This is a genomic window from Pseudomonas sp. FW300-N2F2, assembly GCF_017351655.1.
In the GTDB taxonomy this organism is placed as follows: Bacteria; Pseudomonadota; Gammaproteobacteria; order Pseudomonadales; family Pseudomonadaceae; genus Aquipseudomonas; species Aquipseudomonas fluorescens_AA.
On record NZ_JACNDQ010000001.1, the window covers coordinates 1,763,104 to 1,820,774 of the forward strand.

A 57,671-nucleotide genomic window follows, 5' to 3' on the forward strand; every position below is an offset into this window, starting at 1 on the left:
CGTTTCCCCTGTCGGCTGAGGACCAGTTCCTTGAAGGTGTCGTAGGTGCCGGACTGTTCATCCCGGGCATACAAATGAATCGGCCCGCCGGTTCCGCCGACGGACTCCCAGGTTTTTGCCTCGCCGCTGAATATCCGCGCCAGTTGCACGGTATCGAGTTGGCGTAGCGGGTTGGAGGAATGAAGGATGATCGCCAGGCCATCAATGGCGATGACCTGCTCGGCGGCAGGACTTTTCAGGTCGCCGAGGGACGACAATTCCTTCAGTTCACTGTCCTTGATTGGCCGGGAAGAGGCCGCCAGGTCGGCGCTGGCCTGCTTGAGGGCGGTGAAACCGGTGCTGGAGCCGTGGGCCGCGATGTCGACTTCCACCCGCCGGCCATCGGCGGTCAGGCCGACGATGCGTTGCTCGTTGTCGCGCCCGGTGATTTCGCTGCTGACCCTGAGCAGGCCCTGATCTTCCATCAAGCCTCTGACCAGGGCCGGCCCCAGCGCCGCACCGATGGTATTGGAGCCCTGGAGGCGCAAGGCAGGGCCTTGTTCGGGAATGGGCAAATTGCCGGCCCATGCTACGAACGGCAGCCAGAGGCCCATGAAAACCACAACACACAGCCGCATGCCGGCACCTTCTGAACCCGAGGAAGTGCCGGAAGATTAAGTCAGTCAGGTTACTGAAAGGTGACAGGGGTGCGACGGAGCACCGAAATCCAATGTGGGAGCGAGCTTGCTCGCGATGGCGGCGGCACATTCAAGATCAAATGTGACAGCTGGATCGCTATCGCGAGCAAGCTCGCTCCCACAGGGGGGGACGCAATCAGCTCAACTGCAACCAGATCGGCGCATGGTCCGACGGTTTTTCCATGCCCCGCAGCTCATAGTCCACGCCAGCGTCCTTGACCCGCGGCAGCAGGCCGTGGGAGGTGAGGATCAGGTCGATGCGCAGGCCGCGCTTGGGCTCGTCCTCGAAACCGCGGCTGCGGTAGTCGAACCAACTGAAACGGTCGGTGACGTCCGGGTTCAGGTGGCGGAAGCTGTCCACCAGGCCCCAGTTCTTCAGGCGGGCCATCCATTCGCGCTCTTCCGGCAGGAAACTGCATTTGCCGGTTTTCAGCCAGCGCTTCATGTTGTCCGGGCCGATGCCGATGTCGCAGTCTTCCGGGGAGATGTTCACGTCGCCCATCACCACCACCGGCTGGTCGTTGCTGAAGCGGCTTTCCAGCAGTTGCTGCAAATCGTTGTAGAAACGCTCCTTGGCCGGGAACTTGGTCGGGTGGTCACGGCTTTCACCCTGGGGGAAGTAACCGTTCATGATGGTCACCGGTACGCCGTTGGCATCGGCGAAGGTGCCCCAGATGAAGCGCCGCTGGGCGTCCTCGTCGTCACTTTCGAAGCCTTTGTACAGGCTCAGTGGCGCCTGGCGGGAGAGCAGGGCGACGCCGTAGTGGCCTTTTTGCCCGTGGTAATGCACGTGGTAACCCAGGGCCTGCACCTCGGCCAGGGGGAATTGTTCGTCGTGAACCTTGGTTTCCTGCAGCCCGATCACATCCGGCTGGTGCTTCTCGATCAGCGCCGCCAGCTGATGGGGGCGGGCGCGCAGCCCGTTGATGTTGAAGGAGACGATCTTCATGGTCGGCTGTCCTGGCAAAACTGCGATGCTAGCTGACATGTGGGAAGGGAGCCAGCGTGGCAGTAGGACAAATGCGCTGCTAATGTCCTTTGCATGTAGGAACGATCACGACCCCATCGGGTTCGTACTCATAAGAGCAGGGCCTCATCGAGCCTCGCCCCAGGAGATCCAACACCATGCCTGAAACCGCCACCGCCACCGCCATCGCTGACGTCCATATGCTCGACAGTGGTTATTCCCGTGAAGCCCGTTCGTTGCTGTACCAGGCCTATCGCCATGAGCCTACCTTCAGCTACCTGTTCGAATCCGAGCGTCCTGGTTATGAACAGCGGGTACGGGCCACGGTGCGCGAGCTGGTCAAGCAGCATTTTCTCCAGGACCTGCCAGCCATCGGCCTGCTGGTCAACGACCGCCTGATTGGCATCGCCCTGATCGCCCCGCCGCAGCGGCGCCTGGGCATCACCGAAAGCTGGGCCTGGCGCCTGCGCATGGTCTTGAGCACCGGTTTTCGCTGCACCCGGCGCTATCTGGAGTACCACGCGGCGGTGCTGGCCTGCCTGCCGTCGGATGCAGTCCATGTATTGCCGCTGCTGGGGGTGCACCCACAGTTCCAGGGCAAGCATTTCGGCGAGCAGTTGCTCGAGGCGGTCCATAACTGGTGTGCGGTGGACGAGCATTCCCAAGGGGTGGTGCTGGACACCGGAAACCCGCGCTACCTTGAGTTCTATAAACGCCAGGGATACGAGGAAATCGGTGAAGTCGCGGTAGGACCGATCCGCGAGCATGTGTTCTTCCACGCCAACCCGCAGATTCTGCAAAGCGCAACGGCATAGTCGGGCGAACTTTTAGGAAATGTCCGGCTCTATCAAGCACCTACGCTCGTGATAGCATCCGCGCCATGAATCTCCCAGGAAGAATGACCCGTGGCGCGCTCTTGCTGTCCTTCAGCTGCGCGGCACTGGCAAACAGTGAATTGGAAGTACGCGTCCAGCCGTCCAATGATGAACTCAAGGCCAACGTCGAAGGTTACATCGGTGGCGTGGGGGACCGTGACGAGGAAGCCTTGCTGCGCTTCAGTCGCGGCGCCGAGGAACAGGCGCGCAAGGCCGCCCAGGCGCTGGGCTACTACCAGCCGCAGATCGACAGCGAGGTCAAGGGCGGCAAGGATCCACGGCTGGTGCTGACCATCGACCCCGGCGAGCCGGTGCACCTGCGCAACGTCACCGTGCGCATCGATGGGCCGGCGGCTTCGCTCAAGGCTTTTCGCGTGCCCGGCAATGCCGCGCTGAAGCCCGGCGCGGTACTCAACCATGGTCGCTATGAAGACGCCAAGCGGGTGATCCAGAACCAGGCCTCGCGCTACGGTTATTTCAGCGGTCGTTTCACCCAGCAGAAACTCCTGGTGGACCCCCAGGCGGGCATCGCCGACATCGAACTGGTCTACGACAGCGGTCCGCGCTATGCCTTGGGCCCGGTGAGCTTCGAGGGCGACACGCCGTTCGACGAAGACCTGCTGCAACGCATGGTGCCGTTCAAGGCCGGTACGGCGTACGACTCCGAGCTGATTGCCGAACTCAACCAGGCCTTGCAATCGAGCGGCTATTTCGAAGGCGTTCGGGTGGATGCGGCCCCCACCGCCGCCACCAACAATGTCATTCCGGTGGCGGTCAAGCTCGATACGCGCAAGCCGCGCACCATGGGCCTTGGCCTGGGCTTTTCCACCGATGTTGGCCCCCGGGCCAAAGCCAACTGGACGCGCCACTGGGTCAACCCCCAGGGCCACAGCTATGGCTGGGAAGCGGAAGTGTCGGCGCCCCGGCAAAACGTCGGCCTGTGGTACGACGTGCCGCTGGACCCGCCGCTGACCGACAAGATGCGCTACGCCGGCGGTTATCAATATGAAGAACTGGCCGGTACCGACAGCCTCAGCAAACTGCTCACCGTGGGCCCGGAATGGCACAGCAAGTTGCCCAGCGGCTGGCAGCGGGTGGTGTCGCTCAAGTGGCAGCGCGAGGAATACCGCCTCGGCGACGATGCGGGCCTGAGCACGCTGTTGATGCCGGGCGTGAGCTATTCCTATCTGCGCAGCGACAACCGCATCGACCCGCACAACGGCTACCGTTTGCAGTTCGACACCAAGGTCGCCAAGGAAGGGCTGGGTTCGGACAATAACCTTGTATACGGCACCGCCATGGTCAAGGGCCTGACCACGGTGTTCGACAAGCATCGCTTGCTGGCGCGGGCGCAAATCGGCGGCAGCGCCACCAATGGCTACAAATCCATTCCACCGTCCCTGCGCTTTTTCGCCGGTGGCGACCAGAGCGTGCGGGGTTACGACTACCAGAGCCTGTCGCCGGAAAACTCCGAGGGCGACCGTATCGGTGGTCGCTATATGGTCGCCGGCAGCCTCGAGTATCAGTATTCCATCGCGGAAAAATGGCGAGTGGCGACGTTCATCGACCAGGGCAACTCCTTCAACAGCCTTGAGCTGCCGAGCCTGAAGACCGGCGTGGGGGTCGGCGTGCGCTGGGTGTCGCCGGTGGGGCCGATCCGCCTCGACCTGGCCCATGCGATGGACGATGAAGGCGGTATTCGATTGCACTTTTCCATGGGGCCTGAGCTGTGAAGCGTGGTGTGAAGATAACGCTGCTGGCCCTCGCCGGGGGGCTGCTGGCGGTCGTGCTGGCCTTGAGCGCGGTGCTGGGCACGGCATTTGGCAGCCGCTGGGCCCTCGGCCTGGTGCCGGGGCTGGCCGTGGAGAATTTCCAGGGCCGGCTGGGCGGGCAGTGGAGCGCCGATCACCTGCTGTGGCAGCAGGGCGACAGTCGGGTGGCGTTGGATCGAGTGATATTCGCCTGGTCGCCGTTGTGCCTGGCGCGCATGACCCTGTGCATCGAACAGCTCAAGGCCGACCAGATCGCCTTGCAGTTGCCCGCCTCGACGGATGAGCCGAGCAGCGGCCCGATCAGCTTGCCGGACCTGGACTTGCCGCTCGCGATCGAATTGGGCGATGTGCAAGTCGGCAGCCTGTCGTTCAACGGCAGCGAGCAACTCAAGGGCCTGCAATTGGTTGCCCACTGGACCGCCGAGGGCCTGCAGATCGACTCGGTGCAGTTGCAGCGCGACGAGCTGGGCCTGAAGCTGTCCGGCTTGCTCAAGCCCGGCGGCGACTGGCCGTTGAATGCCGAAGGCCGGTTGACCCTGCCAGCACCGGGTGCCACGCCCTGGGCCCTGGACCTGAAAGTCGACGGCAACCTGCTCAAGACCCTCAACCTCAAGGCCGACAGTAGCGGCTACCTGCAAGGCCAGTTGACCGGTGAGCTGCAACCGCTGGCGGACAACCTGCCCGCCAAGGTGCGCATCACCGCCGACGGTTTCAGGGCCAGCGCCGAGCTGCCGGACACGCTGTTGCTCAATCAGTTGGAATTGACCGGCGAAGGCGATCTGAAAAAAGGCTATCAATTGCTTGGCAAGGCGACGTTGCCCGCCGAAAAAGGACCAGTGGCATTGCTGCTGCAAGGCACCGTGGACGCCAATGGCGCACGGATCGCCGGCCTGGATCTGGACGCCGGCAATCAGCAAAGCCTGAAACTCAGCGGGCAAGTGGACTGGCGCGACGGCTTGAGCGCCGAGGCGAAAGTCGCCTGGCTGGATTTCCCCTGGCATCGCCTGTATCCGCTGATCGACGAGCCGCAAGTGACGTTGCGCAGCTTCAATGGCGAAGTCTCGTACACCGATGGCAACTACCTGGGCAATTTCCAGGCCGCGCTGGACGGCCCCGCCGGGGCGTTCAGCCTGGACAGCCCGTTCAGCGGCAACCTGACGCAAATCCATCTGCCGCAACTCAAGCTCGCCGCGGGGCAGGGCAAGGCCGAAGGACACCTGAGCCTGCAATTTGCCGACGGCATTGCCTGGGACACGGCGCTGCAACTGTCGGCCATCAACCCGGCGTATTGGCTCGGCGAGCTGCCCGGGACCCTGGCCGGGCCGTTGCGCAGCAAAGGCGCGATGAAGAACGACCGCCTCGAGCTCGACGCGGACCTGGATCTCAAGGGCAAGCTGCGCGGCCAACCGGCGCTGTTCCAGGCCAAGGCCAGTGGTGCCGGCGAGCAGTGGAACCTCAGCGCGCTGGACATCCGCCTGGGGGATAACCGCATCAATGGCACCGGCAGCCTGCAACAGAAACTCACCGGCCAGATCGACATCAAGCTCGCCCGTCTTGCCCAGCTCTGGCCGCAATTGCGCGGCCAGGTCGTTGGCCGGGTCGATGTCGCCGGCACGCTCAAGGCGCCCCAAGGCAAGCTTGGTCTGCTAGGCACGCAATTGGCGTTGCAGGACAATCGCCTGCAAAGCCTGAACCTGGACGCGACCCTCGACAGCGCCCAGCGCGGCAAGCTCGACCTCAAGGCCAGCGGCATCCGCGCCGGCGAAACGTCCCTGGGCGCGCTGACCGTCAGCGGACAGGGCGACATCAAACGGCAAACACTCAACCTGGAGTTGCAAGGGCCGCAACTCGACACGACCCTGGCGCTCGACGGCGCCCTCGACCAGGGCAATTGGCGCGGACGCCTGGCCAGCGGCGAGGTGCAGGCCGGCGGTCAAGCTTGGCGCCTGCAAGCCCCGGCGAAACTGGAGCGCCTGACTGATGGCACGTTTAACGTCGGCGCTCATTGCTGGCGTTCCGGTGAGGCCAGTCTGTGCGGTGAAGACCAGCGGCTGATGCCGGAGCCGAAGCTGCGCTATCACCTCAAGCAATTCCCCATCGACAGCCTGGCCCAGTGGATGCCCAAGGATTTTGCCTGGCAGGGCCGGCTCAATGCGGACCTGCAACTGGACCTGCCGGCGAGCGGCCCGAATGGCCGGATCCTGGTGGACGCCAGTGGCGGTACGTTGCGCATCCGTGACAAGGCCGGGGACAAGGCGCAATGGCTGGACTTCCCCTACCAGACCTTGACGCTCAATAGCCGCCTGACCCCCAAGCGCATTGACACCGACCTGAATTTCGTCGGCGCCAAGCTCGGCGAGCTGGTGCTCCAGGCGCAAATCAATCCGCTGCCGGCCAGCAAGCCCTTGAGCGGTTCGTTTCGCCTGACCGGCCTGGACTTGTCCGTGGCCCGGCCGTTCGTGCCGATGGTGGAAACCCTCACCGGTCACCTGAACGGCAGCGGGACGTTGTCGGGTGGTTTGCTCGCACCCCAGGTCAACGGCAACCTGGTGCTCAGCGACGGCGAAGTCTCCGGCCCGGAACTGCCGATCAGCCTCGAAGCCCTGCAGGTGCGGGCGATGATTGCCGGTGAAACGGTACGGCTCGACGGTGCCTGGAAAAGCGGCAAGCGCGGGCAGGGCAGCCTGACCGGGAACATCGGCTGGGGCGAAGCCCTGACCCTGAACCTGGCGCTCAAGGGCTCGCAACTGCCGGTCACCGTCGAACCGTACGCGGTGCTCGATGTCGCCCCGGACCTGAACATCACGATGCAGGGCGAGCAGCTTTCCATTGCCGGCAAGGTCCTGGTGCCCAAAGGCGAGATCACCGTCCGCGAACTGCCACCGTCCACCGTCAAGGTGTCGGATGACACGGTGATCGTCGGCCACCAGACCGAGGAGGGCAAGGCGCCGATAGCCATGGCGATGGACATCGACGTGATCGTCGGCCAGGACAAACTCGCGTTCTCGGGGTTCGGCCTGACGGCCAACGTCCAGGGGCAGGTGCACATCGGCGACAACATGGACACCCGCGGTGAACTGTGGCTCAACGACGGCCGCTATCGGGCCTACGGGCAACGACTGACGGTGCGCCGGGCCCGGCTGCTGTTCGCCGGGCCCATCGACCAGCCCTACCTGGACATCGAAGCGATTCGCCAGACCGACGATGTGATCGCCGGCATCCGCTTGAGCGGCAGCGCCGAGCAACCGACCACGCAAATCTTCTCGGAGCCGGCCATGAGCCAGGAGCAGGCGTTGTCCTACCTGGTACTGGGCCGGCCGCTGAGCACCACGGGCGAGGACAACAACATGCTCGCCCAGGCGGCGCTGGGCCTGGGGCTGATGGGCAGCTCGGGCGTGACCAGCAGCCTGGCCAATAACCTGGGCATCGATGACTTCCAGCTCGACACCCAAGGCAGCGGCAACACCACCAGCGTGGTCGCCAGCGGCAACCTCTCGGAAAAACTCAGCCTGCGCTACGGCGTCGGCGTGTTCGAACCGGCCAACACCATCGCCCTGCGCTACAAGCTCAGCAAGAAGGTGTACCTCGAAGCCGCCAGCGGCGTCGCCAGTTCGCTGGATATCTTCTACAAGCGCGATTTCTAACCCCCTTCCCCCAAACCCCTGTGGGAGCGAGCAAGCTCGCTCCCACAGGGATGTCTGCATTTTGTCTGCTGGTGAGTAGCAAGCTAACTATTTGTTTGACATTTGCTGCCTAAGCAGTAATATCTCGACATACATTCACTGCCTAGGCAGCAAACGGTGCTCAGATGAAGCATTTCACCCCAGACGAATTTCACAATTGCCACCTCGGCATGCTGCTCGGCCGCGCCGCGCTGCTCAAGGACCGGATCATCGACACCCACATGGAGCCCGTCGGCATTACCGCCGCACAGTTCAAGGTGTTGATCATCATGGCCCAGCACGGCATCGACACACCGGTCGAGCTGTGTCGCTACCTGTCCCTGGACAGCGGCTCGATGACGCGGATGCTCGATCGCCTGGAGCAGAAAGGTTTCCTGGTCCGCCAGCGCTCGGCAGAGGACCGGCGCCAGGTGCAATTGGTACTGACCGAAGCCGGCCAGGCCCTCGCTGATCGCCTGCCGTTCATTGGTGCCGACGCCATGAACCAGTTGGCCGGCGCCATCAGCCGCGAGGAGCTGCAAACCCTCGAAAACATCCTCAAGAAAATACTGCTCGCTGCCGGTGATCCCATCACCGTGTTGCGATTGGGGGAGAAATGAAACGTCAAACCTTGCGTACCCGCTTGAGCCTGGTGCTGTTGGCCATGAGCCTCGCCGGTTGTGCCAGCTACAGCGGCCTGAAGACCGAAGGCGTCAGCCTCGAGGCCAAGAGCCTCCAGGCTGGACAGTCCCTGACCGGGGTCACGCTGTCGCCGGCCGCGTGGCCGAAAAACGACTGGTGGAAAAACCTCGGTGATCCGCAGCTCGACGGCCTGATTCGTGAAGCCCTGCGCGACAGCCCGGACATGCAGGTCGCCAGCGCCCGGGTCCACCAGGCCAGTGCCGCGGCCTATGCCGCCAACGCGGCGCGCATGCCGACCCTGGATGCCAGTGGCAGCGTCAGCCGTTCGCGTCTGGCCCGTGACCAGGATCCGCAAGGGCAGGGCGGGGCATACAGCACCCTGCGTTCGCTGAGTGTGGACTTCAACTACAACTTCGACCTCTGGGGTGGCCAGCGTGCCGCCTGGGAAGCCGCCCTGGGCCAGGCCCGCGCCGCCGAGATCGATCGCCAGGCCGCGCAACTGACCCTGGCCGCCGACGTGGCCCGGGCCTACAGCGACCTGGGCCAGGCCCACATCATTCATGACCTGGCCGCCGAAGACCTCAAGCGCACCCGGCAGATGCTCGACCTGGGCAAGCGCCGTCTCAGCGCCGGGATCGACAGCGAGTACCAGTTCCAGCAGACCGAAAGCCTGGAAGCCAGCGCCGATGCGACCTTGATCGACGCAGAAAAACGCCTGCAAAGCGCCAAGATCGCCCTGGCGGTGTTACTGGGCAAGGGCCCGGATCGCGGCAATGAAATCGCCCGGCCCAACGTGCTGCAAGCCAGCGCGGTCGCCTTGCCGTCGAACCTGCCGGCCGAGTTGCTGGGCCGTCGTCCGGACCTGGTCGCGGCGCGCTGGCGGGTCGAGGCGGCCAGCAAGAACATCGAGGCCGGCAAGACCAACTTCTACCCCAACCTCAACCTGAGCGCGGCGGCGGGGGTGCAGTCATTGCTCGGCGATGCGATGTTCGGTTCGGCCAGCCGCTTCTTCAACGTGGCGCCCACCGTGTCGTTGCCGATCTTCGACGGTGGCCGCCTGCGGGCGGACCTGGATGCCCGGGACGCCGATTACGACCTGGCGGTGGCGCAGTACAACAAGAGCCTGGTCACGGCCCTTGGCGATGTCAGTGACACCATCAACCAGTTGCGCGACATCGCTCGCCAGATCGGTGCCCAGCAACATGCCACCGACATCGCACAGAACTCTTACGACACCGTGGTCCAGCGCTACGGCTCGGGCATCGGTAATTACCTGGACGTGCTGAGCATCGAGCAGCAATTGCTCCAGGCCCAGCGCCAACTGGCGAACCTGAATGCCGAGCAGATCGATTTGTCGATCCAACTGATGCAGGCCCTGGGCGGTGGTTTCGAAGCCCAGACCCTGGCGGCGGCCACGCCGACCCCTGCCACGCCGATCCACTGATTCGAGGTACTTGTCATGGCGACTGCCGAAACGACTCAATCCGAAAATACACAAGACAGCGGCAACCCACGCAAGCGCAAGGTGATGCTGCTGGCACTGGCGCTGATCGTCATTCTCGCGGGCCTGGGTGTGTGGGGCTGGCATGAACTGTATGGCCGCTGGAGCGAAAGCACCGACGATGCCTATGTGAACGGCAACGTGGTGGAGATCACACCGCTGGTTACCGGCACGGTGGTGAGCATCGGTGCCGATGACGGCGACCTGGTGCGTGAAGGCCAGGTGCTGGTGCAGTTCGACCCGAACGACGCCGAAGTCGGGTTGCAAAGTGCCCAGGCCAACCTGGCCCGGACCGTGCGCCAGGTGCGTGGCTTGTACAGCAACGTCGATGGCATGCGGGCGCAGGTCAATGCCCAAGAGGCCGAAGTGCAGAAGGCCCAGGAAAACTACAGCCGACGCAAGAACCTGGCGGCCGGCGGAGCGATTTCCCAGGAGGAACTGTCCCACGCCCGGGATGACCTGACCTCGGCGCAGAACGCCCTGGCCAATGCCCGGCAACAGCTCAAGACCACCAGCGCCTTGGTGGACGATACCGTGGTGTCGTCCCATCCCGACGTGCAAGCTGCCGCCGCGCAATTGCGCCAGGCCTTCCTGACCAACGCCCGCAGCACCTTGATCGCGCCGGTCACCGGCTACGTGGCCAAGCGCACCGTGCAACTGGGCCAACGGGTGCAGCCGGGCACGGCGTTGATGGCGGTGATTCCGCTGGATCAGCTGTGGATCGACGCCAACTTCAAGGAAACCCAACTGCGCGACATGCGCATCGGCCAGCCGGTGGACATCGAAGCCGACCTGTACGGCAGCGATGTGAAGTTCAGCGGCACCATCGACAGCCTGGGCGCCGGGACCGGCAGCGCGTTTGCCTTGCTGCCGGCGCAGAACGCCACCGGTAACTGGATCAAGATCGTCCAGCGGGTGCCGGTGCGCATTCATGTCAACGCCGAAGAACTGGCCAAGCATCCGCTGCGAGTCGGCCTGTCGACCCAGGTCAGCGTCAACCTGCATGACCAGAGCGGCCCGGTGTTGGCCCAACAGCCACCGCAGAAAGCCTCGTTCAGTACCCAGGTCTATGACCGGCAGTTGGCCGAGGCCGACGCGATGATCACCCGCCTGATCCACGACAACAGTTCCGCGGCGAGCAAAACCGCGCAGCGCTGATCAGTTGTGGGAGCCGAGCTTGCTCGCGATAGCGGTATGACCGGCTACAGAGATATTGACTGCAAGGGCCTCATCGCGAGCAAGCTCGGCTCCCACAGGTTTTGTGTCCTACCCACTGAGTTCAGGCAACTCTGGATCCAGTGGGAGCAAGGCTTGCCCGCGATTGACTCTCTTCGCTTCATAGGATTTCGCAATGAGCAATAACGCGTCCTTCACGCCGCCCAGCCTGTTGCTCAGCACCATCGGGCTGTCGCTGGCGACGTTCATGCAGGTGCTCGACACCACCATCGCCAACGTCGCCTTGCCGACCATTTCCGGCAACCTGGGCGTCAGCTCGGAGCAGGGCACCTGGGTGATCACCTCGTTCGCGGTGAGCAACGCCATCGCCCTGCCGCTCACCGGCTGGCTCAGCCGTCGGTTTGGCGAGGTGAAGCTGTTTTTGTGGGCGACGATGCTGTTCGTGCTCGCTTCATTCTTGTGTGGCATTTCCACCTCGATGCCGGAGCTGATTGGCTTTCGGGTACTCCAGGGGCTGGTGGCCGGGCCGTTGTACCCGATGACCCAGACCTTGCTGATCGCCGTCTACCCGCCGGCCAGGCGGGGCATGGCCCTGGCGTTGCTGGCGATGGTCACGGTGGTGGCGCCGATTGCCGGACCGATCCTCGGCGGCTGGATCACCGACAGCTACAGCTGGCCGTGGATCTTCTTCATCAATGTGCCCATCGGCGTCTTCGCGGCGATGGTGGTGCGCCAGCAGCTCAAGGCGCGGCCGGTGGTCACCAGCCATCAGCCGATGGACTACGTGGGATTGATCACACTGATCATCGGTGTTGGCGCGCTCCAGGTGATTCTCGACAAGGGCAACGACCTGGACTGGTTCGAATCGAACTTCATCGTCATTGGCGCGCTGATTTCAGTCATTGCCCTGGCGGTGTTCGTGATCTGGGAAATGACCGACCGTCACCCGGTGGTCAACCTCCGACTGTTCGCCTATCGCAACTTCCGCATCGGCACCATTGTGTTGGTGGGCGGTTACGCCGGGTTCTTCGGCATCAACCTGATCCTGCCGCAGTGGTTGCAGACCCAGATGGGCTACACCGCGACCTGGGCCGGATTGGCCGTGGCACCCATCGGTATCCTGCCGGTGTTGATGTCGCCCTTCGTCGGCAAGTACGCCCACAAGTTCGACCTGCGCTTGCTGGCGGGGCTGGCGTTCCTGGCCATCGGCCTGAGCTGCTTCATGCGCGCCGGGTTCACCAACGAGGTGGATTTCCAGCACATTGCCTTGGTGCAGTTGTTCATGGGCATCGGCGTGGCGCTGTTCTTCATGCCGACCCTGAGCATCCTGATGTCGGATCTGCCGCCGCACCAGATTGCCGACGGCGCGGGGCTGGCGACGTTTCTGCGGACCCTGGGCGGCAGCTTTGCCGCATCGTTGACCACCTGGATCTGGATCCGCCGGGCCGACCAGCATCACGCCTACCTGAGCGAAAGCATCAGCACTTTCGAGCCGGCCACCCGCGAGGCGCTCAACCAGCTTGGCGGCGCGAGTGCACCGGCCTACGCCCGGCTTGAGCAGGTTCTCAACAGCCAGGCGTACATGCTCTCCACCGTGGATTACTTCACGCTGCTGGGTTGGGCATTCATGGGGTTGATCGTGCTGGTGTGGCTGGCCAAACCGCCGTTTGCGGCGAAGGCGGGGCCGGCTGCGGCGGGGCATTGATCCAAAGGTCAATGCAATTCAATGTGGGAGCGAGCTTGCTCGCGATGGCGGCATGACAGTCAACTTTTATGTCGACTGAAACACCGCTATCGCGAGCAAGCTCGCTCCCACAGGGGGATCTCAGGTTGGGTGGGGCGCAGGCAGCTGCGGCGGCGGGGCGAACCCAAACGGCGCCAACGCAAACCCCTGTTCATCCACTTGCAACGCCCAGCCTTGCTTGTCCCAATCCCCCAGCACGATGCGCCGGGCGGCGTGTTCGCCCAGTTGCAGCTTGTGGATGGCGGGGCGATGGGTGTGGCCGTGGACCAGGGTCTTCACGCCGTATTGCTGCATGATCCGCGGGATCTCTTCGGGCGTGACGTCGACGATGTCATTGGCTTTCATGCGTGTCTGCGTACGGCTTTCGCTGCGCAGTTTGCGCGCCAGTTTCTGGCGGCTGCCCAGCGGCAGGTGACGCAGGATGAACAGCGTGATCGGGTTGCGCAGCCAGCGCCGCAGCTTCATGTAGCCTTCGTCGCGGGTGCAGAGGCTGTCGCCATGCATCAGCAGCACCGGCTCGCCATTGAGCTGCACGACACTCGGGTCCTTGAGCAGGGTGCAGCCGGCCGCTTTGCAAAAGGCCTGCCCCAGCATGAAGTCGCGATTGCCGTGCATCAGGAAGATGGCCGTGCCGCTGTCGCTCAATTCGCGCAGGGCCTGGCAGATGGAACGCTGGAACGGCGTCATGGCATCGTCGCCGATCCAGGCTTCGAAAAAGTCGCCCAGAATGTACAACGCTTGCGCCGAGCGGGCGCGTGTGGCGAGTAAATCCAGAAACGCCCGGGTGATGTCCGGGCGCTCCTCTTCCAGATGCAAGTCTGAAATCAGCAGTATCACTCAATGATCTCGGCTTTCTCGATGATCACGTCGTCTGCCGGGACGTCCTGGTGGCCAGCCTTGGACGTGGTGGCGACGCCCTTGATCTTGTCGACCACGTCGGTGCCTTCGATCACTTCACCGAACACTGCGTAGCCCCAGCCCTGTACGGTCTTGGCGCTGTGGTTCAGGAAGCTGTTGTCGGCCACGTTGATGAAGAACTGCGCGGAGGCCGAATGCGGCTCCATGGTACGGGCCATGGCGACACTGTACTTTTTGTTCGGCAGGCCGTTGTCGGCTTCGTTCTGGATGCTCGGGCGCTTGTCTTTCTTTTCCTTCATGCCCGGTTCGAAGCCACCGCCCTGGATCATGAAGTTGCCGATGACACGGTGGAAAACAGTGTTCTCGTAGTGGCCGGCCTTGACGTACTCGATGAAGTTGGCAACGGTGATCGGGGCTTTCTCGGCGTTCAGTTCCAGGACGATGTCGCCGTGGTTGGTAGTCAGCTTAACTTTGCTCATGGTCGGTACTCTTTCAAGGAATTCGTGGGTTTCGGGGCACAAACGCCCGCAACCGGTCCGGCTGCAATCGGCCAGGTTGGGCAGTTTAGCGTGCCGGGCACGAATTTCGAGGCTGTTTTTCATCTGGCCGTCGATTAAATTCAATCGTTTGCCGGCCTGGCCTGTCAGGTACTTGACAGCATCGGCTATGATACGGGCTTTGATTTATCAGGCCGCACCCGGCCGCGCACTTGTAAGTTCAAGGATCCTATGAGCAAGCCCACTGTCGACCCTACCTCGAATTCCAAGACCGGCCCGGCCGTGCCGGTCAATTTCCTGCGCCCGATCATCCAGGCGGACCTGGACTCGGGTAAGCACACACAGATCGTCACTCGTTTCCCGCCGGAGCCCAACGGCTACCTGCACATCGGTCATGCCAAGTCGATCTGCGTGAATTTCGGCCTGGCCCAGGAGTTCGGCGGCGTCACGCACCTGCGTTTCGACGACACCAACCCGGCCAAGGAAGACCAGGAATACATCGACGCGATCGAAAGCGACGTCAAGTGGCTGGGTTTCGAATGGTCCGGTGAGGTGCGCTACGCCTCGCAATATTTCGACCAGTTGCACGACTGGGCGGTGGAACTGATCAAGTCCGGCAACGCCTACGTGTGCGACCTGACCCCCGAGCAGGCCAAGGAGTACCGCGGCAGCCTGATCGAGCCGGGCAAGAACAGCCCGTTCCGTGAGCGCAGCGTGGAAGAGAACCTGGACCTGTTCGCCCGCATGCGCGCCGGTGAGTTCCCGGACGGCGCACGGGTGCTGCGCGCCAAGATCGACATGGCCTCGCCGAACATGAACCTGCGCGACCCGATCATGTACCGCATCCGTCACGCCCATCACCACCAGACCGGCGACAAATGGTGCATCTACCCCAACTATGACTTCACCCATGGTCAGTCGGACGCCATCGAGGGCATCACCCACTCGATCTGCACCCTGGAGTTCGAAAGCCATCGTCCGTTGTACGAGTGGTTCCTCGAGCACCTGCCCGTGCCGGCCACCCCGCGCCAGTACGAATTCAGCCGCTTGAACCTGAACTACACCATCACCAGCAAGCGCAAGCTCAAGCAGCTTGTGGACGAGAAACACGTCAATGGCTGGGACGATCCGCGCATGTCGACGCTGTCGGGCTTCCGCCGTCGCGGCTACACGCCGGCGTCGATCCGCAACTTCTGCGAGATGATCGGCACCAACCGTTCCGACGGTGTGGTCGATTTCGGCATGCTCGAGTTCAGCATCCGTCAGGATCTGGACGCGAATGCCCCGCGCGCCATGTGCGTGTTGCGTCCGTTGAAGGTCGTGATCACCAACTACCCGCAAGACCAGGTCGAAAACCTCGAACTGCCGCGTCATCCGCAAAAAGAAGAACTCGGCGTGCGCAAACTGCCGTTCGCCCGTGAAATCTACATCGACCGCGATGACTTCATGGAAGAGCCGCCAAAAGGCTACAAGCGCCTGGAGCCGAACGGCGAAGTGCGTCTGCGCGGCAGCTACGTGATCCGTGCCGACGAAGCGATCAAGGACGCCGACGGCAACATCGTCGAGCTGCGTTGCTCGTACGATCCGGACACCCTGGGCAAGAACCCTGAAGGCCGCAAGGTCAAGGGCGTGATCCACTGGGTGCCGGCCGCGGCCAGCGTCGAGTGCGAAGTGCGCCTGTACGATCGCCTGTTCCGCTCTCCGAACCCGGAGAAGGCCGAAGACAGCGCGAGTTTCCTGGACAACATCAACCCTGGCTCACTGCAAGTGCTGACCGGTTGTCGTGCTGAACCCTCGCTGGGCAATGCACAGCCGGAAGACCGTTTCCAGTTCGAGCGCGAAGGCTACTTCGTCGCGGATATCAAGGACTCGAAACCAGGTCAGCCGGTATTCAACCGTACCGTGACCCTGCGTGATTCGTGGGGCCAGTGATCAAGTCTTAAGGAAGCACCGTGCTTACGATCTACAACACGCTCACCAAGAGCAAAGAAGTCTTCAAGCCGCTGGATGGCAACAAGGTGCGCATGTACGTCTGCGGGATGACCGTGTACGACTACTGCCACATCGGGCATGGTCGCAGCATGGTCGCCTTCGACCTGGTGACCCGCTGGCTGCGTTTCAGTGGTTATGACCTGACCTACGTGCGCAACATCACCGACATCGAAGACAAGATCATCAATCGTGCCCGCGAAAATGGTGAGCCTTACGATGCGCTGACCGAGCGGATGATCCAGGCCATGCACGAGGACGAGGCGCGCCTCAATATCCTCAAGCCGGACCTGGAGCCCCGTGCCACGGACCATATTCCGGGCATGCTCAGCATGATCCAGACCTTGATCGACAAGGGCTACGCCTACGCACCGGGCAATGGCGACGTGTACTACCGTGTCGCCAAGTTCATGGGCTACGGCAAGCTGTCGCGCAAGAAGATCGAAGACCTGCGCATCGGCGCACGCATCGAAGTCGACGAGTCGAAGCAGGACCCGTTGGACTTCGTGCTGTGGAAGGCGGCCAAGCCGGGTGAGCCAAGCTGGGAATCGCCATGGGGCGCCGGGCGTCCGGGTTGGCACATCGAATGCTCGGTGATGTCCACCTGCTGCCTGGGCGAGACCTTCGACATTCATGGCGGCGGCAGCGACCTGGAGTTCCCCCACCACGAAAACGAAATCGCCCAGAGCGAAGCGGCCACCGGCAAGACCTACGCCAATGCCTGGATGCATTGCGGCATGATCCGGATCAACGGCGAGAAGATGTCCAAGTCCTTGAACAACTTCTTCACCATTCGCGACGTGCTCGACAAGTACCACCCGGAAGTCGTGCGTTACTTGTTGGTGTCGAGCCACTATCGCAGCGCCATCAACTACTCGGAAGACAACCTCAAGGACGCCAAGGGTGCCCTGGAGCGTTTCTACCATGCGTTGAAGGGCCTGCCCGCCGTGCCGCCTGCCGGTGGCGAAGCGTTCGTGGCGCGTTTCACCGAAGTGATGAACGACGACTTCGGCACGCCGGAAGCCTGCGCGGTGCTGTTCGAGATGGTGCGTGAGATCAACCGCCTGCGTGAGAGCGATCTCAATGCCGCGGCCGGCCTGGCGGCCCGCCTGAAAGAATTGGCCAGCGTGCTGGGTGTGTTGCAGCTCGAAGCCGATGATTTCCTGCAGGCCGGTGCCGCAGGCCGTGTTGACGCCGCCGAGGTGGAGGCATTGATCCAGGCACGCCTGGCGGCGCGGGCCAACAAGGATTGGGCCGAATCCGACCGCATCCGCGACCAGCTCACCGCCATGGGCGTGGTGCTGGAAGACGGGAAGGGCGGGACGACCTGGCGTCTGGCGGACTGAGTCCACCCGCTCCCACAGGGCCGGTGGTGTTCATTCAATTGTGGGAGCGAGCTTGCTCGCGATAGCGTCGGATCAGTCAACGATCATGTTGAATGAAAGATTGCCATCGCGAGCAAGCTCGCTCCCACAGTTTTTTGAGCGGTTCACAGGCATCGCATTCATTGAAGATCCCACAGTTTTTTTGTGCTCAGCCTGGCAATCATTCCTTCATGAGCTAGTACTGTCTGGTCGATTCGACGTTCCCACTGTCAGGAGTCTTCCATGTTGGCTCATTGGTCGCTTGCGGCAATTCATCTGCTGGCGTTCGCCCTCGGATTCTGGGCGGTGCTGACCCGCGGCACGGCGCTACGGCGCCTGGCGGGCGGTGTGGACGCGGTGCGGGGTGTCTTGGTGGCTGACAACCTGTGGGGCCTGTCGGCGCTGGTGCTGTTGGTGACCGGGGGGATGCGCGCTTTCGGCGGGTATGAAAAAGGTACGGACTATTACCTGCATCAACCGCTTTTTCACTTGAAGATGACGTTGCTGCTGCTGATTCTGCTGCTAGAGATCGTGCCGATGATTGCCCTGATCAAATGGCGGATGGCACTGGGCAAGGGGAGGGCGATCGATCCTTCGAAAGCCGGCCGACTTGCACGGATCAGCCACATCGAAGCCTTGTTGCTGATCTTGATGGTCGTCGCCGCCACAGGCATGGCGCGCGGCGTGGGCTTGGGCTGACCGGCCGCGAACGCCTGCTTCGTCATCATTAAAACGAAACGTCTGACAGCCATGCCAAGCGCCATGCCATTAGTATCGATTCACGGGCGGGGCGAAAGAAGGCGGGGTGGGGCAGGGTGCGGCGCAATCGGCCAGAATCTTTAGCCAGCCATTGCGACGATGCAAACGGGCTGGCTGCGGACTGCTGCAATGTTCAGGGAGTTTGCGGCTTGTCAGGGGCGGTAAGGCCGGCCTGAATACGCTGATAGATCTCTTCACGATGCACCGCAACGTTTTTCGGGGCGTTGATGCCGATCCGTACTTGTTGGCCGCTAACGCCCAGAATGGTGATCGTGATGTCGTCACCAATGTTTATGCTTTCACCGACTTTGCGGGTGAGTATCAGCATGGTGTTCTCCTTGATTGCTTTATAGGGCACCTGATTCAGACAGTGCAGATGTCGGTACTGCTTATAGATTAGTGCTAAGTGTCACAATGTGGGTGCCTCTTTCTGACGTGCAGATGCAGCATTAATTCCCAGGGTGCGACTATACAGAGACGCCGGGCAGGATTCTCGTGTTTTGAGCATTGTTTGCGGCGATCTTGAGAGGCACGGGTGCTAAAATCCATGCCTCATGTCTTCCAGGGGAAACGTTGTGCGTAAATTGGCTTGGGTTATCGCGGTATTGGTGCTGGCAGGATGCGGTGAAGGGCGTGACGTCGAAGCACCGAAGCCGAAACCCGCCGCCACCTCCGCACCGGCCGTCGCTGCTGCGCCGCAGTGGGCCGTCGAGGTTCGTGGCGAGACACCGCAGGCTGTCAGCGACCTGACCGGTTGGCTCATCGAGCACAGCTTCATGTCGAACGTGGTGCGGGAGAACGGCAAGGAGCGCGTCCTGGTCGGCCCTTTCAGCTCCGAGGCCGAAGCCCAAGCCAAGCAGGAGCAGGTCACGGCCGCCCTGGTCCGGGCGAAGAAGCGCAACATCGAGACGTTGGTGGTGGATTACCCGACGGCTCAATAATCGGGCAGCCCAAAAAGTCAGCCAAGCCCCAAAACCTGTGGGAGCGAGCTTGCTCGCGATAGCGGTGGATCAGCCAACGTTGATGTTGACTGGCCTGTCCCTATCGCGAGCAAGCTCGCTCCCACAGTTGTTGGTTTTGTGCTGTTCACAAGTGCGAGGTCAACCGCAGGCCTTCATGTCCACCGGTCCCACGAACTCGTTCCCGCGTCCCATGACGCACGCCACGCTCTGGTTGCGCTGGCGTTCCCAGCTTTCGACCGGGTAGGTCTTGTCCCAGGCTTCATACAGGCGCCGGTCCTGTTTCGACAGGCGCAGGCCATATTGCTTGCTCATGTAGAAATAGGTCCGGGCGATCATCCCCCGGATGGAGGGGCGGGGCATGACCTTCTTGGCCTTGAAATCCACCTGGGTCAGGCATGAGCCGTATTGGCCCTTTTGCTCCGGCAGCCAGCCGAAACTGAAATTGCTGCGATCGCCATTCACTTCCCCGATGCTCGGCACCAGGTTGTGCAGGTCGGCCTCGGCCCGTTGATAGACTGGATCATAGCGGGTGCAGTTCTTGCGGCCACCTTCTTGCCAACATTGACGCTGATGGCCGATCTGCCACGCCGGGACGATATGCTCCCACTCGATGCGGGCGGCACGGCTGGCATTCTTGCGCGGTACGTAACCGCAGGCGGCCAGGTTCACGCGATTGCCGGTGTATTTGCAGCCACAGTAGAACTCGGTGGATTGTGGGGCATAGAGTTTCCAGGCGATTTTCTTGGCTTCGTTGAAGGTGCGCGGGGCACCGGCCTGTGCGCCCATGGCGATGAACACAAGCAAAAAAGCTAAACAGCGAACACTCATCAGGCTCAATCTTCCTTCGGCACAACCCAGAAAACCTGCACACCACCATCGTCGCGATAGGCGAGGGTCACGTTGTCGTTCTCATCGATTTCTTCCAGGAGGCGCTCCCACTCGTCCGTCGGCTCGTCGGGCAGACGGAAGATCAGGGCGGCCTTGGCTTTTTGTGCGGTGGGGGCGTTGATGATTTTCGAGACCCGGAGGCCGAGTCGTGTATAGGAATCTAAGGGGGTGGTTGCAGCGGAGGGGGTGGCCACAGGATTATCCTTATTAAGCTGTACGGGCATACAGTATTTAACCGTAGGCATTTACGCAACTACTTAAAATTCAAGAAGATCGTCTGACAGCACTTTTTTCGTTTTGATGTGGGAAAAAGGAATTTTTTATCGGCTGATGTACACAGGCGTTGCCGCTCAGGGTGACGAAGCTATCGATGGGGTTCAGTGGGCGCTAAAGAAACGACTTCGGCGGGCGATGACCTTCGTAGGAATCCCCCCTTCATGGAGTTTTGACATGTCGTTTTCCATCGGCTTTCCCAATGCGGCAGCGGTGACCATCGGCGGAAAATCCGCCGCCACCCTGAAGGCTTTGAGCGAGGCGGAAGACCAGGCCGCCGATGAGGCCCTGGGTACAACGCAAGCCTCGGGCAAGGTCCGCACGGGCATGGGCGCTGGCGCTGAAGCAACCGACCAGGCGCAGGAGGGTGGCAGCACCCAGAGCGTGGCGGTCCAGGTGCTGCTCAAGCGGATGCAAGAACTTCAGCAGCAGCTCAGGGAGCAGCAACAGCAACTGGCCGCCGCAGAGGCGCGCGACTATGCCACGGAGGAAGCCAAGACTTCGGCGGTCATGGCAGTCCAGGGGCAGATCGCCGATACCAGTGGCGCTTTGCTGGAAGTCACCGGCCACCTGGTCACGGAGTTGTCCAAGGGCAGCGGTTCGGGTTCGGTGGTCAATACGACGGTCTGAGTTTCGACGTTGCGGGTCAAACCGCAACGTTGACAAATCTGCGAAGCCTTACCATAGTTCACTTCACGCAAACGTTTGCGCGGCGTTCCGTGCATTGATTTGCTCACAATAATCATAAGATCGGAGTGAACCCATGAAGTTGCCATTCGCTGGACGCCTTCTCGCTGTTGCCATGCTCGCGGCCGCATCCGCTGCGCTGCCTATCTCCTCGGCATTCGCCCAGACCGCAGAAAAGCCCAAGGTTGCCCTGGTCATGAAATCCCTGGCCAACGAATTCTTCCTGACCATGGAAGACGGCGCCAAGGCTTATCAGAAGGAACACTCCGCCGATTTCGACCTGATCTCCAACGGGATCAAGGATGAAACCGACACCGCCAACCAGATCCGCATCGTCGAGCAGATGATCGTGTCCAAGGTCGATGCCCTGATCATCGCGCCAGCGGACTCCAAGGCCATGGTGCCGGTGATCAAGAAAGCCGTGGATGCCGGCATCACGGTCATCAACATCGATAACCAACTCGATCCGGCCGTGGTCAAGAGCAAGAACATCAACGTACCGTTCGTAGGCCCTGATAACCGCAAGGGCGCGCGATTGGTGGGCGAATACCTGGCCAAGCAACTCAAGGCCGGTGACGAAGTCGGCATCATCGAAGGTGTCTCCACCACCACCAACGCCCAGGCACGCACCGCGGGCTTCAAGGATGCGATGGAGGCGGCGCAGGTCAAGGTCGTGTCCCTGCAATCCGGCGACTGGGAAATCAACAAGGGCAACCAGGTTGCCGCGTCGATGCTCAGCGAATACCCGAACATCAAGGCACTGCTGGCCGGTAACGACAGCATGGCGGTCGGTGCCGTATCGGCCGTGCGCGCGGCGGGCAAGGCGGGCAAAGTGCAAGTGGTCGGCTACGACAACATCAATGCCATCAAGCCAATGCTCAAGGACGGTCGTGTCCTGGCGACTGCCGACCAGTTCGCCGCCAAGCAGGCCGTGTTCGGCATCGAAACAGCGCTGAAGATGCTCAAGGGCGAAAAAGTCGACAGCGGTACCAACGGCGTTATCGAAACTCCGGTCGAGCTGGTGACCAAGCCGTAATCCTGGCGCCACAACGGTGCTCGCCCATCCGGGCGAGCGCATTGGAGAGTTTGTTATGTCCGTTCGCGACCCGAACGCTGTCCTGTGCGTCAGCGGTATCGGCAAGACCTATGCCCAGCCGGTACTGAGCGATATCAACCTGACGTTGATGCGCGGTGAAGTGCTGGCGCTGACCGGTGAAAATGGCGCCGGCAAAAGCACCCTGTCCAAGATCATCGGCGGGCTGGTGACGCCGACGACCGGGCAGATGCAATTTCAGGGGCAGGATTATCGTCCTGGCAGCCGGACCCAGGCTGAAGAGCTGGGCGTGCGCATGGTGATGCAGGAGCTCAACCTGCTGCCGACCCTGTCCGTGGCTGAAAACCTGTTCCTCGACAACCTGCCCAGCCACGGTGGCTGGATCAGTCGCAAGCAATTGCGCAAGGCGGCCATCGAGGCCATGGCCCAGGTGGGGCTCGATGCGATCGATCCCGACACGCTGGTCGGCGAGCTGGGGATCGGTCACCAACAGATGGTCGAGATCGCCCGCAACCTGATTGGCGATTGCCATGTGCTGATTCTCGATGAGCCGACCGCCATGCTGACGGCCCGCGAAGTCGAAATGCTCTTTGAGCAGATCACCCGCTTGCAGGCGCGTGGCGTGTCGATCATCTACATTTCCCATCGTCTCGAAGAACTGGCACGGGTCGCCCAGCGCATTGCGGTACTGCGCGATGGCAACCTGGTCTGCGTCGAGCCGATGGCCAACTACGACAGCGAGCAGTTGGTGACCCTGATGGTCGGCCGGGAGCTGGGCGAGCATATCGACCTTGGCCCTCGCCAGATCGGCGCGCCGGCCTTGACCGTTAAAGGCCTGACCCGTTCCGACAAGGTCCGCGACGTGTCCTTCGAAGTCCGCAGTGGCGAGATCTTCGGCATCTCCGGCCTGATCGGGGCAGGGCGCACCGAACTGTTGCGGCTGATCTTCGGTGCCGATCCGGCCGACAGCGGCACGGTGGCGCTGGGTTCGCCGGCCCGGGTGGTGAGCATTCGCTCGCCGTCCGATGCGGTGGCCCATGGCATCGCGTTGATCACCGAAGACCGCAAGGGCGAAGGCTTGCTGCTGACGCAGTCCATCGCCGCGAACATTGCCCTGGGTAACATGCCGGAGATTTCCAGTGCTGGCCTGGTCAATGGCAGTGCCGAACTGGCCTTGGCTCAGCGCCAGGTCGATGCCATGCGCATCCGCAGTTCCAGCCCGACCCAGTTGGTGTCCGAGCTGTCGGGCGGCAACCAGCAGAAAGTCGTGATCGGTCGTTGGCTCGAACGCGATTGCGCGGTCATGCTGTTCGACGAGCCGACCCGGGGCATCGACGTCGGCGCCAAATTCGACATTTATGCGCTGCTCGGCGAATTGACTCGCCAGGGCAAGGCGCTGGTCGTGGTGTCCAGTGATCTGCGGGAACTGATGTTGATCTGCGACCGAATCGGCGTGCTGTCCGCCGGGCGCCTGATCGACACCTTCGAGCGCGACAGCTGGACCCAGGATGACTTGCTTGCCGCCGCATTCGCCGGCTACCAGAAACGTGATGCGTTGCTCAACGAAGCAGCGCCTAGGGATTTTTCATGAAAACCGCATCTGCCGTCGGCAAATCGAGTGGCAACTTCTATGGCCTCGGGACCTACCTGGGCCTGGCCGGCGCACTGCTGGCCATGGTCGCGCTGTTCTCAACCCTGAGCAGCCATTTCCTGTCCTATGACACGTTCAGCACCTTGGCCAATCAGATTCCCGACCTGATGGTGCTGGCGGTCGGCATGACGTTCATCCTGATCATCGGCGGCATCGACCTGTCGGTAGGCTCGGTGCTGGCACTGGCGGCCTCGACGGTCAGCGTGGCCGTGCTCGGCTGGGGCTGGAGCGTCTGGCCGTCGGCCTTGCTCGGCATGGCCGTGGCAGCGCTGGCGGGTACGGTCACCGGTTCGATCACCGTTGCGTGGCGGATTCCATCGTTCATCGTCTCCCTCGGCGTGCTGGAAATGGCCCGGGGCCTGGCGTACCAGATGACCGGTTCCCGGACCGCCTACATCGGCGACTCGTTCGCCTGGCTGTCCAACCCCATCGCCTTTGGTATCTCGCCTTCGTTCATCATCGCCTTGCTGGTGATCTTCATTGCCCAGGCGGTGCTGACCCGCACGGTGTTCGGTCGCTACCTGATCGGCATCGGCACCAATGAAGAAGCCGTGCGCCTGGCCGGCATCAATCCAAAGCCCTACAAGATCCTGGTGTTCAGCCTGATGGGCTTGCTGGCCGGCGTGGCGGCGTTGTTCCAGATTTCCCGCCTGGAGGCCGCGGACCCGAACGCCGGCTCGGGGCTGGAACTGCAGGTGATCGCGGCGGTGGTCATCGGCGGTACCAGCCTGATGGGTGGGCGAGGCTCGGTCATCAGTACCTTCTTTGGCGTGTTGATCATCTCCGTGCTGGCGGCGGGTCTGGCGCAGATCGGCGCTACCGAGCCGACCAAGCGCATCATCACCGGTGCGGTGATCGTGGTGGCGGTCGTGCTCGATACCTATCGCAGTCAGCGCGCCAGTCGGCGGGGCTGAACCATGGCGACGATCAAGGATGTAGCAGCGCTCGCGGGGATTTCCTACACCACCGTGTCCCACGTGGTGAACAAGACGCGGCCGGTCAGCGAAGAAGTGCGCCTCAAGGTCGAGGCGGCCATCGAGCGCCTGGACTATGTGCCCAGCGCCGTGGCCCGGTCGCTCAAGGCCAAGACCACGGCAACCATCGGCCTGTTGGTGCCCAACAGCCTCAACCCTTACTTTGCCGAGTTGGCCCGGGGCATCGAGGATTACTGTGAGCGCAACGGCTATTGCGTGATCCTGTGCAACTCCGACGACAACCCGGACAAGCAACGCAGCTACCTGCGGGTGCTGCTGGAAAAACGCATCGATGGCCTGATCTTCGCGTCCGCCGGAGGCGATGTCGGCCTGGCCGAGGGCCTGGCCAGCGTGCGCACGCCCATGGTGATCGTCGACCGCGGGCTCGATGGCGTCGACGCGGACCTGGTGCGCATCGATCATGAATACGGCGCCTACCTGGCGACCCGGCACCTGCTGGAGCTGGGTCACCGCGATATCGCCTTCATCGGCGGCCCGGCCGATACCAGCGTGGCGCAAATGCGCCTGGCCGGTTACTGCCGGGCGCTGAAAGAGGCCGGGATCGAGCTGCCCGTCGAGCGCATGCTCGAGAGCGATTTCACCAGTACCGGCGGTTACCGCGCCGCTGCGCAACTGCTTGAACAGCTGCCGCCCAGCGCGATCTTCGCGGCCAACGACATGATCGGCATCGGTGTGCTGCGCGCCGCGGCTGAACGCAATGTGCGCGTGCCCAGCGAACTGTCGGTCATCGGTTTCGATGACATCCAGATGAGCCGCTATGTCTACCCGGCGTTGACCACGGTGGGGCAGTCGATCCTGCAGCTCGGGGAGATGGCGGCCGAAGTGCTGCTGCGGCGTATCGCTACGCCGGGCCTTGCCACCGACCAGCGGATCGTGACGCCGAGTATTGTCTTGCGAGAGTCGACTGCACCGCTGTCCGGTACATTCGCCCAATACCGCTGAACCGAATTGATGAGTAGTGATGTATGCCAGCAAAAGTAGTGGTGATAGGCAGTCTGAACATGGACCTGGTGACCCGGGCGCCGCGCTTGCCCCGTGGCGGTGAAACACTGATCGGCGAGTCGTTCGCGACCATCCCGGGGGGCAAGGGCGCCAACCAGGCGGTAGCCGCCGCGCGCCTGGGGGCGCAGGTGTCGATGGTCGGCTGCGTGGGCGACGATGCCTATGGCGAACAATTGCGCGGCGCGTTGCTGGCCGAGGGCATCGACTGCCAGGCGGTCCGCGTGGAGGAGGGTTCCAGCGGCGTGGCACTGATTGTCGTCGACGACAACAGCCAGAATGCGATCGTTATCGTCGCCGGTGCCAACGGTGCGCTCACCGCCGAGGTCCTGGACGGTGTCGATGACGTGCTGCAAAGCGCCGATGTCATCATTTGCCAGCTCGAAGTGCCGGATGCCACCGTCGGCCATGCCCTCAAGCGCGGGCGGGAGTTAGGCAAAATCGTCATCCTCAACCCGGCGCCGGCTTCCCATGCGTTGCCCGCCGACTGGTACGCCTGCATCGACTACCTGATTCCCAATGAAAGCGAAGCAGCGGTGCTGAGCGGGCTGGCGGTGGATTCCCTGGAAACCGCAGAGGCCGCTGCAGCGCATTTGATCGCCGCCGGTGCCGGCAAGGTGATCGTCACCCTGGGGGCCCAGGGGCTGATGTTCGCCAACGGCACCAGCTTCGAGCATTTCCCTGCCCCGCGGGTCAAGGCAGTGGACACCACGGCCGCCGGGGATACCTTTGTCGGCGGCTTCGCGGCAGCCTTGGCCAGCGGCAAAAGCGAGGTCGATGCGATTCGTTTCGGCCAGGTCGCCGCCGCGCTGTCGGTCACCCGCGCCGGCGCGCAACCTTCAATCCCCACGTTGCTGGAAGTACAGGCTTTCAAATCATGAAAAAGACGCCGTTATTGAATGTGGCACTGTCCCGACTGATCGCTTCCCTCGGCCATGGCGACAAGGTGGTCATCGGTGATGCCGGCTTGCCCGTACCACCCCAGGTCGAATTGATCGACCTGGCCCTGACCCATGGCATTCCTGACTTTGTCAGCACCTTGAAGGTGGTGCTCAGCGAGATGCAGGTGGAAAGCCATGTCCTGGCCGAGGAGATCCTCGACAAGCAGCCGCTGGCCCTGACAACCCTGGAGACGCTGAATGCCGAGGGGGCGTTGGGTGAGCGGGCGTTGGTCAGCCATGAGCAATTCAAGGTCATCAGCCGACAGGCACGGGCGATCATTCGCACCGGCGAATGCTCGCCGTACTGCAATATCGTGCTGGTCGCTGGAGTGACGTTCTAACCCTGTTCTACCCTGCACAAGGAGTGCGCCATGCACCGCTATGCTGAGAAAATGCATCAACTGATCCGGAGTCTGCTGCTTTTGTCATTGATCACTGCAACGAGCGCCCAGGCGGCGGAAAAGATCGACCTGATCATCGACACCGACCCAGGCGCCGACGACGTGGTGGCGCTGCTGTTCGCCCTGGCGTCGCCCGAAGAGCTGCATATCCGTGCGCTGACCACCGTCGCCGGCAACGTGCGCCTGGACAAGACCTCGCGCAACGCTCGCCTGGCTCGTGAATGGGCGGGGCGCGAAGACGTGCCGGTCTATGCCGGTGCGCCGAAACCCTTGATGCGCACGCCCATCTACGCAGAGAACATCCATGGCAAGGAAGGCCTGTCGGGTGTCACGGTGCACGAGCCGAAGAAGGGGCTCGCCGAAGGCAATGCCGTCAACTACCTGATCGACACGCTGAAGGCGGCGAAGCCCCACAGCATCACCATTGCCATGCTGGGGCCGCAGACCAACCTGGCGCTGGCGTTGGTCCAGGAGCCGGACATTGTCCAGGGCATCAAGGAAGTGGTGATCATGGGCGGTGCGCACTTCAACGGCGGCAATATCACCCCGGTGGCTGAGTTCAATCTGTTCGCCGATCCGCAGGCGGCCGAGGTGGTGGCCAAGAGCGGCGTGAAGCTGACCTACCTGCCGTTGGACGTGACCCACAAGATTCTCACCAGCGAGGCGCGCCTGAAGCAGATCGCGGCGCTGAACAACAATGCCAGCAAGCTGGTGGGCGATATCCTCAACGAATACGTCAAGGGCGACATGGAGCACTACGGCATGACGGGCGGGCCGGTGCATGACGCGACCGTGATTGCCTACCTGCTCAAGCCGCAATTGTTCACTGGTCGTTCAGTCAATGTCGTCGTGGACAGTCGCGAGGGCCCGACGTTCGGGCAGACCATCGTCGACTGGTACGACGGCCTGAAGGCGCCGAAGAACGCGTTCTGGGTGGAAAACGGTGATGCCCAAGGGTTCTTTGACCTGCTGACCGAGCGCCTGGCGCGCCTGAAGTAATCTGCCTGGCTTATAGCGCGCCCCTGGCTGGACCTGCGGGCGCGTGCCTCAATCCACGGCGTCGACGATGCTCGGGTAGCGCTCGAATGTCTGCTGGATGAAGTTGCGGGCGACTTCTATCCCCAACTCTTTCACCAACAACTCTATGCAGATGATTGCCAGTTCCTCCGGGCTTCCGGGGCTATAGGAGCTGTGGCCCTCCGACCATTTGGCATTGATGGTGGCTTCGATACTGACGGTGCTCATGGTCGGGCTCGCGAGTTGGAGGTCTGTAGGCTGAGTTAAACATTTTTGCCCGGGATTTGGCACTGCGACTTAGGCATTGGGGGAGGGCTGTGCGACACTTGTTCCTTTATTTTTCAAAGGAGCTTCGCCGTGCAGATAGATTTGAACGCTCCTGATGGCCTGACCGTCGAGGCGGTTCGTCAATTGCTGGCCTCGGCCAGTGACGACGAGCATACCCAGCTGCGCGTGACCAAGGACGGCATCGCCTATTTGTCCTCGGGTGTGGTCGGTGGCGTTGACATCGAGGGTTTGCGGTTTCGGCTCGAAACTTGGGCGAAGGGTTCGGGGTACGTCGGCCGGGTCGCTGCCAGCGACGAGGTCTGGGTCATGCAGATCTACAACGCGCTGAAGGACAACTGGCCCAATCCGCCCTTCGATTACATTGATGTTTATTGAGCCGCGTTCATATCCAGTCACGATTCAGGCCTGAACAGCGGGAACGGGCTCAGGCAAACTGCCAGCTTTCCCCAGGCTGATGCCTGCGGTGTTGAAACCAAGCGCCGTTTGGGCTGTCGCACGTTCTCTGTTTATTCATCGAAAAAAGGAGGCTTCATGCCTTGGAAGCTCGCGTCATTGAGTACTTTGCTGGCCGCCATGTTCTTGAGCGGTTGCAGCAGCACCTCTGAATCGACCCCCGAACCTGTAGCGGCCGAGACCGGTCACAGTCGCTGCGAAGCAAAGGCCGCCGAGTTCGCCATTGGCAAGAAGGCCTCGCCACAGTTGCTGGAGCAGGCCCGTACCCGTGCCGGCGCGCAGAATGCCCGGATCCTCAAGCCCAACGACATGGTCACGCTCGAGTACCGCTCCGATCGCCTGAACCTCAATACCGATGCCGACCTGGTGATCAACCGGGTGAACTGTGGCTGATTGAAGGTTTTCAATCGCCCATAAAAAACCCCGTCACATGGACGGGGTTTTTTTGTGCGCCGAGAAATTACTCTGGGCGAACCTGTGCAGCTTGCATACCCTTTTGGCCTTTCTCAGCCACGAAGGAAACGGTCTGGCCTTCTTTCAGGCTTTTGAAACCGTCGCTTTCGATAGCTTTGAAGTGTACGAACAGGTCGTCACCGCCACCTTGAGGAGTGATGAAGCCGAAGCCTTTTTCATCGTTGAACCATTTAACGGTGCCGGTTTGGCGATTAGACATGGTGTATCTCCAAGAAACATATATTTTCAGTGTACTGTGCTGCTCAGGCCAACTGGGCACACCCGGGTATCATAGTCGAAATGTTCGATTTGGGAGCCCCCCGCAGGCGCTGTTTGCCAATCAGTCGTGTTTACTTTATCGCCTTTACCCGCTGAAAGGCCCGGTTTTAAAGGCTTTGAGCCGAAAGTAAAGACGATAAAAAAAGCTGTAAAACCTGAATAAATCGTCCAAAAAAGCCTGAAATCAATGTTTTTAAGCCTTGTGGCGTCTATCTGGAAGACCTGTTTCCTTACTTTTTCGGCTTGTCAGTGGCCTTGCATTTTGCAATCTGGCCCAGTGCTTTTTGTTGAAGCTCCGGGGTGGCCTTGTTGTCCATCAACGCCTGGATGTCCGAGGCCGGGTAGGACTTGATGGCGTCGGCGCCACAGGCACAGTGGGATTTCGCCGCCGCCGCGCCAATCTGCGGGGTAGCGGCCTGGGTGCACTGGGCCATGTATTTATCCCGCTCGCCCTTCGGCCAGTCGGCGTGGGCACTCAACGGCAGCAGCAGAACAATGGGGGCGACTACGGCGAACAGGGTATTGAGACGCATGCGGGGATGCTCCTTCTGGGTCGATGTTCTGTGATTCGAGGGCTCTAGGGTCGATCAAGTTCAGCACTCTGGCATAAAAGCGGACGATTTGCCTTCCTGCGACAGCCTTGTGCATCGATGACCGTTCATCTGTGCTAGCATGCCGGGCTCGGCTATTTCCAGGCTGCGGATGCTCGTTCGTCCCGGTGGCAAAGAGTCCGAATAACCCTGATTTGAATCCCAGTCACTCTGGTTCGGTTTTCCCGGTTGGCCGCAAGGCTCCTGCCGCTGTAAGGCAGGCGTTCGTCATTGAATGGCCTGGACTGGATCTTGTACTGGCTCATCCCAACCCACGTGACCTTTGGTAGGGGTCACCACTAGGAGAGGAGGCGCCATGCCAACTATTACTCTTCCCGACGGCAGTCAACGTTCGTTCGATCACCCGGTTTCCGTAGCCGAGGTCGCCGCATCCATCGGCGCGGGCCTGGCCAAGGCCACCCTGGCCGGCAAGGTCAACGGTAAACTGGTCGACGCCAGCGACGTCATCGACAGCGACGCCACGCTGCAAATCATCACGCCCAAGGATGAAGAGGGGCTGGAGATCATTCGCCACTCCTGCGCGCACTTGGTTGGCCACGCGGTCAAGCAACTGTACCCGAGCGCGAAGATGGTCATCGGGCCGGTCATCGACGAAGGCTTCTATTACGACATCGCCTTCGAGCGTCCTTTCACGCCGGACGACATGGCCGCCATCGAACAGCGCATGCAGCAGCTGATCGAGAAAGATTACGACGTCATCAAGAAAGTCACCCCGCGCGCCGAAGTCATCGAAGTCTTCAAGGCCCGTGGCGAGGACTACAAGCTGCGTCTGGTGGAAGACATGCCGGACGAGCAGGCCATGGGCCTGTACTACCACGAAGAATACGTCGACATGTGCCGCGGTCCGCACGTGCCGAACACGCGTTTCCTCAAATCCTTCAAGCTGACCAAGCTGTCCGGCGCCTACTGGCGTGGCGATGCGAAGAACGAGCAGTTGCAGCGCGTCTACGGCACTGCCTGGGCGGACAAGAAGCAGCTGGCGGCCTACATCCAGCGCATCGAAGAAGCCGAAAAGCGCGATCACCGCAAGATCGGCAAGCGCCTGGGCCTGTTCCATACCCAGGAAGAGTCCCCGGGCATGGTGTTCTGGCACCCGAACGGCTGGACCCTGTACCAGGTGCTCGAGCAGTACATGCGCCAGGTCCAGCGTGAGAACGGCTACCTGGAGATCAAGACGCCACAAGTGGTCGACCGCAGCCTGTGGGAGAAATCCGGGCACTGGGCCAACTACGCCGACAACATGTTCACCACTCAGTCGGAAAACCGCGACTACGCCATCAAGCCAATGAACTGCCCGTGCCACGTGCAGGTGTTCAACCAGGGCCTGAAAAGCTACCGCGAGCTGCCGATGCGCCTGGCCGAGTTCGGTGCCTGCCACCGCAACGAGCCGTCGGGTGCGCTGCACGGCATCATGCGCGTGCGTGCGTTTACCCAGGACGATGCGCACATCTTCTGCACCGAAGAGCAGATGCAGGCCGAATCCGCCGCCTTCATCAAGCTGACCATGGACGTCTACCGGGACTTCGGCTTCACCGAGGTCGAGATGAAGCTGTCCACTCGTCCGGAAAAACGCGTCGGCTCCGACGAGCTGTGGGATCGCGCCGAAGCGGCCCTGGCCGCCGCCCTCGATAGCGCGGGCCTTGCGTATGACCTGCAGCCGGGCGAGGGAGCCTTCTACGGTCCGAAGATCGAGTTCTCGCTGAAAGATTGCCTCGGTCGCGTCTGGCAGTGTGGTACCCTGCAGCTCGATTTTAACCTGCCGATCCGTCTGGGCGCCGAATACGTGTCCGAAGACAACAGCCGCAAGCACCCGGTCATGCTTCACCGCGCGATCCTCGGTTCGTTCGAGCGTTTCGTCGGGATTCTGATCGAACACTACGAGGGCGCGTTCCCTGCGTGGCTGGCGCCGACCCAGGCAGTGATCATGAATATCACTGATAAACAGGCAGATTTTGCCGCTGAAGTCGAAAAAACTCTCAACCAAAGCGGATTTCGTGCCAAGTCCGACTTGAGAAATGAAAAGATCGGCTTTAAAATCCGCGAGCATACTTTGCTCAAGGTTCCCTTTCTCTTGGTTATTGGAGATCGGGAGGTCGAGATGCAGACTGTCGCTGTGCGTACTCGTGAAGGTGCTGACCTGGGCTCGATGCCCGTCGCCGAATTCGCTGAGTTCCTCGCGCAAGCGGTTTCCCGGCGTGGTCGCCCAGATTTGGAGTAATTATTATTAAGCGTGAAATGAGACAAGATAAACGAGCTGCACCGAAAGCCCCGATCAACGAGAATATCTCGGCACGCGAGGTTCGGTTAATTGGCGCTGACGGCGAGCAGATTGGCATCGTCTCGATTGATGAAGCGCTTCGTATTGCTGAAGAAGCAAAGCTTGATCTGGTAGAAATTTCCGCGGACGCAGTCCCACCGGTTTGCCGGGTGATGGACTACGGCAAGTCGATCTTCGAGAAGAAGAAGCAGATTGCCGCGGCGAAGAAAAACCAGAAGCAGATTCAGGTAAAAGAAATCAAGTTTCGTCCAGGGACGGAGGAAGGGGATTACCAGGTAAAACTGCGCAACCTGGTACGTTTCCTGAGTGATGGGGACAGGGCCAAGGTATCCTTGCGATTCCGCGGCCGTGAGATGGCCCACCAGGAGCTGGGGATGGAACTCCTCAAGCGGGTTGAACAAGACCTGCTCGAGTACGGTTCGGTCGAACAGCATCCTAAGATGGAAGGACGCCAGCTGATCATGGTCATCGCCCCGAAAAAGAAGAAGTAATCACCAGGGCACGGCAGGCCTTGCGATTATGTTTATCAACTGAATGCGGAGTATCCGAACATGCCAAAGATGAAAACCAAAAGTGGTGCTGCTAAGCGGTTTCTGAAAACTGCTAACGGTATCAAGCACAAGCACGCTTTCAAGAGCCACATCCTGACCAAAATGTCGACCAAGCGTAAGCGTCAACTGCGCGGTAGCAGCTTGCTGCATCCGTCTGACGTGGCAAAAGTCGAGCGCATGCTGCGCCTTCGTTAATTTTTGGATCAAGAATAGAGGAAGTAACTCATGGCTCGTGTAAAGCGTGGCGTCATTGCCCGTAAGCGTCACAAAAAAATTCTGAAACTTGCTAAAGGCTACTACGGCGCGCGCTCCCGCGTATTCCGTGTTGCCAAGCAAGCGGTAATCAAGGCAGGCCAATACGCCTACCGTGACCGTCGTCAGAAAAAACGTCAGTTCCGCGCTCTGTGGATCGCTCGTATCAACGCTGGTGCTCGTGTTAACGGTCTGTCCTACAGCCGTTTCATCGCTGGCCTGAAAAAAGCGTCCATCGAGATCGACCGTAAGGTTCTGGCTGATCTGGCAGTGAACGAAAAAGCGGCGTTTGCTGCGATTGTCGAGAAAGCTAAAGCCACCTTGGCTTAAGTACCCCCGGCAGTCACCCGGGCCCACCTCTGTGGGCCCAGGTGTCAAACGTCATAAATAGGGGAAGAGCCTTAAAGCTCTTCCCCTATTTTGTATCTGGAGTCTGTACATGGAAAACCTGGACGCGCTGGTCGCTCAAGCACTAGAGGCTGTGCAAAGCGCTGAAGATATCAATGCCCTGGAGCAAATCCGGGTTCACTACCTTGGCAAGAAGGGCGAGTTGACTCAGGTGATGAAGACCCTGGGGAACCTGCCAGCCGAAGAGCGTCCGCAGGTCGGTGCGCTGATCAACGTTGCCAAGGAGCGTGTCACAGAAGTCCTCAATGCGCGTAAGGCGTTGTTCGAGGAGGCGGATCTGGCTGCCAAGCTCGCCGCCGAGTCCATCGACGTGACTCTGCCTGGCCGTGGCCAGACTTCCGGTGGCTTGCATCCGGTGACCCGGACCCTGGAGCGCATCGAGCAGTTCTTCACCCACATCGGCTACGGCATTGCCGAAGGCCCTGAGGTCGAAGACGACTACCACAACTTCGAGGCACTCAACATCCCAGGCCATCACCCGGCCCGGTCGATGCATGACACCTTCTATTTCAATGCGAACATGCTGTTGCGCACCCATACCTCGCCGGTACAGGTCCGCACCATGGAATCGCAGCAGCCGCCGATCCGCATCGTCTGCCCAGGCCGTGTGTACCGCAGCGACTCCGATATCACCCACTCGCCGATGTTCCACCAGGTCGAAGGCCTGCTGGTTGATCGCGACATCAATTTCGCCGACCTGAAAGGCACGATCGAAGAATTCCTGCGGGTGTTCTTCGAAAAAGAACTGGCGGTGCGTTTCCGCCCTTCGTACTTCCCGTTCACCGAGCCCTCCGCCGAAGTCGACATGGAATGCGTGATGTGCAGCGGCAAAGGCTGCCGCGTCTGCAAGCAGACTGGCTGGCTGGAAGTCATGGGCTGCGGCATGGTTCATCCGAACGTGCTGCGTATGTCCGGGATCGATCCGGAAGAATTCTCGGGCTTTGCTTTCGGCATGGGCGTCGAGCGCCTGGCCATGCTGCGTTACGGTGTGAATGACTTGCGCCTGTTCTTCGACAACGACTTGCGGTTCCTTGCGCAATTTCGCTAGGTCGCGGTAACGAATTTATTAGGAGAACAGGATGAAATTCAGTGAACAATGGCTGCGCGGCTGGGTAAGCCCGCAGGTAAGTCGGGACGAGCTGGTTGCTCGCCTGTCGATGGCCGGTCTTGAGGTCGATAGCGTGACGCCGGCCGCCGGTGAATTCAGCGGCGTGGTGGTGGGCGAGGTGTTGAGCACCGAGCAACACCCGGACGCTGACAAATTGCGGGTTTGCCAGGTCAGCAATGGCGCGGAAACCTTCCAGGTGGTCTGCGGCGCACCTAACGTGCGCCCAGGCCTGAAGATCCCGTTCGCCATGATCGGTGCCGAACTGCCGGGCGACTTCAAGATCAAGAAAGCCAAGCTGCGTGGCGTCGAGTCCAACGGCATGCTGTGCTCCCAGGCCGAACTGCAGATCGGCGAAGGCAACGATGGCCTGATGGAACTGCCGGCTGATGCGCCGGTGGGCCAGGACATCCGTGAGTACCTGGGCCTGGACGATGCGAGCATCGAGGTCGACCTGACGCCGAACCGTGGCGACTGCCTGTCCTTGGCCGGCCTGGCCCGCGAAGTCGGCGCGCTGTATGCCGCCCCCGTGACGCGTCCGGTGGTCGCGGCCGTGCCGGCGGTGCATGACGAAGTGCGTTCGATTGAAGTCCTGGCGCCGGCGGCATGCCCGCGTTACCTGGGCCGTGTGATCCGTAACGTCGACCTGTCCAAGCCAACACCGCTGTGGATGGTCGAGCGCCTGCGTCGCGCCGACGTGCGCAGCATTGACGCCGCTGTCGACATCACCAACTATGTGATGCTGGAGCTGGGTCAACCGCTGCATGCGTTCGATCTCGCCGAAATCAACGGCGGCATCCGCGTGCGCATGGCTGAAGAGGGTGAAAAGCTGGTGCTGCTCGACGGCCAGGAAGTGACCCTGCGCAGCGACACCCTGGTGATTGCTGACCATACCCGCGCCTTGGCGATTGCTGGCGTAATGGGCGGCGAACACAGTGGTGTATCCGCCACGACCCGCGATGTATTCCTGGAAAGCGCGTTCTTCGACCAGATCGCCGTCGCTGGCAAGGCGCGTTCCTATGGCCTGCACACCGACGCCTCGCATCGCTACGAGCGTGGTGTGGACTGGCAACTGGCCCGTGAAGCCATGGAGCGCGCCACCGGCCTGCTGCTGGAGATCACCGGTGGCGAAGCCGGCCCGATCATCGAAACCGTCAGCGAACAGCACCTGCCCAAGATCGCCCCGGTCACCCTGCGTGCCCAGCGCATCACCCAGATGCTGGGTATGGAAATGGACGCCGCTGAAGTCGAACGCCTGCTCAGCGCCCTCGGCCTGAACATCCGCGCCGATGGGGCAGGGCAGTGGCGCGTCGAAGTGCCAAGCCATCGCTTCGATATCAGCCTGGAAGTCGACCTGATCGAAGAACTGGCTCGCCTGTATGGCTATAACCGTCTGCCGGTTCGCTATCCGCAAGCGCGCCTGGCCCCGCAAGCCAAGGCCGAAGCCCGCAGCGATCTGCCGGAACTGCGTCGCCTGCTGGTGGCCCGTGGTTATCAGGAAGCGATCACCTACAGCTTCATCGATCCACGCCAGTTCGAGCTGTTCAGCCCCGGTGTCGAGCCGCTGTTGCTGGCCAACCCGATCTCCAACGACATGGCGGCCATGCGCTCGTCCTTGTGGCCGGGCCTGGTCAAGTCGCTGCAGCACAACCTCAACCGCCAGCAGGATCGCGTGCGTCTGTTCGAAAGCGGTCTGCGCTTCGTCGGTCAACTGGACGGCTTGAAGCAAGAGCCGATGCTGGCCGGTGTCGTCTGTGGCAGCCGTCTGCCGGAAGGCTGGGCGCAAGGTCGCGATGTCGTCGATTTCTTCGACGTCAAGGCTGACGTGGAAGCGGTGCTGGGCTTCGCCGGCGCGCTCGACGCATTCACTTTCGTACCAGGCAAGCACCCGGCGCTGCACCCAGGGCAGACCGCACGCATCGAGCGAGACGGGCGTGAAGTCGGCTATGTCGGTGCCATTCACCCGGAACTGTCGAAAACCCTGGGCCTCGATCGGCCAGTCTTCGTTTTCGAGCTGGTGCTGGCCGAAGTGGCCCAAGGGAAAATGCCGAAATTCCAGGAGTTATCGCGCTTTCCTGAAGTGCGTCGTGACCTTGCGTTGCTGGCCGACCGTGACGTTGCTTCCAGTGCTGTACTGGAGGTAATACGTGAAAATGCAGGCGAATGGCTGACGGACCTCAGGCTATTTGACGTGTATCAGGGTAAAGGCATTGATCCGCATAGAAAAAGCCTTGCAGTTGGCTTGACCTGGCAGCATCCATCGCGCACTCTTAATGACGATGAGGTGAATACCGCAACGCAGAATATCCTCACCTCGCTCGAAAACAGGTTGAACGCCACGTTAAGGAAGTGACGTATGGGGGCTCTGACGAAAGCTGAGATGGCGGAACGTCTGTATGAGGAGCTGGGCCTGAATAAACGGGAGGCCAAAGAATTGGTCGAACTGTTTTTCGAAGAAATCAGGCACGCTCTGGAAGACAACGAACAGGTCAAGTTGTCCGGTTTCGGCAATTTCGACCTTCGGGACAAACGCCAGCGGCCTGGCCGCAATCCGAAAACGGGAGAAGAAATCCCGATCACGGCTCGCCGTGTGGTCACCTTTCGTCCAGGGCAGAAGTTGAAGGCCCGAGTTGAGGCTTATGCTGGAACCAAGTCATAACGACGAACTACCCGTCATCCCGGGCAAACGCTACTTCACCATTGGTGAAGTCAGCGAGCTGTGTGCGGTAAAACCGCACGTGCTGCGCTATTGGGAGCAGGAGTTTCCTCAACTCAACCCGGTCAAGCGCCGCGGAAACCGTCGGTATTATCAGCGACAAGACGTGCTGATGATCCGGCAGATCCGCGCGCTGCTGTACGATCAGGGGTTCACCATCGGCGGCGCACGCCTGCGCCTCTCCGGTGATGAGGCCAAGGACGATACAACCCAGTACAAACAAATGATCCGCCAGATGATCGCCGAGCTTGAAGATGTGCTGGTTGTGCTCAAGAAATAAAATTTCTGCTTTAAATACTTCCAGTTTTCAAAAGCTTGCGATATATTCCTGAGCGTTCCGTTGAGAAGCGGAACAAGATTCACGCCTAGTCGGGGCGTAGCGCAGTCCGGTAGCGCACTAGCATGGGGTGCTAGGGGTCGAGTGTTCGAATCACTCCGTCCCGACCATATAATTCAAGGGGTTGCGAGATTTTATCTCGCGACCCCTTTTTATTTCTCTTCGTTTTTACCCCTACAAAACCACTGGCTCTGGGTGGAATCCTCAGCTGATACAAAGGCCAGAGTTTGTCCCGGAAGGCACAAGCAGCACGTCAATGCGTCCAGTAAGACCTTCAGGCCGAACGCACGTTTACGCAGAGCTGTCCGTTCTTGATCATTTAATCGTTGCTCTGAAAACGCGAACAGAACCCTTGCTTGGACTGATAGGGCTAAGTGCGCAGACAGAAGTGTTCGAAAGATGTTGAATGGGGTGTGAGCTCGACTTCGGCTGGTCGTGTGATTCGCGCCTCGAGCATGAGGATCCTCAGAGTCGGATTTTCGTTTTCATGTGCTTATCTAGGCGACACGCTTGGTCGGCTGACGTTCGCATATGGCTTTACCGTACGGAGGGATGAAGCGTATCGTGCTGGCAAAAGGACATGGATAGATATTTGCCTCGCAAGGATGACGTTTCTTCCCTGAGCGCCCATCTCTTCGGTGCATATCCTTAGCATCCTGCTTAAGGATCAGGCATCCAGACGTTCCTAAAAACATCGTTGGAGCAAGCTTGCCGGGATGTCCCGCGTTTCTTCCTGCGTAAGCGCTTGATAGCGCATAAAAGCTAACTTAAAGGCTGAAATGTGGACTTTTCGACATTATTAAAATTGTGGGATGACGCCAGCACTGCTCAGCTAATGGCTCCGCGTGTAGTCATGGTGGCAGTGGCGGCTTTGTGCCTATGGTATATCGGAAGATATTTCATCCCATCGTTCGTGCTGAGCCGAAGGCTCAAGTCGCTTAGGCGTAGCATTACAGCTATCAAGGCAAAGTCGCCTGATCAGCTCCAAGCAGAGCTGGAGAAAGTATTCAGTGCGACAAAACTGAAGCATCTTTGGAAGGAGTATTCAGAGACTCTTCACAATCAGTTCGAATATCACGAAGGCGAGGAGCGTCTGGTGCGCTCCCGTGCGACCACTGTCGCGGCAAATTTTTTTACAGGTCAGAGTGTCGTCGATACACCGTTGGCTACTGAGTTCTTCAAGCACCTGCCGGGCATTCTGACGGGTGTTGGCATTGTAGGAACCTTCTTTGGTCTGATGTTAGGGTTGCAGCACTTTGATCCAAGCACGCCGGAGCTGGTCAATTCGAGCGTGGACAAACTCCTGAAGGATGTACTCTTTGCCTTCATCGGTTCATTCCTTTCCATCATGGCGTCGATCATCGTCACGGTTTCGGAAAAGTGGCGATTAGGGCGCTGTTACAAGCACCTTGAATCGCTAAATGAGGCAATCGATAGCTTATTCGACAGTGGAGTTGGCGAGGAATATCTTGCTGCGCTCGTAAGGTCCAGTGCTGAAAACTCGATCCAGACTCGCCAGCTGAAAGACAGTCTGGTTACGGACCTTCGGGAAATGCTGCAAAACCTGGTCGATACGCAGGTCCGCGAAAGTCTCAAGTTGGCAGACACGTTATCTACGACCTATCGTGACTCCGGGCAGCTGTTGGCGGATCAGGTCAGCAGTGCCATTGAAAACAGCTTGAAGTCACCATTGGAAGCAATTGCCGGAGCGGTACAGGCTGCCAGCGGCGATCAATCCGGCCAAGTGCAGAACCTGCTTCAGGATGTTCTGGTTGCTTTCATGAACAAGCTGGAAGGAACCTTTGGTCAGCAATTCAACGGCCTGAACGAAATGATGGGCCAGTCCGTCGCTGCCATGCAGTCAATGCAACAAGGATTCTCCAGCCTCATTCAAGACATGCGTACGGCTAGCGAAAGCTCGAATCAGAGCAGCTCAGCAATGATTGCAAAGCTGCTTACCGACATGCAGACCGGCCAAAGTGCCATGCAGGCTGGTATGAACGAGATGCTGACAAATCTGCAGTCGTCCATCGTCCGCATTGGCAATGAGGGCGAAGACGCTGGCGCTCGTATGGCACAGCAGTTGGAAAAAATGTTCGCCGACAGCGAGGCGCGCCAGCTGGCGATGGCCGAGAGTCTTCAGTTGTTTGTCGAGTCAATCCAAAAAAACATGGGCCAAGGTCAGCAAGAAACCATGGCCAAGATTGCAGGCTCTGTAGAAGTGCTCGGCGAGCAGCTTTCTACTGTTTTCAAAAAACTGGAAAGTGGGCGCGAGCAAATGGATCAGTCCACTCGCGTTGCACAAGCAGAGCTTCATCAAGGCACTCGGGAGTTGGTGGGCGGGTTAGACGAGCATGTCAAAACGCTGCTGCAGTCTGTCGCCGAACAAAATAAAGCCTCGCAAGACAACGTCAAGGCATTAAGCGCGCAAACCGAACAGCATCTGCAAAGCATGCAACTAGGTGCAGACAAAATGAGAGCCGCAGCTGAGCGCTTTGAAAATGCCGGACTGAGTGTATCGAGAGCGAGTGAATCGACGGCTGGTTTGCTAGGCACTGTTCAAGGGGCTGGTACCGAGCTTGCTCAGGCCTCACGAGAGTTGAACAGTGTCGTCGCGGACTATCGCAACAACCGTGAATCGTTGAGCAAAACACTAACCGTCATCGAGGGCGTGGTGGCTAGCGCGCAAGTTGAGGCCAGCGGACGTACTCAATACCTCCAGGATCTGAAGCAACAATCGGAACGCATGCAGTCGCTCAATCGCGAGGTTCATGAGTACCTGGAAAACATCAGTGGTGTTTTGGGTGATGGTTTCAAAGAGTTTGGCGACGGCATGGACAGGGTACTCCGGCAGACGTTGGGTAGTCTGGATACGGAGCTGGATAAAGCTGTTAAGAGTCTGGCTGGCGGCGTCGACGGTGTGAAGGAAAGCATTGAAGACTTCGGCGACATCATGGAACGAATTAGGCAGTAACGGAGGCTGACATATGTTTGGTAAGCAAATGCCTTCGGTGGCCCGAGCCAAGGATGAAGCGGAGAAGCCGTTCTGGATTTCTTTTGCCGACCTGATGACGGCCATGATGATCCTGTTTCTCGTAGTGATGGTCGCGGCCCTGAGTTCGGTCACACAGAGAATTAATCAGGCGGAGCAAGGCGAGAAACAGCGCAGTCGCGACATTAGCCAGCTCTGCGAGCATTTGCAGCTCAAGGCTAAGGGCTCGAATGCAACCATCGTTGTCGACTGCAAGGACAACCGCATCAGTTTCGGTGAGGCGGGACGTTTTGGGCATAACCAGTACTCATTGAGCGACGAGGGTCAAAGTGCCCTTCAGGGCGTAGTGCCACTCATTCTTGATGCTGCCGATAGCGAAGAAGGACGTAAGTGGTTCAAACAGGTCGTTATCGAGGGGTTTACCGATACCGTCGGCTCGTATTTGTACAACCTGCACCTGTCCTTACAACGGTCCGAGTGGGTGATGTGTAGCCTGCTTGATAGTCGCAGCCCTCTGCAAATCGGCCTTTCAGCTGAAAGACAACAGCAGATCAGATCGATGTTCCTGGCGGGTGGTGTTTCTTTCAACAACGCAAAGGACACCAACGAGGCAAGCCGCCGAGTTGAACTGAGAATGCAGTTCTACGGCTTGAAGGAGAAGGAGGAAAACCTCAAACCAGAAGTTCCGGTATTCGCCAGCACAGTGTCCGAGAAATGCCAGTTGGCGATGACGCGATGACTAGTGCATTAGCCAAGCTGTCGTCAGCTATAGCGCTCGGGCTTGCTGCCCGTAGAAGTGCGATCAGTTCTGAACCGTTGGCTCGCTTTCCTAGAATGGAAGCTGCCAGTGCTGATTTATATGACCGGTTTGAGCGGGCAGAGAAAGCGTTGCCACCGCCTCAGGAAAAACGTAGAGCCGCCATCAATAAATTCAGGAATGTCCTGCCTCTGTCGTCCTCCGAATGGCGCATGGTCTTCGCCGGTCTCGCCGATAAAGTCGAGAGTGTGGGCCCCATTCTTGAAGGCGAGCAACTTTATGGTCGAGTCCATATCGAGGTCAGTCAGCGGATCGAAAAACGGCGCCTGAGCCGCCGCGATTGGCTGGCGCTTTGTTTCAGCTACTTCGGTTACGAGTCCGATAAGCCCGACACGAATCCGGTCTGGTGCTTGTTGCAAGGCGACATCCGCAATGGTTTCGCTTGTGTAAAGGCGCAACAGACTCGTGAAAAAGAATGGATCCGTATCGTCCAGTATCATAAGCAGCTGTTTTCCGAACAGGCTGGGGAGACGCTTGGCGAGCAGATGTTCAACGGCGAGATCAGTGATCTCTCGGTGCTGCAAACAATCGCGCAGATACCTGACAGCAGTTGGTTATGGCACCGGATATTTAACGTATTGCTGTCTCGAATCTTTAATTTGGAAGACGACGAGTTCTCGAAAAGATTCCCCGACTTCATTGAGATCGGGCGTCAGCATCCGACATACATGAATGCGCTCCTCAGCGCCTGCCTGACGCGTTATCACGCAGCGTCGTATCGGGAAAAACCGTCGTCCCTTCTCAAACAGAGTGCTTTGGATAACTGGGGCAGCCCACAAATTCGCTCCAGGCAAAATAGCTGGCTTCAGTACGTGGAGAAAGACGTTTGTGCGATGGTGGTCGCGTGGTTTGCGAAAGAAGACCTTGAGCACTTCTTCAATCTCCTCAAAGGCGATAGGGATGTAGATCAGGCACGCCTGTTCTATTGGCTACGTTTCGCGAATCAGATGAGCTATACGCGGATTGTGTTGGGTGCAGACGCCAAAACGGATGCCGGGTCTGACTTTGTTGATTTTCGGCGAAAAAACAATGGCCGCTTGAGCTACCTGGCGGGCAGTAAATCAAGCAACAACGCAGTCATTATGCAAATTGCAAATTATCTGTTCGTCGAGTTTTCGGAGAAAGGCAACGCTTGTTACGTCTACAAAGCCGACAGCGCACCGTTCAACCCGGACCAGATTTATCTGGATCTTAACTCGGAGTTGAAACAGAAAAATAAATCAGCCGTAAAACCCATGGGACATATGGCTGTGCCATCAAGGCCAAACCATGTTAGCGGATGGCTGGCTAAATTTGACGAGACTCTTGCAGAACTCGGTATCCGGGCTGATGGGCACATTGATAGTCGAGGTGATCACCCATTCAGGTCGCCACCCAAAACTATTGCTTTCGAAGCGCAGTTGGCGGAAGCGTTGAAGGGGATTTCTCATAGGGTGTATGACTCCCGCGCCAAAGGCGGAGCCTTACAAGTGCAACTTGAAAGTCATGAGCCAGCGGCCATGGCTTCTCTGCAGCGCCTCGGCTTCAAGCCCGTCAACAATCAGCCACTGAAATTCTGGAGGCAGTAATGCTCAAGCGTTTTCTATCTGGAAAAGGCCTGCTGCCGCAGTCCGGTGAGTTCAATAATTTGCCACTGTACTCGATAGAGGAGCAGGGATTGTGCTTCCCGCTGAGCCTTGCCGACAGTACTGAGTTTTGGTCACTTGTAAGTTACCTCGATCAGCTCGAAGAGGAAGAGTTCGTATCCCAACTCAGTGATCGCTGGCTACTGCCGTGGGACGAGCTTTATCGACTTTTGAATGAGGAAGGGCACGTCAGCAGCGTACCGTTACTCGGATTGCCAAAGCAGTCGAATTTGACGCCGCAGCTCACTAGCCAAGGCAGTCTTGCTTCGAACGATTTCAAGGTATCGATAGGTGCTTGGCGCGATAACGAATCCGCCGCTACAGTGCAAACCAAACGCACGGGCGCAGTCCTCACGCATGGCGATAAAATCGAGCTGCTGCCTGAGGCAACTTATCAATTGGTGAGTGCTGTTCGGCAGCTCCATTTATCGCAACAAGAAAGCCCTGGCGAACTTACCAACCAGATTGGTTGGGCCAGCGTCCGCAAGCTGGCCCGCAAGGCTGGCGCAGGTATGGATGGTTTTCTCGAAAAAACCGTTGTGGTCAGGCCCGATAATCTTCGTCTCAATCCACGTAAATCGAGTGTAGGCAATACGCCAGTCATCGAGCTGGAACCTACTTTCGACGGGCAGCCGGAAAATTGGCTGGAAAGTTTCGATGCCCACAAACAAGTGCAGGATCGTTACCGAGTCACCGGGGCTGACGGATCATTGACCCATGTGCTGATCGAGCCGGAAGTTAAATCGGTGCTCGATTATGTGCGTTCACTGCACGGACGCCGAGTGGCGGGCGACCATGCGCTTTCATTTATCCGGAACCCCTATAGTGCCTTGGGTGATAGTGCCAGTCAGGTGCTGGACGCTGACACCTATGAAAGCGACCTGGCGAACGCTGGTATCTTCTTTCACCGTTTTCATCTTGAGCCCGAGCTCAACGACGATACCGGTCTGCGCATTCAGCGCATTAACCTGACCCTTGAGCCCATTTCACCAACGCCGCAAGCATCGATAGAGCTGCCGTTCAACGAAGCCCATGAGTTTGCTCCCTTCGTGCATGAGCTTCAGTTGAAGCTGGCAGCAGGCATGCCGGCGGGCTTCTGGCAGGGTTACGAGCTTGAATTAAGCGACTTCGATTTACGCCAATTGGCAGGCATCAGTGAGTTGCTTAGACGCTGGCAGAACGAAGCGGCTGGCGCGGAGTTCGACGCAGTGTTGGATTTGTCGCTGTATGGCGATCGTGTCACTGGCATCGGCGAAGCAGAGCGCATCACGTCACCTTTTCTGGTCAAGGAGGCGACAGAAAACTGGTTGCCTAAAGACCTCGCGGATTTAGGCATCGACGCCGAAATCCTCGGGCGCTGGGATCCGTCGGATCGGGCTCAGTTTGATGAGTTCGAGCAACGGCTGGACGAGGCTCGCGCGGCAGGTGATGAGACGGTGCTGATGCCACTCTCCGACACGCCGCTTTCCATCTCGGCGGCAGAGCAGCTATTTGATGCCTGGTCCAAAAAGATATCCATACCCGAGACCCGGATTTCGAGTCTTGACGAAAAAGTAGGCCGTGCGGTACTCCAAATAGGTCATAACATCGACGAGCCAACGTACGTTCAAGTACGTCAGCAAGCCCTACGAGCAGCACTCGATGCTCGGCCTGAGCTGCCGAGCCTGCTAAGACCCGACGTCATCTTGAGAGAACATCAGTTACAGGGCGTTGCATGGCTTCAACATCTCTTCCGGCTTTCGCCAACAGACGTCTCAGGTTGCTTGCTCGCCGATGACATGGGCCTGGGCAAAACCATTCAACTGCTGACGCTTCTGGTCTGGTATCTGGAGCAATATCCTCAAGACAAGCCGACCTTGATCGTTGCGCCGGTTTCATTGCTCGATAACTGGGAGCGAGAGCTGCACCGGTTCTTCTTTGCTGACGCACTCCCCGTCCTGAAGCTTTACGGCTCGGCTTTGAGCGCGGTGAAGTTCAAGAAAGACGAGATTCCCGCCGACTTGAAGGCGAAGGGTATCAAGAACCTGCTTCGCCCGGGCTGGGTTGGCGGTGCACGTATCGTACTGACCACCTATGAAACGCTTCGTGACCAAGAGTTTTCCCTAGCTCGCCAGCAATGGTCGATCGTCGTGTGCGACGAAGCTCAGAAACTGAAGAACCCTGCCGCTCTGGTGACTCAGGCAATCAAGGCTGTTCCGGCTCGATTCCGGGTCGCTTGCACCGGGACGCCAGTGGAAAACTCCCTGATTGATCTTTGGTGCCTTTTCGACTTCATCCAGCCAGGCTTCCTTGGCGGGTTGAACCAGTTTGGTCGGGAGTACCAGCGACCCATCGAAGCTGCACTTGAGCGAGACACCGTTGCCTTGGAACGCTTGCGTGAGCTGATTGAGCCGCAAACCCTGCGCCGCACCAAACAAGACATCGCCAAAGACCTGCCCGCGAAAATCGAAGACAAGGGTTGCCGTTCACTGTCGATGCACACCCTACAGCGAAATCTTTACCTCTCGGAAATTTCGGCCTATAGCCAGAAGCAACAGATCGAAGAACAGCTTGATCAGAAAACCTCCGGAATGCTCGGCCTGCTGCACAAGCTCAAACTCATCTGTGCTCACCCCTATAGTGTTCAGCCGGACAAACGCCTGCGTGACAACTCGCCGAAACTGCGCTGGCTGATCGATACCCTGGAGTCCATCAAAAAGGCCGGGAAGGGTGACAAAGTCATTCTCTTTACCGAGCTGCGTGATATCCAGCGTGAACTTCAACACGCTATTCAGGAGCATTTCGGATTCCGCGCCACCGTGATCAACGGCGACACAAGCACCAGCAGCCAGAGCGCGAACAGCCGACAAAAACTGATCGACCAGTTCCAGGCTCAGGCGGGGTTCTCTGTGATCATCCTCTCGACTATTGCCGTTGGCTTTGGTGTCAACGTTCAGGCTGCCAACCACGTCATCCACTTCACCCGATGCTGGAACCCGGCCAAAGAAGATCAAGCCACCGACCGTGCGTATCGGATCGGGCAGGAGAAGGATGTTTACGTGTATTACCCAACAGTGCGCGATGCAGCGATGCCGACGTTTGAAGCGACGCTGGATGAGCTGTTGAGCAAGAGACGGGCGTTGGCGAGGGATATGTTGAGCGGCTCCGGGGATATTCAAGCCAGTGACTTTGAACGAGTGCTCGGGGTCAGTTGAGGCAAAATGAGCGGCAAGGGCCGCCGCTCACTGTTCAGATCAGGTATTGGCCGCACTTTCCACTGGCAGTGTAGCCAACTCGCTTTCCATTTCTTCATCATCTCCCACCGCTGAAGCGGGTAGACGCTTGGACACTGTAACGCCTAAGGCGACGAACTTGTCCACGGTTTTGGTCAGGCTTCCGTGATCTCCTTTCAGTGTATTGACGCTTTCTGTGTAGCTTTTCTGCACCGTTGCGATCTGATTGCCGAGCTTGTCCATTTTTTCCACAAAGATTCGCAACTTGTCGTAGACCTTGCTCGCCATCGTGGCAAGTTGCAGCGTGCTGCTGTTTTGACGTTGGATACTCCACAGATTCGATACGACCCTTAATACCGGGAGCAAGGTGGTGGCGGTAATTATCGCAATACGTTTTTCGTAGGCTGCCTGGAATACCCCCGGACTGTGCTCAGCCGCTACTAAGTACGCGGGCTCAACCGGCATGAATAAAAACACAAAGTCGGGAGAGTTGATTCCGTTAAGGTCGGTGTATTTCTTATCGGACAACCCGTTGATGTGGTTCTTCAACGCCAAAACGTGAGCGGACAGGGCTTTGGTGCGATCTTCGTCGGTTTCGGCGGCGACGTACTCCGTATAGGCCACCAGCGACATTTTGCTGTCAATGATGATGTGTTTGCCTTCAGGTAAATTGACCACGAAGTCTGGTCGATTGTTTCCTGCATCGTCGTCCTTGAAGTTCGCCTCGCGGTGGTACTCGAACCCTTTGCGCAGCCCTGCTTGCTCGAGCAGCATTTCTACCTTTTGCTCGCCCCAAGTGCCTTGAAGTTTTTTGTCGCCTTTGAGCGCCTTGGTAAGGTTTGACGCCTCGGTTGTGATTTGGACGTTCAACTCCATCAGCTTGACCAGCTCGCTTTTCATCGAGCTTTGGCCTTGGACGGTATCGGAGTGAACCTGATCCACCCGCTGACGGAATGATTCGAGCTGGTCCTTGAACGGTTTTAGCAGAGTGTCCAGCCCTTGACGGCTTTGTTCCGAGAAGCTCTGCTGTTTGCTGTCGAAAATCTGATTTGCAAGGTTCTGAAACTCCTGCTTGAGTTGGACCTTGTTATCTTCCAACAGCTGCAGTTTCTCTGCAGCTGAGTGCTGGTCGCGCTGGTGGCGCATGTTTATTTCGGCAAGACTCTGCTTCGCAAGGCTGAGTTCATCTCGCGTATCGGCTAGTTCTTTGTCTCGTTGGGCCAATGTGTTGCGCAGCGTGTCCAATTGGTCCTTTTGTTCTGCTGCCTGCCCCAATTGTTCGCGCTGCTTTTTGAATTCTTCCTGGGCATTGTCGAGACGACTTTGGAGGTCCTTATTGGCGGTTTTTACTTCCATTAGCTGATGCGCTTGTTCCGCGCTTTGACCTAGATGCTCACCTTGTTTTTGCAGTTGTAGTTGAGCTGCGTCAAAACGCGCTTGCTGCTGCGTCAGCGCCTGCTTCAACTCATCCAACTGCCGAGTCTGCTCCTGGCCTTGGCCAAGCTCTTGTTTTAATTCGCCGAGCTGTAGCCGGAGTAGGTTCGTTTCCACACTGTGTTTTTCAATGAGAGCGGCGGCCTCTGCGAGTTGCTGCGCTTTATCGAGCGTGCGTTGCTTCTCGGCCTCCAGCGAAGTCTTGAACTCGCTGAGCTGAATGCTGAGCTGCTTCTCGATCTCTCGATGGTTCACCAATGCTTCACTGGCCAGTTTCAGCTCATTTTGATGTTCCGATTGCTCATGGAGCATTTGCTGCTCACGTTGCCGAGAAAGCGCAACATCGTTCAGCAATTGCTGGTGTTCAGCTTGATGACTGGATTGTATTTCGGAGAATTGTTGAGCCAGCTTGCCTGCCGCGATATGGCTATTGATCCAGAAACCGATCCCCAGAAACAGCAAGCTGAAGAGTCCGATCAGGGCCGGAATGAGATATTGTTGTGCCATCGGTACGTCCTTTTATCGCTGGGGTGGATTGCAAAATGATGGCACGGAGCTGGTCGACTGAGAACTGTTAAATATCGACCTGGTTTTAATCGAAGGTAAGCTTCTCGGAGATTTCGATGTTTAAGTGTTAGCCGGTGGGCCACGATACTCGATTAAAAACAAATCATTCCGTGCCGGCCGGTAATTAGGCCCAGGTTAAGCAAAGCGGAGCCGGCGGTGATTACTCATCATCAGCCCAGCGGGGAAGCATCGCAGTGTTTTCTGCGTCTAGCATCGGATCAATGCAGCGCAGTTTCTTCCGCTTATTTTTCCACGGAATGACTCTGTGCAAAAAGAATTGCGGTCGAGATATCGAGCGATATGGAAGCAAACGACTTCATCAGCAAGGAATGCGGCAGTGCCCAATCCCACTTTTCGCGTAGCATGTTTTCCACCTCCGAAAGTATCGAGTCTAGATCAGCAGCATCCAGGCTTCCGACTTCCTTCAGTGCCATTTGGGTTCGACCGATGTCGGCGTCAACCTCAATGGTAAGGCCTGCGTTATCACAAGAAAGGCCGACATGATTGAGTAACAAGCGCAGTGCATCGCTGGCATGATCACCTAGCCAGCTCATCAGATAACACTTACCGCCCGACTCAACTATGTAGCGCTTACCAAGTCCCAGCGAAACAAATGTCTTTCGAGCCTCGTCGAGAAGCTCTTGAGCCCCTTGATCAATAAAGGGGCAGGGGATTGTGTCTGCCAAGACGGCTCGCATTTCTTGGCGTACGTTGTCATGCACCATCGCACCCAGACCATCGAACTGAGGAGGGGCACCACCGCGTGCTGCTGAAACGATGATGACTTTGGCCTGGAGATCAACATCACGAACCTGCCACCTCCGGCCTCCGAAAATAATGCGCTGATCCTTGGTCAGTGGACGGCTTACCGGCACAGATCCCAGTGCCCTACCATCGCATACAAGGCGAAATTCTTCGTCGCTGGTGAATGCGCTGTAGAACTCATAGTGGTTGATCAATCGCTCTCCAACCGTCCCAGGAAGAAGCAACCCTGAGCTGTCCTGAACAATGAGCTCGTGCTCGCCGAGCGCCTTGAGCAACTTCACAAAGTCTGGTTTCTCAACTTTTGGAAATGCTCCCTCAGCAATCAAACTTTTCCAGAGATCTGTAGCAGATGCACCGCCGCACTGGGCAATCACTGAAAGACATTGTTGAACGAGGGTGGACGCGTGAATGCCTTGAGCCCTGGGAGGTTCAAACCACCCCTTGGCCAGCAGTCGAACCATGGCAATGGTTTGGACCAAGCCTTGGCGCAGTTGATCCGAGAGGCTCGATCCATCTTTGAGTGGCGATTCCTTGCAGTAAACGCGCAGCGTTGCTTTTTCTCCTGGGCGCCTTCCCGATCGCCCTAGACGTTGTCGCAGACTCGCCACCGATGGTGGGGCACCAATCTGCACGACTGTTTTGATGCTGCCGATGTCTATGCCGAGCTCAAGCGTCGTGGTGCAAATCGCGGATGCTGCATGAGTCCCTGCCTTGAGAGCATGTTCTGCTTGCTCACGTAAGTCCTTCGAAAGGCTACCGTGATGAGGCCAGAATTCGTTAGGCACGCCGTCTTTCTCGCAGCGCCGTCGCAGTTGATCTGCGTACCATTCAACCTGAGACCGGCTGTTTGGGAAAATCAGGTTGTTACTGCCGCGTAACACCTTGTAAAGATGATCAGCGATCGCGAAGTCTGGGCTTGCCTCGTTCTCTGTCTCGTCTTCATTTTCCGCCTGGCCAGAGAGCTTTACGGGCTTCTTCTTGAGCTCGCTCATGGGTGGCTGAATGTAACCACGAACTTGCACTTGGAGAGTCTGGTTGGAGCTTTTTGATTCAATGACGGTAACGCCATCGGCATTTCCCGGGCGCAAAAACTCCGACGCCATCTTCATATCGCCGAGGGTGGCTGAGAGCCCGACTCTAGGGAGACGGTGGCCGGCAACAAGTTCTACCCGATGCATTAGCGACTGAAGTTGCTTGCCTCGTTCGCTACCGATGAACGCATGCAGCTCATCCACGACGATATAGCGCAGGTGCTGGAACACCCCGCCAAGACTTGAGCCGCGGTTGACGAACAGGGCTTCAAGGGATTCAGGAGTGATCAGAAGCACCCCCTCAGGGGACTTCAAGAAACGATGTTTTTTGCTTGAGGAGATGTCTCCATGCCAAGCCACTACGGGAATCTCAAGCTGCTCACAAAGACGGCTTAATCTGTCCCACTGGTCGTTGATCAAGGCCTTGAGTGGGCTGATATACAGCACCGAACCAGGTGGGTCATCATGATTCAGCAGATTGGTGAGGATGGGAAGAAAAGCAGCCTCGGTTTTGCCTGCTGCTGTTGCTGCGGCGATGATGACATCCTGATCGGCATCCACCAGCACAGGAACCGCCCATTCCTGGGCGTCGCGCAAAGAAGTCCAGCCTTCCGCCCAAATCCATCGCTGGATTCGGGAGTCAAGTTGGTCGAAACCCGATGACTCAGAGTGTGAAGGTGGCAAGTTCATCGTCCGCATCGACTTTGGTATCGTCTTCGCCGCCTGAGTCCCGAGCGACCTCGACAGCTCCAAGCAGCGTCCGCCAATCGGCGCCTGGGTTTTGCTCCAAGATGGCTAGCAGGTTGATGAACGCTGTGATCGTGGTGCGGGGCGTACGGAAGTAGGCCTCCCCCAAACGCTGATTACAATGCGCCATAAACAATGGGAGCGCCTCGTCGGGCAGTAAGTACTTTTCAGCATCTCCACCAGCGTATACATGACGAAGTTTCTGAAGCAGTACGTAGAAGTCTTCCGGGGTCAGGCTGGTCAGACGAATCACCGGCCCAGACAGATCCACCAATCCTGATTTCGCAAACGAGTTCTCGGCCAATCGAGATTGCAGGGCAGGGTAGCTGAATAGCCCCCGACGAGTGTCCATCAAAAACTCAGGCGTGCCACCTAAAACGAAACCAAGCCCTTCGGACGATCCCTGCAGAGAGTCGTTGAGGATACGGAGGATCTGTTCGTAATTGGCATTACGAGCTTGGGTATTGGCCAGTTTGTAGAGGTTGACCAGTTCGTCGAGGCAGATCATCAGACCGCCAAAACCTGCAAGTCTGACGAATCTCGACAGGAGTTTGAGCTGATCGTAGACGGAGGCATCATCAATGATGGTTCGTACGCCCAAGGCTGCTCGGGCATCAGTCTTAGTGGTGAACTCTCCACGCAACCAACGGATGGCGTCGGCCTTGAGTTGCTCGTTGCCTTCTTCGAAACCTCGGCAATAGGCAGCAATCACCTCAGCAAAATCATACCCGTTGACCATCTCGGTCAGCTCTGCCAAGTGAGCACGAATCACAGTCTCGCTGTCCGAACTTGCCGCCTTGGCTTCGGTTTTGGCTTGAGAGATGAATTTTTCAACGATGCCTTGCATTGCCCCACCGTCGGGCTTCGTGCGCGTTGACATGTTTTTAGCCAGCTCGGAGTAAAGCGAGCGTGCTTGTCCACCCGTGGCATGTAATCTGCGATCTGGGTTCAAGTCGGCATGCATGGTGACAAGTTTACGCTCCATGGCGATGGCTCGTACCAGGTTCAGAAAGAATGTCTTGCCCGCTCCGTACTCGCCAATGACGACTCGAAATGCCGATCCACTTTCAACCAGGCGATTGACGTCCTTGATCAGTGCATCTAGTTCGCCTACCCGGCCAACCTGAATCAGGTGTTGGCCCACGCGAGGAACGACGCCTGCGCGTAGCGACTGGATGACCGCATCGCGATCCTTGGCTCTGATAGTGCTCATAGGGCTAACTCTTCCAGAATGTCTATATTGATTTCGACAGGGTCATCACCCTCAGTGACGGGCATGTCGAAACGTTCAAAAGCCATGTCGTTGATTTGTTCCAAGGCACCATCGAGCATTAGCTCCATGTCGCTGGCTGCAGCTTCAAGTTCGGAGCGACTCCACTCAGGGCGTGAGATCAGCAACCGAAGGAATGCAGAATGTTCTAAATCGAGACCATCAATGTCTGCACTCGATTCTTGTACTGATTCTGCCACATCGACCAACTGTTCCGGTTCGTCAACCTGGTCATCAGTGAAGACTTTGGCAAGGAGGGCGGAGACCTCTGCGGTTTCTCGTTGCAGTTCTGCAATGCGCTCGTGATCAAGCACGAACCCTTGATTTGCAGTGGCGGTGATCGGGGTGCCAGGCTCGGAACGAGGAATGCCGGCTTTTGGTTTTACAAAGGCAATACTTGCTCCAGATGCAGCACCGTGGAGATCGCTGTACAGCAACTGACTGTCCAGCTGCAGGGCCTTGTAAACGCGCTCAAGAAGTTTCACTTCCAATGGGCTGACGACGCCATCTGCTTGCGCCAGATGGGCTAGGAAGCTTGCAATCGTGCGTTTGGCTTCGACCGTTAGTGGGGCGAGTTTTTTCTTCAGGCTGGCCAGCGTTGGTGGTTGCTGGGTCTGGATTCGCAGGTGTGCTTTAAGGCGTTTGCGATGGGCCACACTCAGGTGATTCCAGGAGTCGATGTGTTGAGCAAGCAGCGTAACTTCCTCAGTGGAGGTATCACCATCGGCAGAGGCCACAGCACTAGCAAGGTCGAGCGTCACCGAAGCAGCATTGTAGGCTGCGGAAGCTCGTAGTGACCCGTCTTCTGGTTGAGTCACGAACAGCGCGATTTGATCCTCTGCCTTCGGCGTCTTACTGCCAGCCAGTACATCGGGTTCAATACCGATGTGAAGCGATTCCAGTGCACGGGCAAGTGCAAGTACTTTGTCGCGGGACAGGTCGCCGGCGCTCTTGAACCGGCCTGCGAGTTCGCCAAAGCTCATGACAATCAGGTCGTCGCCAATTCTGAGTTGAAGTTCGTCCAATTCTGTGCGGGCTGCCGTCGGCCAAAGAGCGACGGGAAGCTGTAAAAGACCTTCGAGAGCTTCTGCGCTATCAGGGTTGCGGCCCAAATATCGGCTGTAGGGTTCAAGCTCGGTAGTGCATAGCTCAACCAGCAACTGCAGAATTTTTCGTGTGCCCGACGTGGCGAGGACATCAGGAAGGTCACCCAAGCTAAGCGTGGGCGCCATTAAGACCGCAGAGGCCGGCCGATAGCTGGTTTTAAGCTTGGTCTTGTTCTGCGCCAAGATAAGCCCCTTAGGATGGGCGCTTGTGTACTTAAGCTTAAACAGTCTCGAAAAGACATCCTTACAGCGGGTCACGGGCGTGCGTTTGCTGATGTTGGGATCAGCTAGCGTCCAGGCTAATGCCCAATCGGCATCAAGAGGGCGCTTGTTGGAGGCGAATTGCCCCAGACCTACGCGCAGTGGCAGTGGCATCTCGTAGCTATAGGCGACAACGTTGGGAGGTGGGCCAAGGTAAAGTTCTGGATCGATCTTGGTGTTGCTCAGGTAATCCAGAAAACCTTCTGCATAACCCCTGAACGACCTATTTTCCCCGTAGATACTCAATAGGCGTCGGACTTCTTCGACGATCAAAGGAAGCTCAGCCTTGACGCCCGGGTCACTCACTGCGTCAACGAGTGCTCGACGCTCTAGACCATAGAAATACAAAAAGACGTAACCGGTGTCTGCCAGTGGGTCACGACGACCGCTCTCCAGCCATTGAAGGTATCCACGGCGAGCCTCTGACGTGATGGAGTGAAAACTGGGCCAATAGGACATCAGCCGTTCTTCTAGATCGACGTGTGTCTTTGCGATACGGAGCTTGGGGTTTATCAGTGAGGGTTCTTCGGCATCGTGCCGGCGACCTAGCACGCTGCCCATATAGAACATGCCATCGGGAATTGAAAAACCGGAAACGGTGACAGATTCACCTGCTGGCACCCAGCGAACATCAGGTTTTTGCGTGCTCGCATTTGGAATTTTGAAGGACTTTGAAGATGCTGAGCCGAGTTGGACAGTGTAAAAATCAGAGATTTCCTCTGTGCCCATATTGCTCCCTGAAACCTCACGGCTAGAGAAAGTGATGCCTGGCCGTTGATGTTCTCGCAGATGTTCAGTCTCCGAAACGGCCACTGACAATTGCTCGGCCTGTCGCCTTGAGCGACGAACCAGCAGCCAAAAAACCGCGGCAATGCAAGCAATAACACCAATGGCGATCCAAGCATTTTTCGGGATCGATGCGACTGCGCCGAAGGCCAGAGCGAAAATGATCAGGATGCCGTTACTTGTAGAATTTTTTGCCTTCTTCCTTGCCATGAGTCGTTTCAACCTTGAAAGATGGGTGCTGGCGCAATGGCAGTATCCGATAATTGCCCTACGAGAACCATGGGCTGAGGAACGCTATTGATCGGAAAATTTTTGCTCGCGCACGAATAGCTACAATCATCAGAAGTAGCTTTTCAGCATGACGCGCGCAGATCATCCCACTCCATTGCTCATGGCTGCGATTCATTGTGGGCAGCTACCGGTCAGAAGTGGATGCTCACTAAGTCGATGATGCCAGCCCCCGTTGCAGAAGCTAGGATTGTTGCGTTGGCCATCTCTTTTCGACTAGCCGCGGCGTGCGCCTAAGCCCTGATCGTTCGCAATCAGTGCCTCGAATTCTTCGATGGTAATTTGGCCACGAAATGGAATCCCCCTACTTTTTTCCCCAAAAAAACGCCGGCTCTTGATGGATGTTACTGGACTCGCTTAGAGCAGAACACCGCCGGAGCTCAAGTAAATACTAGCTTAGAAAAATCCAGAGTAAAATTTTGAAAGCTTTCAAGAAGTATGAAAAAGGAGATGGGGTGCTAGGGGGCGAGTGTTCGAATCACTCCGTCCCGACCATATTATTCAATGACTTAGCCCAATCTGAAAGGTTGGGCTTTTTCATGCCTAAAAAATACCCCCGCATTGCCTGGTGGCAGGGCTGAAAATCCAGAGCCGTTTCCAACGTTCCTGCTTCATCCTCCAGGTTCTGTCATGGACGAAAACGGCCCCAGTGCTCATTCAACAATACGTCCGGTTATCGTGGCTTACCTTGAAGCACTGTTGCGAGAATCGGTCATGGCCGACAAGGCCACGGAGGTCGCTGCTGTGCGTGTTTCTACACCTAACTTCACATACACATGTTCCAGATGTTTGTTCACGGTGCGTGGGCTCAGATCAAGAATGGTGCCGATGTCGCGGTTGGTCTTGCCGCAGGCCACCCAGCGCAGAACCTCGACTTCCCGACCGGTGAGCTGAAAGCGTGCCGACAGCACCCTGTGCGCCGGCTCGTCGTCCAGGCTCGGCGGGGCTGGCTGTGACGCCGCTCGGGCCGACAGCAGGATGCGCGAGGTGCGCAGGTGCGCGGCGACCCGGGCCAGCACTTCGTCGGTCTGGATCGGCTTGGTCACGTAGTCGCTACCACCCACTTCAAAGCCCTGGACCACATGCCTGCTTTCCGTCAGCGCGGTCATGAACAGCACCGGAATATCGGCGTTGGCCGGTTGCTCCTTGATCCGCCGGCAGGTCTCGAAGCCGTCCAGGCCCGGCATCATCGCATCCAGCAGAATCAGGTCTGGACGCCGGCGTTCGATGCGGTTCAGGGCGCTGAGCCCGTCGAGGGCCACCAGCACCATGTAGCCGGCATCGTTGAGGGCGTCGGAGAGCATGGCGAGGTTGTCCGGGGTGTCGTCCACAATCAACACGACACCGGGTTCAGCGACTGTGGTCAGTGCATTCATCTTCTGCCTCCTTGAGGGCGCGATTGATTTCGTCCAGGCGAAAATTTTTCAGCAGCTTGCGTAGCGAACTGATGAAAGGGGCGGTGGCTGGCGTCTCGGCCTGGATGGCGTCGAGTTTTTCGTGCAGACCGCGTACGTAGCCGATGGCGCTGAGTTCGCCGAGGGCGATGAGGTCAGGCTGTGAGGGCAATATCCCCGGTTCGGGGAATGTCGCAGGGGCTGGTTTTTCGCGGCGCAGCCAGTGCAGGTCGAGCTGTTTCTGGATCCGCTCAAGCAGCTCCGGGGTGTGTACCGGCTTGGCAAGGTAGTCGTTGCAGACACTGGCCAGGCTGCGCTCGCGCTCGTCGTTAAAGGCATTGGCCGATATCACGATGATCGGTGCCGTGGACAACGCATTGCGGCGGATCAGCCGGCTGGTTTCCCAGCCATCCATCGTCGGCATCGACAGGTCCATGAGAATCAGGTCCGGCCCCAGCAGGGCGACCTGGCGAATCGCTTCCTGGCCGTTGCTGGCCTGGACCACTTCAAAGCCCAGGGGCGTAAGCATGCCGCTGAGGACCTTGCGATGGTCCACATGGTCGTCCACTACCAGCACCAGACGCCGCGGCCCCTGGTAGCCGATGATGTCGTGTTCGACATGGATCACCGCTTGCGGCACCCGTACTTGCGAGAGAAACAGGCGCACCTGGAAACAGGTGCCCTTGTCCTGCTGACTCTTGACCTGCAACTCGCCGCCCATCAGCGAGGTGAGCATGCGGGTAATGGTCAGGCCCAGGCCAACGCCCTTGTCCTGGCGCATCAGATCACCGCGCTCGAAAGGCTGGAAGATTCTCTCGATGTGCTCGGGGTCGATGCCGATACCCGTGTCGATGATGTCGAAGGTTGCCGTCTCGCGCATGTAACTGACCCGCAGGCAGACCTCGCCGCTGTCGGTGAAGTTGACCGCATTGCCTAACAGGTTGATGAGGATCTGCCGGACGCGCTTTTCGTCACCTCGCACCACCGCCGGCATCTTGCCGATCAGCTCCAGGCGAAAGCGCAACCCTTTGTCCCGTGCTTGTGGGGTGAACATCAGCTCCAGATCGTGGATCAGTTCCGGGAAGGGGATTTCCGTCGGCTCCAGGCGCAATTTGCCAGCCTCGATCTTGGCCACATCGAGCAGGCCGTCGATCAGCGACAGCAGGTGCGAGCCGCTGCGCAGGATGGTCGCCAGGGCATCCTGATGCTGCTCCGGCATGGCCGCGTCGCGCTGCAGGATCTGGGTAAAACCGAGGATGCTGTTCAACGGCGTACGCAGTTCGTGGGACAGTCC

At 58.8% G+C, this 57,671-nt stretch carries 49 protein-coding genes and 1 tRNA gene (2 of these 50 only partly in view); 34 read left to right on the forward strand and 16 right to left on the reverse strand.

All coding sequences use genetic code 11. The annotated features are described in order from the left end of the window. Positions 1 to 617 carry the 5' end (the start) of a substrate-binding domain-containing protein gene (locus J4E63_RS08005; RefSeq protein WP_207281591.1) on the reverse strand. Its footprint begins 718 nt before the window's first position, so the window shows 617 of its 1,335 coding nt (coding positions 1-617); its start codon is at positions 615 to 617; its stop codon lies off the left edge, out of view. 196 nt (positions 618 to 813) lie between these two features. Continuing rightward, entirely contained in the window at positions 814 to 1,626 is an 813-nt protein-coding gene (gene xthA / locus J4E63_RS08010) for an exodeoxyribonuclease III (RefSeq protein WP_092255344.1), read from the reverse strand. A gap of 176 nt (positions 1,627 to 1,802) precedes the next feature. Between xthA and J4E63_RS08015 the strand changes: the two genes are divergently transcribed. The 7 genes from J4E63_RS08015 to J4E63_RS08045 all read left to right on the forward strand — a co-directional run bounded on the left by J4E63_RS08015 (position 1,803) and on the right by J4E63_RS08045 (position 12,977). Next, complete coding sequence (locus tag J4E63_RS08015; RefSeq protein ID WP_207281592.1) at positions 1,803 to 2,459, forward strand: N-acetyltransferase; 657 nt, start codon at positions 1,803 to 1,805, stop codon at positions 2,457 to 2,459. A 65-nt stretch (positions 2,460 to 2,524) separates the two neighbouring features. Continuing rightward, positions 2,525 to 4,252, forward strand: a complete 1,728-nt coding sequence (locus J4E63_RS08020; protein ID WP_207281593.1) for an autotransporter assembly complex family protein — start codon at positions 2,525 to 2,527, stop codon at positions 4,250 to 4,252. Next, positions 4,249 to 7,935, forward strand: a complete 3,687-nt coding sequence (locus J4E63_RS08025; RefSeq protein ID WP_207281594.1) for a translocation/assembly module TamB domain-containing protein — start codon at positions 4,249 to 4,251, stop codon at positions 7,933 to 7,935. Before J4E63_RS08020 ends, J4E63_RS08025 begins: the two co-directional genes overlap by 4 nt. Positions 7,936 to 8,099: 164 nt before the next feature. Further along, complete coding sequence (locus J4E63_RS08030; protein ID WP_207281595.1) at positions 8,100 to 8,573, forward strand: MarR family winged helix-turn-helix transcriptional regulator; 474 nt, start codon at positions 8,100 to 8,102, stop codon at positions 8,571 to 8,573. Further along, on the forward strand, positions 8,570 to 10,039 hold the full coding sequence (locus J4E63_RS08035; protein ID WP_207281596.1) for an efflux transporter outer membrane subunit: 1,470 nt from the start codon (positions 8,570 to 8,572) through the stop codon (positions 10,037 to 10,039). Before J4E63_RS08030 ends, J4E63_RS08035 begins: the two co-directional genes overlap by 4 nt. A gap of 15 nt (positions 10,040 to 10,054) precedes the next feature. Next, a complete protein-coding gene (locus tag J4E63_RS08040) occupies positions 10,055 to 11,254 on the forward strand; it encodes an efflux RND transporter periplasmic adaptor subunit (protein WP_192260054.1) in 1,200 nt (399 codons plus the stop codon). Positions 11,255 to 11,447: 193 nt separating this feature from the next. Then, positions 11,448 to 12,977, forward strand: a complete 1,530-nt coding sequence (locus J4E63_RS08045; RefSeq protein WP_207281597.1) for a DHA2 family efflux MFS transporter permease subunit — start codon at positions 11,448 to 11,450, stop codon at positions 12,975 to 12,977. 120 nt (positions 12,978 to 13,097) lie between these two features. Here the strand turns inward: J4E63_RS08045 and J4E63_RS08050 are convergent, their stop codons facing one another. Together J4E63_RS08050 and J4E63_RS08055 are read right to left on the reverse strand one after the other, a co-directional pair. After that, positions 13,098 to 13,853, reverse strand: coding sequence for a UDP-2,3-diacylglucosamine diphosphatase (locus J4E63_RS08050; protein ID WP_207281598.1), 756 nt, complete (start codon positions 13,851 to 13,853; stop codon positions 13,098 to 13,100). Further along, a complete protein-coding gene (locus J4E63_RS08055; protein WP_207281599.1) occupies positions 13,850 to 14,353 on the reverse strand; it encodes a peptidylprolyl isomerase in 504 nt (167 codons plus the stop codon). The genes J4E63_RS08050 and J4E63_RS08055 overlap by 4 nt, the downstream gene beginning before the upstream one ends. Positions 14,354 to 14,602: 249 nt before the next feature. Here J4E63_RS08055 and J4E63_RS08060 point away from each other — a divergent pair, with 249 nt between their 5' ends. From J4E63_RS08060 to J4E63_RS08070, 3 genes are all read left to right on the forward strand, one after another. Next, positions 14,603 to 16,303: a glutamine--tRNA ligase/YqeY domain fusion protein gene (locus J4E63_RS08060; protein ID WP_207281600.1), complete on the forward strand. Its 1,701-nt coding sequence runs from the start codon at positions 14,603 to 14,605 to the stop codon at positions 16,301 to 16,303. Between the two features lie 20 nt (positions 16,304 to 16,323). After that, the gene (gene cysS / locus J4E63_RS08065) at positions 16,324 to 17,706 is read left to right on the forward strand and encodes a cysteine--tRNA ligase (protein WP_207281601.1); all 1,383 of its coding nucleotides are present in this window, start codon (positions 16,324 to 16,326) and stop codon (positions 17,704 to 17,706) included. Between the two features lie 261 nt (positions 17,707 to 17,967). Further along, a complete protein-coding gene (locus J4E63_RS08070; RefSeq protein ID WP_060738190.1) occupies positions 17,968 to 18,423 on the forward strand; it encodes a DUF2214 family protein in 456 nt (151 codons plus the stop codon). Between the two features lie 193 nt (positions 18,424 to 18,616). Here J4E63_RS08070 and csrA read toward each other — a convergent pair whose 3' ends face one another. Further along, positions 18,617 to 18,811, reverse strand: a complete 195-nt coding sequence (csrA, locus tag J4E63_RS08075) for a carbon storage regulator CsrA (protein WP_003179932.1) — start codon at positions 18,809 to 18,811, stop codon at positions 18,617 to 18,619. Between the two features lie 247 nt (positions 18,812 to 19,058). Between csrA and J4E63_RS08080 the strand changes: the two genes are divergently transcribed. After that, positions 19,059 to 19,424: a penicillin-binding protein activator LpoB gene (locus tag J4E63_RS08080; protein WP_092199037.1), complete on the forward strand. Its 366-nt coding sequence runs from the start codon at positions 19,059 to 19,061 to the stop codon at positions 19,422 to 19,424. A 159-nt stretch (positions 19,425 to 19,583) separates the two neighbouring features. Here J4E63_RS08080 and J4E63_RS08085 read toward each other — a convergent pair whose 3' ends face one another. Both J4E63_RS08085 and J4E63_RS08090 read right to left on the reverse strand, forming a co-directional pair. After that, a complete protein-coding gene (locus J4E63_RS08085) occupies positions 19,584 to 20,273 on the reverse strand; it encodes an endonuclease (RefSeq protein WP_060738188.1) in 690 nt (229 codons plus the stop codon). A gap of 5 nt (positions 20,274 to 20,278) precedes the next feature. Continuing rightward, complete coding sequence (locus J4E63_RS08090; protein ID WP_207281602.1) at positions 20,279 to 20,578, reverse strand: DUF1654 domain-containing protein; 300 nt, start codon at positions 20,576 to 20,578, stop codon at positions 20,279 to 20,281. A 205-nt stretch (positions 20,579 to 20,783) separates the two neighbouring features. Here J4E63_RS08090 and J4E63_RS08095 point away from each other — a divergent pair, with 205 nt between their 5' ends. From J4E63_RS08095 to J4E63_RS08130, 8 genes are all read left to right on the forward strand, one after another. Then, positions 20,784 to 21,236, forward strand: coding sequence for a hypothetical protein (locus tag J4E63_RS08095; RefSeq protein ID WP_207281603.1), 453 nt, complete (start codon positions 20,784 to 20,786; stop codon positions 21,234 to 21,236). Between the two features lie 133 nt (positions 21,237 to 21,369). Continuing rightward, complete coding sequence (locus J4E63_RS08100; protein ID WP_060738186.1) at positions 21,370 to 22,329, forward strand: sugar ABC transporter substrate-binding protein; 960 nt, start codon at positions 21,370 to 21,372, stop codon at positions 22,327 to 22,329. 55 nt (positions 22,330 to 22,384) lie between these two features. After that, the gene (locus J4E63_RS08105; RefSeq protein WP_207281604.1) at positions 22,385 to 23,938 is read left to right on the forward strand and encodes a sugar ABC transporter ATP-binding protein; all 1,554 of its coding nucleotides are present in this window, start codon (positions 22,385 to 22,387) and stop codon (positions 23,936 to 23,938) included. After that, entirely contained in the window at positions 23,935 to 24,912 is a 978-nt protein-coding gene (locus tag J4E63_RS08110; RefSeq protein WP_060738184.1) for an ABC transporter permease, read from the forward strand. The genes J4E63_RS08105 and J4E63_RS08110 overlap by 4 nt, the downstream gene beginning before the upstream one ends. 3 nt (positions 24,913 to 24,915) lie before the next feature. After that, positions 24,916 to 25,935, forward strand: a complete 1,020-nt coding sequence (locus tag J4E63_RS08115) for a LacI family DNA-binding transcriptional regulator (RefSeq protein ID WP_207281605.1) — start codon at positions 24,916 to 24,918, stop codon at positions 25,933 to 25,935. 23 nt (positions 25,936 to 25,958) lie between these two features. Beyond that, positions 25,959 to 26,873 (forward strand): ribokinase, encoded by a 915-nt coding sequence (gene rbsK / locus J4E63_RS08120; protein ID WP_207281606.1) that lies wholly within the window; start codon positions 25,959 to 25,961, stop codon positions 26,871 to 26,873. Next, the gene (gene rbsD / locus J4E63_RS08125; RefSeq protein ID WP_092476886.1) at positions 26,870 to 27,274 is read left to right on the forward strand and encodes a D-ribose pyranase; all 405 of its coding nucleotides are present in this window, start codon (positions 26,870 to 26,872) and stop codon (positions 27,272 to 27,274) included. The genes rbsK and rbsD overlap by 4 nt, the downstream gene beginning before the upstream one ends. Positions 27,275 to 27,304: 30 nt before the next feature. Beyond that, a complete protein-coding gene (locus tag J4E63_RS08130; protein ID WP_072339745.1) occupies positions 27,305 to 28,333 on the forward strand; it encodes a nucleoside hydrolase in 1,029 nt (342 codons plus the stop codon). A gap of 48 nt (positions 28,334 to 28,381) precedes the next feature. Here J4E63_RS08130 and J4E63_RS08135 read toward each other — a convergent pair whose 3' ends face one another. Beyond that, positions 28,382 to 28,579 (reverse strand): hypothetical protein, encoded by a 198-nt coding sequence (locus J4E63_RS08135; RefSeq protein ID WP_072405216.1) that lies wholly within the window; start codon positions 28,577 to 28,579, stop codon positions 28,382 to 28,384. A 129-nt stretch (positions 28,580 to 28,708) separates the two neighbouring features. Between J4E63_RS08135 and J4E63_RS08140 the strand changes: the two genes are divergently transcribed. Together J4E63_RS08140 and J4E63_RS08145 are read left to right on the forward strand one after the other, a co-directional pair. Further along, positions 28,709 to 29,014 (forward strand): hypothetical protein, encoded by a 306-nt coding sequence (locus J4E63_RS08140; RefSeq protein ID WP_060738178.1) that lies wholly within the window; start codon positions 28,709 to 28,711, stop codon positions 29,012 to 29,014. A gap of 156 nt (positions 29,015 to 29,170) precedes the next feature. After that, positions 29,171 to 29,485 carry an I78 family peptidase inhibitor gene (locus J4E63_RS08145; RefSeq protein WP_192260072.1) on the forward strand — a complete coding sequence of 105 codons (315 nt, stop codon included), beginning with the start codon at positions 29,171 to 29,173 and terminating at the stop codon, positions 29,483 to 29,485. Positions 29,486 to 29,552: 67 nt separating this feature from the next. Here J4E63_RS08145 and J4E63_RS08150 read toward each other — a convergent pair whose 3' ends face one another. Together J4E63_RS08150 and J4E63_RS08155 are read right to left on the reverse strand one after the other, a co-directional pair. Continuing rightward, a complete protein-coding gene (locus J4E63_RS08150; RefSeq protein ID WP_003179963.1) occupies positions 29,553 to 29,765 on the reverse strand; it encodes a cold-shock protein in 213 nt (70 codons plus the stop codon). A 289-nt stretch (positions 29,766 to 30,054) separates the two neighbouring features. Continuing rightward, the gene (locus tag J4E63_RS08155) at positions 30,055 to 30,357 is read right to left on the reverse strand and encodes a hypothetical protein (protein ID WP_103308401.1); all 303 of its coding nucleotides are present in this window, start codon (positions 30,355 to 30,357) and stop codon (positions 30,055 to 30,057) included. A 373-nt stretch (positions 30,358 to 30,730) separates the two neighbouring features. Here J4E63_RS08155 and thrS point away from each other — a divergent pair, with 373 nt between their 5' ends. The 13 genes from thrS (at position 30,731) to zorD (ending at position 46,710) form a co-directional block, all read left to right on the forward strand. After that, entirely contained in the window at positions 30,731 to 32,653 is a 1,923-nt protein-coding gene (thrS, locus tag J4E63_RS08160) for a threonine--tRNA ligase (protein ID WP_014337550.1), read from the forward strand. After that, entirely contained in the window at positions 32,653 to 33,204 is a 552-nt protein-coding gene (gene infC, locus J4E63_RS08165) for a translation initiation factor IF-3 (RefSeq protein WP_169432615.1), read from the forward strand. Before thrS ends, infC begins: the two co-directional genes overlap by 1 nt. A 60-nt stretch (positions 33,205 to 33,264) precedes the next feature. Next, on the forward strand, positions 33,265 to 33,459 hold the full coding sequence (gene rpmI / locus J4E63_RS08170; RefSeq protein WP_002553160.1) for a 50S ribosomal protein L35: 195 nt from the start codon (positions 33,265 to 33,267) through the stop codon (positions 33,457 to 33,459). Between the two features lie 30 nt (positions 33,460 to 33,489). Continuing rightward, positions 33,490 to 33,846 carry a 50S ribosomal protein L20 gene (gene rplT, locus J4E63_RS08175; protein WP_002553161.1) on the forward strand — a complete coding sequence of 119 codons (357 nt, stop codon included), beginning with the start codon at positions 33,490 to 33,492 and terminating at the stop codon, positions 33,844 to 33,846. 109 nt (positions 33,847 to 33,955) lie between these two features. Next, on the forward strand, positions 33,956 to 34,972 hold the full coding sequence (gene pheS / locus J4E63_RS08180) for a phenylalanine--tRNA ligase subunit alpha (RefSeq protein ID WP_003203624.1): 1,017 nt from the start codon (positions 33,956 to 33,958) through the stop codon (positions 34,970 to 34,972). A gap of 31 nt (positions 34,973 to 35,003) precedes the next feature. Next, positions 35,004 to 37,382 carry a phenylalanine--tRNA ligase subunit beta gene (gene pheT / locus J4E63_RS08185; RefSeq protein WP_207281607.1) on the forward strand — a complete coding sequence of 793 codons (2,379 nt, stop codon included), beginning with the start codon at positions 35,004 to 35,006 and terminating at the stop codon, positions 37,380 to 37,382. Positions 37,383 to 37,385: 3 nt separating this feature from the next. Beyond that, a complete protein-coding gene (gene ihfA, locus J4E63_RS08190) occupies positions 37,386 to 37,688 on the forward strand; it encodes an integration host factor subunit alpha (RefSeq protein WP_002553164.1) in 303 nt (100 codons plus the stop codon). Further along, positions 37,669 to 38,025, forward strand: a complete 357-nt coding sequence (locus J4E63_RS08195; protein ID WP_003179985.1) for a MerR family transcriptional regulator — start codon at positions 37,669 to 37,671, stop codon at positions 38,023 to 38,025. Before ihfA ends, J4E63_RS08195 begins: the two co-directional genes overlap by 20 nt. Before the next feature lie 90 nt (positions 38,026 to 38,115). Beyond that, positions 38,116 to 38,192, forward strand: a tRNA-Pro gene (locus J4E63_RS08200). A gap of 671 nt (positions 38,193 to 38,863) precedes the next feature. Continuing rightward, a complete protein-coding gene (gene zorA1, locus J4E63_RS08205) occupies positions 38,864 to 41,056 on the forward strand; it encodes a type I Zorya anti-phage system protein ZorA1 (protein WP_207281608.1) in 2,193 nt (730 codons plus the stop codon). A gap of 13 nt (positions 41,057 to 41,069) precedes the next feature. After that, positions 41,070 to 41,813: a type I Zorya anti-phage system protein ZorB1 gene (gene zorB1 / locus J4E63_RS08210; RefSeq protein ID WP_207281609.1), complete on the forward strand. Its 744-nt coding sequence runs from the start codon at positions 41,070 to 41,072 to the stop codon at positions 41,811 to 41,813. After that, a complete protein-coding gene (zorC, locus tag J4E63_RS08215) occupies positions 41,810 to 43,459 on the forward strand; it encodes a type I Zorya anti-phage system protein ZorC (RefSeq protein ID WP_207282465.1) in 1,650 nt (549 codons plus the stop codon). The genes zorB1 and zorC overlap by 4 nt, the downstream gene beginning before the upstream one ends. Then, positions 43,459 to 46,710 (forward strand): type I Zorya anti-phage system protein ZorD, encoded by a 3,252-nt coding sequence (gene zorD / locus J4E63_RS08220; protein WP_207281610.1) that lies wholly within the window; start codon positions 43,459 to 43,461, stop codon positions 46,708 to 46,710. Before zorC ends, zorD begins: the two co-directional genes overlap by 1 nt. Positions 46,711 to 46,749: 39 nt before the next feature. On the opposite strand, the gene rmuC is transcribed toward zorD, so the two are convergent. The 6 genes from rmuC to J4E63_RS08250 all read right to left on the reverse strand — a co-directional run. Next, positions 46,750 to 48,669, reverse strand: a complete 1,920-nt coding sequence (gene rmuC / locus J4E63_RS08225; protein ID WP_207281611.1) for a DNA recombination protein RmuC — start codon at positions 48,667 to 48,669, stop codon at positions 46,750 to 46,752. Positions 48,670 to 48,971: 302 nt separating this feature from the next. Then, a complete protein-coding gene (locus tag J4E63_RS08230; protein WP_207282466.1) occupies positions 48,972 to 51,146 on the reverse strand; it encodes a DEAD/DEAH box helicase in 2,175 nt (724 codons plus the stop codon). A gap of 43 nt (positions 51,147 to 51,189) precedes the next feature. After that, complete coding sequence (locus tag J4E63_RS08235; protein WP_207281612.1) at positions 51,190 to 52,485, reverse strand: ATP-binding protein; 1,296 nt, start codon at positions 52,483 to 52,485, stop codon at positions 51,190 to 51,192. Next, complete coding sequence (locus tag J4E63_RS08240) at positions 52,482 to 54,905, reverse strand: TerB N-terminal domain-containing protein (RefSeq protein WP_207281613.1); 2,424 nt, start codon at positions 54,903 to 54,905, stop codon at positions 52,482 to 52,484. Before J4E63_RS08240 ends, J4E63_RS08235 begins: the two co-directional genes overlap by 4 nt. 761 nt (positions 54,906 to 55,666) lie before the next feature. Then, positions 55,667 to 56,359 carry a response regulator gene (locus J4E63_RS08245; protein WP_092144399.1) on the reverse strand — a complete coding sequence of 231 codons (693 nt, stop codon included), beginning with the start codon at positions 56,357 to 56,359 and terminating at the stop codon, positions 55,667 to 55,669. After that, positions 56,334 to 57,671 carry the 3' portion of an ATP-binding protein gene (locus J4E63_RS08250; RefSeq protein ID WP_092144401.1) on the reverse strand. The gene runs 2,055 nt beyond the window's last position, so only the last 1,338 of its 3,393 coding nucleotides appear in the window; its start codon lies off the right edge, out of view; it ends in the stop codon at positions 56,334 to 56,336. Before J4E63_RS08250 ends, J4E63_RS08245 begins: the two co-directional genes overlap by 26 nt.

What these genes read in the sequence shown, in the direction of transcription:
- xthA (WP_092255344.1), bottom strand. Translation starts at nt 1,626, where the DNA reads ATGAAGATCGTCTCCTTCAACATCAACGGGCTGCGCGCCCGCCCCCAT.
- J4E63_RS08015 (WP_207281592.1), top strand. Translation starts at nt 1,803, where the DNA reads ATGCCTGAAACCGCCACCGCCACCGCCATCGCTGACGTCCATATGCTC.
- J4E63_RS08020 (WP_207281593.1), top strand. Translation starts at nt 2,525, where the DNA reads ATGAATCTCCCAGGAAGAATGACCCGTGGCGCGCTCTTGCTGTCCTTC.
- J4E63_RS08030 (WP_207281595.1), top strand. Translation starts at nt 8,100, where the DNA reads ATGAAGCATTTCACCCCAGACGAATTTCACAATTGCCACCTCGGCATG.
- J4E63_RS08035 (WP_207281596.1), top strand. Translation starts at nt 8,570, where the DNA reads ATGAAACGTCAAACCTTGCGTACCCGCTTGAGCCTGGTGCTGTTGGCC.
- J4E63_RS08040 (WP_192260054.1), top strand. Translation starts at nt 10,055, where the DNA reads ATGGCGACTGCCGAAACGACTCAATCCGAAAATACACAAGACAGCGGC.
- J4E63_RS08045 (WP_207281597.1), top strand. Translation starts at nt 11,448, where the DNA reads ATGAGCAATAACGCGTCCTTCACGCCGCCCAGCCTGTTGCTCAGCACC.
- J4E63_RS08055 (WP_207281599.1), bottom strand. Translation starts at nt 14,353, where the DNA reads ATGAGCAAAGTTAAGCTGACTACCAACCACGGCGACATCGTCCTGGAA.
- J4E63_RS08060 (WP_207281600.1), top strand. Translation starts at nt 14,603, where the DNA reads ATGAGCAAGCCCACTGTCGACCCTACCTCGAATTCCAAGACCGGCCCG.
- J4E63_RS08070 (WP_060738190.1), top strand. Translation starts at nt 17,968, where the DNA reads ATGTTGGCTCATTGGTCGCTTGCGGCAATTCATCTGCTGGCGTTCGCC.
- csrA (WP_003179932.1), bottom strand. Translation starts at nt 18,811, where the DNA reads ATGCTGATACTCACCCGCAAAGTCGGTGAAAGCATAAACATTGGTGAC.
- J4E63_RS08085 (WP_060738188.1), bottom strand. Translation starts at nt 20,273, where the DNA reads ATGAGTGTTCGCTGTTTAGCTTTTTTGCTTGTGTTCATCGCCATGGGC.
- J4E63_RS08090 (WP_207281602.1), bottom strand. Translation starts at nt 20,578, where the DNA reads ATGCCTACGGTTAAATACTGTATGCCCGTACAGCTTAATAAGGATAAT.
- J4E63_RS08095 (WP_207281603.1), top strand. Translation starts at nt 20,784, where the DNA reads ATGTCGTTTTCCATCGGCTTTCCCAATGCGGCAGCGGTGACCATCGGC.
- J4E63_RS08100 (WP_060738186.1), top strand. Translation starts at nt 21,370, where the DNA reads ATGAAGTTGCCATTCGCTGGACGCCTTCTCGCTGTTGCCATGCTCGCG.
- J4E63_RS08105 (WP_207281604.1), top strand. Translation starts at nt 22,385, where the DNA reads ATGTCCGTTCGCGACCCGAACGCTGTCCTGTGCGTCAGCGGTATCGGC.
- J4E63_RS08110 (WP_060738184.1), top strand. Translation starts at nt 23,935, where the DNA reads ATGAAAACCGCATCTGCCGTCGGCAAATCGAGTGGCAACTTCTATGGC.
- J4E63_RS08115 (WP_207281605.1), top strand. Translation starts at nt 24,916, where the DNA reads ATGGCGACGATCAAGGATGTAGCAGCGCTCGCGGGGATTTCCTACACC.
- rbsK (WP_207281606.1), top strand. Translation starts at nt 25,959, where the DNA reads ATGCCAGCAAAAGTAGTGGTGATAGGCAGTCTGAACATGGACCTGGTG.
- rbsD (WP_092476886.1), top strand. Translation starts at nt 26,870, where the DNA reads ATGAAAAAGACGCCGTTATTGAATGTGGCACTGTCCCGACTGATCGCT.
- J4E63_RS08130 (WP_072339745.1), top strand. Translation starts at nt 27,305, where the DNA reads ATGCACCGCTATGCTGAGAAAATGCATCAACTGATCCGGAGTCTGCTG.
- J4E63_RS08135 (WP_072405216.1), bottom strand. Translation starts at nt 28,579, where the DNA reads ATGAGCACCGTCAGTATCGAAGCCACCATCAATGCCAAATGGTCGGAG.
- J4E63_RS08145 (WP_192260072.1), top strand. Translation starts at nt 29,171, where the DNA reads ATGCCTTGGAAGCTCGCGTCATTGAGTACTTTGCTGGCCGCCATGTTC.
- J4E63_RS08150 (WP_003179963.1), bottom strand. Translation starts at nt 29,765, where the DNA reads ATGTCTAATCGCCAAACCGGCACCGTTAAATGGTTCAACGATGAAAAA.
- J4E63_RS08155 (WP_103308401.1), bottom strand. Translation starts at nt 30,357, where the DNA reads ATGCGTCTCAATACCCTGTTCGCCGTAGTCGCCCCCATTGTTCTGCTG.
- thrS (WP_014337550.1), top strand. Translation starts at nt 30,731, where the DNA reads ATGCCAACTATTACTCTTCCCGACGGCAGTCAACGTTCGTTCGATCAC.
- rpmI (WP_002553160.1), top strand. Translation starts at nt 33,265, where the DNA reads ATGCCAAAGATGAAAACCAAAAGTGGTGCTGCTAAGCGGTTTCTGAAA.
- rplT (WP_002553161.1), top strand. Translation starts at nt 33,490, where the DNA reads ATGGCTCGTGTAAAGCGTGGCGTCATTGCCCGTAAGCGTCACAAAAAA.
- pheS (WP_003203624.1), top strand. Translation starts at nt 33,956, where the DNA reads ATGGAAAACCTGGACGCGCTGGTCGCTCAAGCACTAGAGGCTGTGCAA.
- pheT (WP_207281607.1), top strand. Translation starts at nt 35,004, where the DNA reads ATGAAATTCAGTGAACAATGGCTGCGCGGCTGGGTAAGCCCGCAGGTA.
- ihfA (WP_002553164.1), top strand. Translation starts at nt 37,386, where the DNA reads ATGGGGGCTCTGACGAAAGCTGAGATGGCGGAACGTCTGTATGAGGAG.
- J4E63_RS08195 (WP_003179985.1), top strand. Translation starts at nt 37,669, where the DNA reads ATGCTGGAACCAAGTCATAACGACGAACTACCCGTCATCCCGGGCAAA.
- zorB1 (WP_207281609.1), top strand. Translation starts at nt 41,070, where the DNA reads ATGTTTGGTAAGCAAATGCCTTCGGTGGCCCGAGCCAAGGATGAAGCG.
- zorC (WP_207282465.1), top strand. Translation starts at nt 41,810, where the DNA reads ATGACTAGTGCATTAGCCAAGCTGTCGTCAGCTATAGCGCTCGGGCTT.
- zorD (WP_207281610.1), top strand. Translation starts at nt 43,459, where the DNA reads ATGCTCAAGCGTTTTCTATCTGGAAAAGGCCTGCTGCCGCAGTCCGGT.
- rmuC (WP_207281611.1), bottom strand. Translation starts at nt 48,669, where the DNA reads ATGGCACAACAATATCTCATTCCGGCCCTGATCGGACTCTTCAGCTTG.
- J4E63_RS08235 (WP_207281612.1), bottom strand. Translation starts at nt 52,485, where the DNA reads ATGAGCACTATCAGAGCCAAGGATCGCGATGCGGTCATCCAGTCGCTA.
- J4E63_RS08240 (WP_207281613.1), bottom strand. Translation starts at nt 54,905, where the DNA reads ATGGCAAGGAAGAAGGCAAAAAATTCTACAAGTAACGGCATCCTGATC.
- J4E63_RS08245 (WP_092144399.1), bottom strand. Translation starts at nt 56,359, where the DNA reads ATGAATGCACTGACCACAGTCGCTGAACCCGGTGTCGTGTTGATTGTG.